Source organism: Pseudarthrobacter sp. B4EP4b (assembly GCF_006680095.1).
Taxonomy (GTDB): domain Bacteria; phylum Actinomycetota; class Actinomycetes; order Actinomycetales; family Micrococcaceae; genus Arthrobacter.
This window is the reverse complement of sequence record NZ_VHIJ01000055.1, coordinates 1-54941: the sequence shown is the minus strand read 5'-3', so window position 1 is coordinate 54941 and position 54941 is coordinate 1. Positions and strand designations below refer to the sequence as shown.

Annotated in this window: 56 protein-coding genes (1 of these 56 running past the window's edge); 34 read left to right on the top strand and 22 right to left on the bottom strand. The window is 66.1% G+C overall.

Features of this window, described 5'->3' with window-relative positions; all coding sequences use genetic code 11:
- On the bottom strand, positions 1–426 hold the 5' portion of the coding sequence (locus FNL14_RS19150; RefSeq protein ID WP_142063266.1) for an MBL fold metallo-hydrolase. The gene continues 195 nt to the left of window position 1, outside the view; 426 of the gene's 621 nt are visible here — the first part of the coding sequence; it begins with the start codon at positions 424–426; its stop codon lies off the left edge, out of view.
- Entirely contained in the window at positions 426–1532 is a 1107-nt protein-coding gene (locus FNL14_RS19145; protein WP_142063263.1) for an S-(hydroxymethyl)mycothiol dehydrogenase, read from the bottom strand. The genes FNL14_RS19150 and FNL14_RS19145 overlap by 1 nt, the downstream gene beginning before the upstream one ends.
- A gap of 478 nt (positions 1533–2010) precedes the next feature.
- Between FNL14_RS19145 and FNL14_RS19140 the strand changes: the two genes are divergently transcribed.
- The 8 genes from FNL14_RS19140 to FNL14_RS19105 all read left to right on the top strand — a co-directional run bounded on the left by FNL14_RS19140 (position 2011) and on the right by FNL14_RS19105 (position 9740).
- A complete protein-coding gene (locus FNL14_RS19140) occupies positions 2011–3366 on the top strand; it encodes an MFS transporter (RefSeq protein WP_142063260.1) in 1356 nt (451 codons plus the stop codon).
- Positions 3367–3424: 58 nt separating this feature from the next.
- Positions 3425–4678 carry an aminopeptidase P family protein gene (locus FNL14_RS19135; protein WP_142063322.1) on the top strand — a complete coding sequence of 418 codons (1254 nt, stop codon included), beginning with the start codon at positions 3425–3427 and terminating at the stop codon, positions 4676–4678.
- A gap of 84 nt (positions 4679–4762) precedes the next feature.
- Entirely contained in the window at positions 4763–5584 is an 822-nt protein-coding gene (locus FNL14_RS19130; RefSeq protein ID WP_142063257.1) for an IclR family transcriptional regulator, read from the top strand.
- A 93-nt stretch (positions 5585–5677) separates the two neighbouring features.
- Positions 5678–6418: a GTP cyclohydrolase II gene (ribA, locus tag FNL14_RS19125; protein WP_142063254.1), complete on the top strand. Its 741-nt coding sequence runs from the start codon at positions 5678–5680 to the stop codon at positions 6416–6418.
- Positions 6415–7686, top strand: a complete 1272-nt coding sequence (locus tag FNL14_RS19120) for an acyl-CoA dehydrogenase family protein (protein ID WP_142063251.1) — start codon at positions 6415–6417, stop codon at positions 7684–7686. Before ribA ends, FNL14_RS19120 begins: the two co-directional genes overlap by 4 nt.
- 27 nt (positions 7687–7713) lie before the next feature.
- Entirely contained in the window at positions 7714–8532 is an 819-nt protein-coding gene (locus tag FNL14_RS19115) for an HAD family hydrolase (protein WP_142063248.1), read from the top strand.
- A gap of 95 nt (positions 8533–8627) precedes the next feature.
- Positions 8628–8873, top strand: a complete 246-nt coding sequence (locus FNL14_RS19110) for a hypothetical protein (RefSeq protein ID WP_142063246.1) — start codon at positions 8628–8630, stop codon at positions 8871–8873.
- 54 nt (positions 8874–8927) lie between these two features.
- A complete protein-coding gene (locus FNL14_RS19105) occupies positions 8928–9740 on the top strand; it encodes a glycerophosphodiester phosphodiesterase (protein ID WP_255470925.1) in 813 nt (270 codons plus the stop codon).
- Between the two features lie 24 nt (positions 9741–9764).
- On the opposite strand, the gene FNL14_RS19100 is transcribed toward FNL14_RS19105, so the two are convergent.
- On the bottom strand, positions 9765–10226 hold the full coding sequence (locus FNL14_RS19100) for a hypothetical protein (RefSeq protein WP_142063243.1): 462 nt from the start codon (positions 10224–10226) through the stop codon (positions 9765–9767).
- Positions 10227–10365: 139 nt separating this feature from the next.
- On the opposite strand from FNL14_RS19100, the gene FNL14_RS19095 reads away from it, so the two are divergent.
- On the top strand, positions 10366–10602 hold the full coding sequence (locus FNL14_RS19095) for a DUF6480 family protein (protein ID WP_142063240.1): 237 nt from the start codon (positions 10366–10368) through the stop codon (positions 10600–10602).
- A 63-nt stretch (positions 10603–10665) separates the two neighbouring features.
- Here FNL14_RS19095 and FNL14_RS19090 read toward each other — a convergent pair whose 3' ends face one another.
- From FNL14_RS19090 to FNL14_RS19080, 3 genes are all read right to left on the bottom strand, one after another.
- Positions 10666–11730: an EAL domain-containing protein gene (locus FNL14_RS19090; protein ID WP_091419278.1), complete on the bottom strand. Its 1065-nt coding sequence runs from the start codon at positions 11728–11730 to the stop codon at positions 10666–10668.
- 170 nt (positions 11731–11900) lie between these two features.
- On the bottom strand, positions 11901–13430 hold the full coding sequence (locus FNL14_RS19085) for a bifunctional diguanylate cyclase/phosphodiesterase (RefSeq protein ID WP_091419280.1): 1530 nt from the start codon (positions 13428–13430) through the stop codon (positions 11901–11903).
- A gap of 18 nt (positions 13431–13448) precedes the next feature.
- A complete protein-coding gene (locus tag FNL14_RS19080; RefSeq protein WP_255470924.1) occupies positions 13449–15068 on the bottom strand; it encodes an ATP-binding protein in 1620 nt (539 codons plus the stop codon).
- Between the two features lie 252 nt (positions 15069–15320).
- Here FNL14_RS19080 and FNL14_RS19075 point away from each other — a divergent pair, with 252 nt between their 5' ends.
- The 5 genes from FNL14_RS19075 (at position 15321) to FNL14_RS19055 (ending at position 19309) form a co-directional block, all read left to right on the top strand.
- Positions 15321–16109, top strand: a complete 789-nt coding sequence (locus FNL14_RS19075; protein WP_142063316.1) for a class I SAM-dependent methyltransferase — start codon at positions 15321–15323, stop codon at positions 16107–16109.
- 103 nt (positions 16110–16212) lie between these two features.
- Positions 16213–16662, top strand: a complete 450-nt coding sequence (locus FNL14_RS19070; RefSeq protein WP_211482567.1) for a hypothetical protein — start codon at positions 16213–16215, stop codon at positions 16660–16662.
- Positions 16663–16757: 95 nt separating this feature from the next.
- A complete protein-coding gene (locus FNL14_RS19065; RefSeq protein ID WP_091419284.1) occupies positions 16758–17177 on the top strand; it encodes a hypothetical protein in 420 nt (139 codons plus the stop codon).
- A gap of 52 nt (positions 17178–17229) precedes the next feature.
- Complete coding sequence (locus tag FNL14_RS19060) at positions 17230–18039, top strand: SDR family oxidoreductase (protein WP_142063234.1); 810 nt, start codon at positions 17230–17232, stop codon at positions 18037–18039.
- Between the two features lie 145 nt (positions 18040–18184).
- A complete protein-coding gene (locus FNL14_RS19055; RefSeq protein WP_091419288.1) occupies positions 18185–19309 on the top strand; it encodes a glycerate kinase in 1125 nt (374 codons plus the stop codon).
- Between the two features lie 30 nt (positions 19310–19339).
- Here FNL14_RS19055 and FNL14_RS19050 read toward each other — a convergent pair whose 3' ends face one another.
- Positions 19340–19669, bottom strand: a complete 330-nt coding sequence (locus FNL14_RS19050) for a LuxR family transcriptional regulator (RefSeq protein ID WP_142063231.1) — start codon at positions 19667–19669, stop codon at positions 19340–19342.
- A gap of 74 nt (positions 19670–19743) precedes the next feature.
- Positions 19744–20241 carry a DUF6328 family protein gene (locus FNL14_RS19045; RefSeq protein WP_091420270.1) on the bottom strand — a complete coding sequence of 166 codons (498 nt, stop codon included), beginning with the start codon at positions 20239–20241 and terminating at the stop codon, positions 19744–19746.
- 255 nt (positions 20242–20496) lie between these two features.
- Between FNL14_RS19045 and FNL14_RS19040 the strand changes: the two genes are divergently transcribed.
- The 5 genes from FNL14_RS19040 (at position 20497) to FNL14_RS19020 (ending at position 24735) form a co-directional block, all read left to right on the top strand.
- Entirely contained in the window at positions 20497–21396 is a 900-nt protein-coding gene (locus FNL14_RS19040) for an SDR family oxidoreductase (protein ID WP_142063228.1), read from the top strand.
- A 62-nt stretch (positions 21397–21458) separates the two neighbouring features.
- The gene (locus tag FNL14_RS19035; protein WP_142063225.1) at positions 21459–21830 is read left to right on the top strand and encodes a hypothetical protein; all 372 of its coding nucleotides are present in this window, start codon (positions 21459–21461) and stop codon (positions 21828–21830) included.
- A gap of 179 nt (positions 21831–22009) precedes the next feature.
- Positions 22010–22909, top strand: coding sequence for a glycosyltransferase family A protein (locus FNL14_RS19030; RefSeq protein ID WP_220126205.1), 900 nt, complete (start codon positions 22010–22012; stop codon positions 22907–22909).
- A 120-nt stretch (positions 22910–23029) separates the two neighbouring features.
- Positions 23030–23890 carry a GAF domain-containing protein gene (locus tag FNL14_RS19025; protein WP_142063222.1) on the top strand — a complete coding sequence of 287 codons (861 nt, stop codon included), beginning with the start codon at positions 23030–23032 and terminating at the stop codon, positions 23888–23890.
- Positions 23887–24735 carry an SGNH/GDSL hydrolase family protein gene (locus tag FNL14_RS19020; protein ID WP_142063219.1) on the top strand — a complete coding sequence of 283 codons (849 nt, stop codon included), beginning with the start codon at positions 23887–23889 and terminating at the stop codon, positions 24733–24735. Before FNL14_RS19025 ends, FNL14_RS19020 begins: the two co-directional genes overlap by 4 nt.
- Positions 24736–24741: 6 nt before the next feature.
- On the opposite strand, the gene FNL14_RS19015 is transcribed toward FNL14_RS19020, so the two are convergent.
- Positions 24742–26097 carry a uracil-xanthine permease family protein gene (locus tag FNL14_RS19015; RefSeq protein ID WP_142063216.1) on the bottom strand — a complete coding sequence of 452 codons (1356 nt, stop codon included), beginning with the start codon at positions 26095–26097 and terminating at the stop codon, positions 24742–24744.
- A 217-nt stretch (positions 26098–26314) separates the two neighbouring features.
- On the opposite strand from FNL14_RS19015, the gene FNL14_RS19010 reads away from it, so the two are divergent.
- Positions 26315–26920: a malonic semialdehyde reductase gene (locus tag FNL14_RS19010; RefSeq protein ID WP_091420281.1), complete on the top strand. Its 606-nt coding sequence runs from the start codon at positions 26315–26317 to the stop codon at positions 26918–26920.
- A 142-nt stretch (positions 26921–27062) separates the two neighbouring features.
- Positions 27063–27587, top strand: coding sequence for a 2'-5' RNA ligase family protein (locus tag FNL14_RS19005; RefSeq protein WP_142063213.1), 525 nt, complete (start codon positions 27063–27065; stop codon positions 27585–27587).
- Here FNL14_RS19005 and pgm read toward each other — a convergent pair.
- Positions 27577–29235 (bottom strand): phosphoglucomutase (alpha-D-glucose-1,6-bisphosphate-dependent), encoded by a 1659-nt coding sequence (gene pgm, locus FNL14_RS19000; RefSeq protein WP_142063210.1) that lies wholly within the window; start codon positions 29233–29235, stop codon positions 27577–27579. The genes FNL14_RS19005 and pgm overlap by 11 nt on opposite strands.
- Before the next feature lie 249 nt (positions 29236–29484).
- On the opposite strand from pgm, the gene FNL14_RS18995 reads away from it, so the two are divergent.
- The gene (locus FNL14_RS18995; protein WP_142063207.1) at positions 29485–30372 is read left to right on the top strand and encodes a nuclease-related domain-containing protein; all 888 of its coding nucleotides are present in this window, start codon (positions 29485–29487) and stop codon (positions 30370–30372) included.
- 47 nt (positions 30373–30419) lie between these two features.
- Positions 30420–31043, top strand: coding sequence for a DUF4190 domain-containing protein (locus FNL14_RS18990; RefSeq protein ID WP_142063204.1), 624 nt, complete (start codon positions 30420–30422; stop codon positions 31041–31043).
- Between the two features lie 77 nt (positions 31044–31120).
- Here the strand turns inward: FNL14_RS18990 and FNL14_RS18985 are convergent, their stop codons facing one another.
- Together FNL14_RS18985 and FNL14_RS18980 are read right to left on the bottom strand one after the other, a co-directional pair.
- Complete coding sequence (locus tag FNL14_RS18985; protein ID WP_142063201.1) at positions 31121–32587, bottom strand: cytosine permease; 1467 nt, start codon at positions 32585–32587, stop codon at positions 31121–31123.
- A 133-nt stretch (positions 32588–32720) separates the two neighbouring features.
- The gene (locus FNL14_RS18980; RefSeq protein ID WP_142063198.1) at positions 32721–33419 is read right to left on the bottom strand and encodes a FadR/GntR family transcriptional regulator; all 699 of its coding nucleotides are present in this window, start codon (positions 33417–33419) and stop codon (positions 32721–32723) included.
- 136 nt (positions 33420–33555) lie between these two features.
- Between FNL14_RS18980 and FNL14_RS18975 the strand changes: the two genes are divergently transcribed.
- The 3 genes from FNL14_RS18975 to FNL14_RS18965 are packed head-to-tail and all read left to right on the top strand — an operon-like array spanning position 33556 to position 37697.
- Entirely contained in the window at positions 33556–34923 is a 1368-nt protein-coding gene (locus tag FNL14_RS18975) for an SLC13 family permease (RefSeq protein ID WP_142063194.1), read from the top strand.
- Between the two features lie 52 nt (positions 34924–34975).
- Positions 34976–36187 (top strand): CaiB/BaiF CoA-transferase family protein, encoded by a 1212-nt coding sequence (locus tag FNL14_RS18970; RefSeq protein ID WP_142063191.1) that lies wholly within the window; start codon positions 34976–34978, stop codon positions 36185–36187.
- 1 nt (position 36188) lies between these two features.
- Entirely contained in the window at positions 36189–37697 is a 1509-nt protein-coding gene (locus FNL14_RS18965) for a carboxyl transferase domain-containing protein (RefSeq protein ID WP_181762708.1), read from the top strand.
- A gap of 138 nt (positions 37698–37835) precedes the next feature.
- On the opposite strand, the gene FNL14_RS23690 is transcribed toward FNL14_RS18965, so the two are convergent.
- From FNL14_RS23690 to FNL14_RS18940, 5 genes are all read right to left on the bottom strand, one after another.
- Positions 37836–38294, bottom strand: coding sequence for a lipopolysaccharide assembly protein LapA domain-containing protein (locus tag FNL14_RS23690; RefSeq protein ID WP_255470923.1), 459 nt, complete (start codon positions 38292–38294; stop codon positions 37836–37838).
- Positions 38295–38544: 250 nt separating this feature from the next.
- Positions 38545–38904: a hypothetical protein gene (locus tag FNL14_RS18955; RefSeq protein WP_220126204.1), complete on the bottom strand. Its 360-nt coding sequence runs from the start codon at positions 38902–38904 to the stop codon at positions 38545–38547.
- Positions 38905–39123: 219 nt separating this feature from the next.
- Complete coding sequence (locus FNL14_RS18950) at positions 39124–39327, bottom strand: hypothetical protein (RefSeq protein WP_091420292.1); 204 nt, start codon at positions 39325–39327, stop codon at positions 39124–39126.
- Between the two features lie 142 nt (positions 39328–39469).
- Entirely contained in the window at positions 39470–39697 is a 228-nt protein-coding gene (locus tag FNL14_RS18945; RefSeq protein ID WP_142063188.1) for a hypothetical protein, read from the bottom strand.
- A 143-nt stretch (positions 39698–39840) separates the two neighbouring features.
- A complete protein-coding gene (locus FNL14_RS18940; RefSeq protein ID WP_142063185.1) occupies positions 39841–41259 on the bottom strand; it encodes an amidase in 1419 nt (472 codons plus the stop codon).
- Positions 41260–41565: 306 nt separating this feature from the next.
- Between FNL14_RS18940 and FNL14_RS18935 the strand changes: the two genes are divergently transcribed.
- From FNL14_RS18935 to FNL14_RS18925, 3 genes are all read left to right on the top strand, one after another.
- Positions 41566–41892, top strand: a complete 327-nt coding sequence (locus FNL14_RS18935; protein ID WP_142063182.1) for a rhodanese-like domain-containing protein — start codon at positions 41566–41568, stop codon at positions 41890–41892.
- Positions 41893–41959: 67 nt separating this feature from the next.
- Positions 41960–42937 carry a prephenate dehydratase gene (gene pheA / locus FNL14_RS18930; RefSeq protein ID WP_142063179.1) on the top strand — a complete coding sequence of 326 codons (978 nt, stop codon included), beginning with the start codon at positions 41960–41962 and terminating at the stop codon, positions 42935–42937.
- Between the two features lie 94 nt (positions 42938–43031).
- On the top strand, positions 43032–43238 hold the full coding sequence (locus FNL14_RS18925) for a hypothetical protein (RefSeq protein WP_091420301.1): 207 nt from the start codon (positions 43032–43034) through the stop codon (positions 43236–43238).
- A 45-nt stretch (positions 43239–43283) separates the two neighbouring features.
- On the opposite strand, the gene FNL14_RS18920 is transcribed toward FNL14_RS18925, so the two are convergent.
- Entirely contained in the window at positions 43284–44348 is a 1065-nt protein-coding gene (locus tag FNL14_RS18920; RefSeq protein WP_142063176.1) for a diacylglycerol kinase family protein, read from the bottom strand.
- Positions 44349–44438: 90 nt separating this feature from the next.
- Here FNL14_RS18920 and serS point away from each other — a divergent pair, with 90 nt between their 5' ends.
- The gene (gene serS, locus FNL14_RS18915; RefSeq protein ID WP_142063173.1) at positions 44439–45719 is read left to right on the top strand and encodes a serine--tRNA ligase; all 1281 of its coding nucleotides are present in this window, start codon (positions 44439–44441) and stop codon (positions 45717–45719) included.
- 78 nt (positions 45720–45797) lie between these two features.
- On the opposite strand, the gene FNL14_RS18910 is transcribed toward serS, so the two are convergent.
- Positions 45798–46793 (bottom strand): endonuclease domain-containing protein, encoded by a 996-nt coding sequence (locus FNL14_RS18910; protein ID WP_255470922.1) that lies wholly within the window; start codon positions 46791–46793, stop codon positions 45798–45800.
- Between the two features lie 256 nt (positions 46794–47049).
- Here FNL14_RS18910 and FNL14_RS18905 point away from each other — a divergent pair, with 256 nt between their 5' ends.
- Together FNL14_RS18905 and FNL14_RS18900 are read left to right on the top strand one after the other, a co-directional pair.
- Positions 47050–47910, top strand: a complete 861-nt coding sequence (locus FNL14_RS18905; RefSeq protein WP_091420306.1) for an HAD family hydrolase — start codon at positions 47050–47052, stop codon at positions 47908–47910.
- 72 nt (positions 47911–47982) lie between these two features.
- Complete coding sequence (locus FNL14_RS18900; protein ID WP_142063167.1) at positions 47983–48567, top strand: histidine phosphatase family protein; 585 nt, start codon at positions 47983–47985, stop codon at positions 48565–48567.
- 6 nt (positions 48568–48573) lie between these two features.
- On the opposite strand, the gene FNL14_RS18895 is transcribed toward FNL14_RS18900, so the two are convergent.
- Positions 48574–49173 carry a hypothetical protein gene (locus FNL14_RS18895; RefSeq protein WP_142063164.1) on the bottom strand — a complete coding sequence of 200 codons (600 nt, stop codon included), beginning with the start codon at positions 49171–49173 and terminating at the stop codon, positions 48574–48576.
- A 122-nt stretch (positions 49174–49295) separates the two neighbouring features.
- On the opposite strand from FNL14_RS18895, the gene FNL14_RS18890 reads away from it, so the two are divergent.
- Entirely contained in the window at positions 49296–51683 is a 2388-nt protein-coding gene (locus tag FNL14_RS18890) for a phosphoketolase (protein WP_142063161.1), read from the top strand.
- A gap of 13 nt (positions 51684–51696) precedes the next feature.
- Here the strand turns inward: FNL14_RS18890 and FNL14_RS18885 are convergent, their stop codons facing one another.
- Positions 51697–52458 carry a DUF429 domain-containing protein gene (locus FNL14_RS18885; protein WP_142063158.1) on the bottom strand — a complete coding sequence of 254 codons (762 nt, stop codon included), beginning with the start codon at positions 52456–52458 and terminating at the stop codon, positions 51697–51699.
- A 156-nt stretch (positions 52459–52614) separates the two neighbouring features.
- On the opposite strand from FNL14_RS18885, the gene FNL14_RS18880 reads away from it, so the two are divergent.
- A complete protein-coding gene (locus FNL14_RS18880) occupies positions 52615–53442 on the top strand; it encodes an alpha/beta fold hydrolase (protein WP_142063155.1) in 828 nt (275 codons plus the stop codon).
- Positions 53443–53456: 14 nt separating this feature from the next.
- On the opposite strand, the gene FNL14_RS18875 is transcribed toward FNL14_RS18880, so the two are convergent.
- Positions 53457–54782, bottom strand: coding sequence for a carboxylesterase family protein (locus FNL14_RS18875; protein WP_255470921.1), 1326 nt, complete (start codon positions 54780–54782; stop codon positions 53457–53459).
- Between the last annotated feature and the right edge of the window lie 159 nt (positions 54783–54941).

The window sequence follows — 54941 nt, the reverse complement described above, 5'->3', positions numbered from 1 at the left end:
GGTTCCTTCGCTTTCCAGGCGGAAGCACGTGGAACCGGGGGAGTGGCCCGGGGTGTGGATGGCCTTGAGGGTCGCCCCAGCCACCTCAAAGACGTCGCCGTCGTGCAATTCCTGGTCCGGCCCGGTGTCCGGGTAGACCTGTTCCCAGAGGACCAGGTCCTCCGGGTTGAGGTAGATGGGTGCGCCGACGGCGTCAGCCACCTCGCGTGCGGCGCCGATGTGGTCATTGTGCGCGTGGGTCAGCAGGATGGCTTTGACCTTCCGGCCACCAACCTGGTTGAGGATGGCTGAGGCGTCGTGCGGGGAATCGATAATGACGCATTCCTCGTCGTTGCCCACGATCCAGACGTTGTTGTCCACGTCCCAGGTGCCGCCGTCGAGCGAAAAAGTGCCGGAGGTGACCAGGTTCTCGATCCGGACGGTCATCAGGAAGCCACTCCCGCGGCAGGCAGTTCAACAACGGAGCGCAGGACCTTGCCCTCGTGCATCTTCTCGAAGGCTTCCTCCACCTGGTCGATGCTGATGCGCTCGGAGACAAAAGCGTCCAGGTCCAGGTTGCCCTGCTTGTAGTGGCTCACCAGCATGGGGAAGTCGCGGGAGGGCAGGCAGTCGCCGTACCAGGAGGATTTCAGCGAGCCACCCCGGCCGAAGACGTCCAGCAGGGGCAGTTCCAGCTGCATGTCCGGAGTGGGGACGCCCACCAGGACCACGCGGCCGGCGAGGTCGCGGGCGTAGAAGGCCTGCTTGTACGTTTCAGGGCGGCCGACGGCGTCAATCACCACATCAGCTCCATTGCCTCCCGTAAGGGCACGGATGGCCTCGATGGGGTCTTCCTTGCTGGAATCGATGCCGTGCGTGGCGCCCAGCGACTTGGCCATTTCGACCTTGTTGGCGTCGATGTCCACAGCGATGATGGTGGTGGCGCCGGCCAGCTTAGCGCCGGCGATCGCGGCGATGCCCACACCGCCGCAGCCGATCACGGCCACGGACTCGCCGCGCTTGACCTCGCCGGTATTGATTGCGGCGCCAATGCCGGCCATTACACCGCAGCCCAGCAGGCCCACGGCGGCGGCATCAACGTCGGGGTCCACCTTGGTGCACTGCCCGGCGGCAACCAGGGTTTTCTCGGCGAAGGCGCCAATACCAAGGGCGGGCGAGAGTTCCGTGCCGTCCTCAAGGGTCATCTTCTGGGCGGCGTTGGCGGTGTTAAAGCAGTACTGCGGCTGGCCCTTCGCGCACGCCCGGCATTCGCCGCACACCGCACGCCAGTTCAGGATGACGCGGTCGCCCGGGGCGATGGAGGTAACCCCGTCACCCACCGCGCTGACAACACCGGTTGCTTCATGGCCCAGCAGGAAGGGGAATTCATCGTTGATCCCGCCCTGCTTGTAATGCAGGTCCGTGTGGCAGACGCCGCAGGTGAGGATGTCCACCAGTGCCTCGCCTGGTCCGGGATCCGGCACCAGGATGGTCTCAACTGACACGGGGGCGTTCTTTTCCTTGGCAATGACTGCCTTGACCTTGTGAACCATGGTTCCTGTGTTCCTTTCGTTGGCCGAACGACGATCCCGACCCGACAAACAATTCTAGGAGCCGCGGCTCCTCCCGGCGGCTACCCGAAGGGGTAGGTAAGCGGCCCCAAAGGGATGGTCGATCCCGTTCGCTCCACCTGCGTTGTGAATCCTGAATTGCGTAATGAACAACACGATTCACATTATGCGTACTCGAAATATGTCAGGCGGCCTGCGGGGTGTCAATAGAACGGCCCGTCACTGCGGCTCGTCGAGCGCGCCCATTGGCGTCGCGCGTCCTCTTTGATGCAACAGAGCTGCTACTGAAGCAACTTCCGTTCATCGTCTCACGCTTCAACCATTATGGTCGACGCCTCCTTCGCCTAGGCAGCTCCGCCTCGACGCCCAGCTCCCCCGCCTATTGACTGTGGCGGCGGTCACGCCTAATCTGATGCAACAGCGTTGCGCTGAATGCAACCATAACAACTTTGGTGGATACATGAGTAACGAAACTTCCTCCGTGGCCCGGAACCAGGGTCTGCACGCGGAGCCCGGTGGCTCGAATTCCGCTGACAGTGCCGTCAGCAAGGAAACCCGCCGCCGGGTGATCGCGGCCAGCTTCATTGGAAACTTTGTTGAATGGTTCGACTACGCGGTCTACGGCTACCTGGCCGTCACCATCGCGGCAGTCTTTTTCCCGCAAACGGATCCCCAGGCCGGGCTCCTCCTGACCTTTGCCCTGTTTGCGATCTCATTCCTGGTACGCCCCCTCGGCGGTTTTGTCTGGGGGCATATCGGAGACCGGGTGGGCAGGCGAACCGCCCTCTCGCTGTCCATCCTGATCATGTCCGGGGCCACGTTCTGCATTGCCCTGATCCCCGGATACAACATGATCGGGCTGTGGGCTCCGGCCCTGCTCCTGGTCATCAGGGTGGTCCAGGGCTTCTCCGCCTCGGGAGAATATGCCGGAGCATCAGCGTTCCTGGTGGAATACGCCCCCGCCAACCGGCGCGGGCTCTACGCCGCCGTCGTGCCCGCCAGCACGGCCGCCGGGCTGCTCCTGGGGTCATTGCTCGCCGGCCTGCTGACAACACTGCTCAGCTCCGAAGCGATGCACAGCTGGGGCTGGCGCCTGCCCTTCCTCCTGGCTGCCCCAATGGGGCTCATCGGCCGGTACATCCGTACCAAGCTCGAAGACACACCAGTCTTCCGCGAACTGGCCAAGGAGGACGAGGCCGTCAAGGCACCCGTTTCCAGCCTCTTCCGGAACCACTGGCGGCAGCTGCTCCAGGCCGTCGGGGCAGTGCTGCTCAACGCCGTCGGCTTCTACGTCATCCTCAGCTACATGCCCACGTACCTGTCCTCCGAGCTTGGCCTGGGCGCCACCGAATCATTCCTGGCCACTACGGTGGCGCTTGTCACCTACATCGGCTTCATCTTCCTCACGGGAATGCTCTCGGACCGGTATGGCCGCAAGAAGGTGCTGATTGCCGCATCGGTCAGCTTCATCCTGCTGACAGTCCCGGCGTTCGCCCTGCTGGGAACGGGAAACTTCCTGGTGGTGGTCCTGGTCCAGATCCTGCTGGGCGCCATGCTCACCCTCAATGACGGCACGCTCCCCAGCTTCCTGGCCGAGATGTTCCCCACCCGCGTCCGCTACAGCGGCTTCGCCGTCAGCTTCAACCTCTCCAACGCCCTGTTCGGCGGCACCGCCCCGTTCATGGCAACCCTCCTGATCGCCGCCACGGCCAACGACCTCGCGCCGGCCTGGTACCTGGTCGCCGCCGCCCTGGTGTCCCTCGTGGCCGTGGCCCTGTCCAGGGAAACCTGCAGGGAGCCCCTGCGCCACGAATAGCTTCCCTTCCAGACCAACCTCACCTCAAGAAATGCATCAACAGAAAGGCATCATGACGATGACCATCACCACCGAGAACGCAACGTCCGTCGCCGAACTGGAGCGCCTGAAGGTCCTCAAGAACGGCGAAAAGGTCAGCCTCACCTTCTCCGACGCCGAGTTCGAGCGCCGCCTCGCCGGCCTCCGCAGCATCATGGCCGAGAAGGACCTCGACGCCGTCGTCCTCACCAGCTACCACTCCATCAAGTACTACTCCGACTTCCTCTTCACCACCTTCGGCCGTTCCTACGCCATGGTGGTCACCAAGGATGACAACGTCACCGTGACGGCAAACATTGACGCCGGGATGCCCTGGCGCCGCAGCTACGGCGACAACATCATCTACACGGACTGGCGCCGGGACAACTACATCTTCGCCATCCAGGAAGTGCTGCGCACCCGCGGCATCAACCCGCGCCGCCTTGGCGTCGAAGACGACTCGCTGCCGCTGGACAACCGCAACAAGATCCAGGCCGCATTCGCGTCGGCAACCCTCGTGGACGTGGCCCAGGCCGCCATGCGCCAGCGCATGATCAAGTCGGCCGAGGAAATCGAAGTTATCAAGCACGGTGCCCGCATCGGGGACCTTGGCGGCGAGGCGATCCGCAACGCCATCACGGCCGGCATCACCGAATACGAGGTGGCCCTGATCGGCACCGAAGCCATGGTCCACGAGATCGCCCGGACCTTCCCCAACTCGGAGATCCGCGACACCTGGGTGTGGTTCCAGTCCGGCATCAACACCGACGGCGCCCACAACTGGGCCACCACCCGCAAGATCCAGGAACACGACATCCTGTCCCTGAACTGCTTCCCCATGACCTCGGGCTACTACACCGCCCTTGAGCGCACCCTGTTCTACGGCGAGCCGGACGCCCGCTCACTGGAGCTGTGGAACATCAACGTGGAGGTGCACAAGCGCGGCCTGGAGCTCATCAAGCCCGGCGCCGTCTGCAAGGACATCGCCGCCGAGCTGAATGAGATCTACGTCGGCCATGGCCTGCTGGCCAACCGCACCTTCGGCTACGGGCACTCCTTCGGCGTCCTCAGCCACTACTACGGCCGGGAAGCCGGGCTCGAGCTCCGCGAGGACATCGACACTGTGCTGGAACCGGGCATGGTGGTTTCCATGGAACCGATGATCACGGTCCTGGACGGCCAGCCCGGCGCCGGCGGCTACCGCGAGCACGACATCCTGGTGGTGGGCGAAGACGGTGCGGAAAACATCACCAAGTTCCCCTTCGGCCCCGAATACAACATCATCGGAGCCTAAGCTCGGCAGCACCCATATCCGAGGCGGCGCCGGGACCATACCGGCGCCGCTTTCGGCCTTCATTAGGGAATGATGGTCTACATCATGAGCGCAACAGAACCCGAAACCACTGGCAACGGCGACACCAAGGGCGCTTCCGTCATCGTCAACGCCATTGCCGTCCTCCGGACATTTACCGCGGATGAGCCGCTCCTCGGAGTCACCGAGATCGCCAACCGCGTAGGCCTGCACAAGAGCACAGTCTCCAGGATCCTGGCCACCTTTGAGCAGGAGCACCTGGTGGAGAGGGACGCCGAGACGCGCCGGTTCCGGCTGGGACTGGGGCTGATTGCCGTGGCAGGGCCCCTGCTGGCGGAACTTGAGGAGCGCCGGGTGGCCTACCCCGTGCTCCGCGAGCTGTCCGAACAAACCGGGGAAACCAGCGCCCTGATGGTGTGGAGCGGCGATGAATCCATCTGCGTGGAACAGATCGCCAGCCGCCACCAGATCAAGCACACCACCCCGCTTGGCGCCCGTTACAGTGATGCCTTCAGCGCCTCAGTACAGGTCTTCCTGGCCCAGGAACCCGAACCCCGCGTCCGTTCCCTCCTCAGCAGCGGCGCCATCACCTACCCCGGCCTGGACGAAGCCAGCCTGGACGCGTACCTCGTCCGGTTGAAGGACGATGCGCGGCGCGGCTGGGCCATCAACTACGGCGAAACCTCCATCGACGAAGTGGGACTTGCTGCCCCCGTCTTCGACCACCGCGGCGAGATGGTGGCCGCGGTCCTGATCCCGGCTCCGCGGTTCCGGGTGTCGCAGGACCGCCTCCAGGCGCTCGGGGAATCCTGTGCCGCCGCGGCGGCGAAGGTCACGGCCCGGCTGGGTGGTACCGGCCGGAAGCAAGGAGTTCCTGCGGAAGTCTGAGGTCCTGCGGTTTGTTCCACCAAAAGGCTTGAAGCTTCAAGTAATAAGGCGTAAGGTTAGTTGAAGATTCAACCACCTCCGCTAGGAACTGACATGACCGCAACCTTTGAACAGCACGTCCCCGGCTTCGCCGATGCCGCCACTGTGTGGACCCAGGACGCAGCGGGAAGGAAGGTAACTGTCCGGAGCCAGGTCTCCGTACCGCTTCGGTTCGACGACGGATTCACAGTCCCGGCCGACGTTATGACCTTCCACGGGCTGGCCGATGGCAAAGAGCACCTGCTCCTCGCGCTGGGCGAATGGGAACAGGCATTGCTGCAGCAGGGACCCGGGCGGCCGGCGCCCCTGGTCCGGCTCCACAGCGAATGCCTCACCGGCGACGTCTTCGGCAGTGAACGCTGTGACTGCGGACCCCAGCTTCGCGAAGGTGTCGAAGCAGTTGCGGCCACCGGCGGCTTCCTTCTCTACCTCCGGCAGGAAGGCCGCGGAATCGGTCTTTACGCAAAGCTGGATGCCTACGCACTCCAGGACACGGGCCTGGACACCTACGAAGCCAACGTTGCCCTGGGGCACGGCGAGGACGAACGGGACTACACCGCTGCCGCCCAGATGCTCACCACCCTGGGCGTGGACTCCATCCGGCTGTTGAGCAACAACCCGGACAAGGCGGCGCAACTCAGCAGCCACGGCATCAGCGTCGCCGAGCAGGTTCCCACCGGCGTGCACCTCTCCGAAGCCAACCACCGCTACCTGGCAGCCAAGCGGGACCACACCGGGCACACGCTGAACCTGCCCGCCTTAACCCGGCCACTTTCCGAACAGGACCGCACATGACAATTTTTCTTGACGACACCGCGATCGCACCCCTGGACCTCGACGCCGGCTTCCATGCTTTGAGCAAGGCGCACGGGTATATCCCCACCCATGATGAACTGCTCGCCCGCGTTGATGCCCTCATTCCCCGGCTGCGGGAGCGCGCCGAGGAAACGGAACGCCTCCGGCGCATCCCCGAGAGCACCATGGCTGAGCTGCAGGAGGCGGGCGTCTTCAAGATCCTCGCTCCCAAAGGGGTGGGCGGATACGGCATGGGCGTGGACACCTACGTCGAGGTGGTGCGAAGGCTGGCGGAAGGCTGCCCTTCCACTGCCTGGAACGTTGGACACCTGATCGAGCACGTCTGGATGCTCGCACGCTGGCCCAAGGCCGCCCAGGATGAAGTCTTCGCCGAGGGGCCCGCCCCTCTGGCCGCCGCCACCGGCGCACCCCTTGGTATTGCCGAGAAGGTGCCTGGCGGGTTCCTCATCACCGGCCGCTGGAGCTTCGCCTCGGGAGTGCTGCACTCACAGTGGGCACTTCTGGCGGTTGAACACGATGGGCCCGGGCACAACAAAGTCAGGCTGCAGTGCCTCGTTCCCATTGATGATGTGGAGGTGGTGGACACCTGGCACACCGCCGGCCTTCGGGGAACCGGGAGCAATGACATCCACGCCGAGGGGCTGTTTGTCCCCGCCCACAGAACCATGGAATGGTCACTGCTGGCCGCTGCGGACAACCCCGGCAGCCGGATCCATCCGGATCCAATGATCCATACGCCCATGGCCACCCTCCTGAACATCGTGGCGCCGTCCGCTGCCCTGGGCGCCGCGGAATATGCCCTGGAACTGTTCCGCGGACAGATGCTCAAGCGCAAGGTCAAGAACACGGCGGAGAACCGCCAGGGTGATTCGCCGCTCGCGCAGGCCCGGTTTGCCCAGGCGTACGGACTGGTCACTACCGCGCGGCTGCACTGGGCAGAGGCGGCGCGTTTGGCAGCAGCGTCCCATTGGCGGCAGTCGGGGCAGGTATCGGGCGCGGGCATGACCGAGGAGGAAAGGGCGCAATACCGGCTGTCCTTTGCCCTCAGCGGCGAGGCGTCCGCGCAGGCTGTCACCATGATCATGGCGGGCTCCGGCGGCAGCGCCCACCGGCTTGCACACCCCCTTCAACGGATCCAGCGCGACGTCAGCGTCCTGCTCAACCATCCGACCCTGGCCACCGATCCGATCCTTGAGCAGGCAGGCCGCGGCCTCCTGGGCCTGGGCCTCACCGTCGCAAGCTTCTAGCAGGGGACGGCCACGTAGACTTGCCGGATGCGGTTGGTAGCGAGCGATATTGACGGAACGATCCTTGGACACGACGGAAAAATCAGTGACCGCACCGTCCGCGCCTTCCACGCCTGCCGCGACGCCGGCGTCGAACTCGTCTTTGTCACTGGCCGGCCGCCGCGCTGGCTGCACCCCCTGCAGGACCAGCTGGGCCACACCGGCACCGTCATTTGCTCCAACGGCGCCGTCGTCTGGGACCTCGAAACGGAAAAGCTGGTGTCCGCCCGCACGCTGCCCATCGGGACCGTGCTGGAGGTCCGCCGGATCATCAAGGAGCTCCGCCCTGCCGCCCTGTTCGCCGCCGAAACCCTGACCGGCTTCCACCTCGAACCCGGCTTCATCGAGAACGAATCCAGCGAACTGCTCAGCGAGTTCACCCCCGCGCCGCTCGCCGAAACCCTCGCCGCGGATGACTCGGTGGTCAAGTTCCTGGCGATCGTCCGGGAGGGCACCCCGGACGACTTCCTCGCCGAGGTGCGGCCCGCCGTCGGACATCTGGCGGCCGTCACGCACTCCTCGCCGGGGGTTGCGATGCTGGAGCTGTGCCTTCCCGGTATCAACAAAGCGGTGACGCTGGCGGAATACGCGGCCTCGCTGGGCATTGGCGCCGCTGACGTTGTGGCCTTTGGGGACATGCCCAACGATATCGAAATGCTCCGCTGGGCCGGCCACGGCTACGCGATGGCCAGTGGACACCCGGAGGCCATCCTTGCCGCGGGGCAGCAGGCGCCGCATTTTGACGACGACGGCGTGGCCCAGGTCCTCGAGGCCCGGCTGGCTTCGCTGGGTGTCCAGCTTCCCTAAGCCCTTTTCACAGCCTGCGCTCACCTGGCGTTCACCTTTGCTCCCTAAGGTGGAAGCAGGGGGCAACACCTCCCCTTACGGCTCAAGGGGTAACGATGGCACGAACTGTAAAACACGGCGCTGCTGATGCGCCGCTGCGCAAGGCAACGCCCGCTCCGCACTGGAAACAGCTCCGGCAGGGCGACCGCGTCCGCGTGGTCCTCACGCCCGGTTTTGAAACGGGCGGGCTGGTGGACGCGATCACCGGCGACCATACCGCGGTATGGGTGAACCTCGACGGCGGCCGCGGGCGTACCTTGCTGCACTGCAGCGACGGTGTGGAGATACACCCGGAAGACTAGGGGCTGCTTGGCGGCAGCGCCCTGCGGGTGCTCCCGCTCCGGTACGCTCACAACGTGAGTCTGCCATTCTTCACCCACACCGGCACGGGGGCCCAACCGCCAGTCGCCATGGCCCACCGCGGTTTTTCACGCGAGGGGCTGGAGAACTCCATGTCCGCGTTCCGCGCCGCCGTCGAACTCGGCTACCAGTACCTGGAAACGGATGTCCACACCACGGCGGACGGGGTGGTGCTCGTTTTCCATGACGAGACCCTGGACCGGGTGACCGACGGGGCAGGCCGCATCGCCAGCCTGACAGCTGCCGACGTGGCCTTGGCGAAAATCGCAGGCCGTGAGCCCGTCCCCACCTTTGATGACCTGGTCACCGGGCTTCCCGGCGCGCGCCTCAACGTGGACGTCAAGGACTGGAACTCCGTCCGGAGCCTTGCCGCCGCCATCGAACGCCACCAGGCGCACCACCGGGTGCTGGTGACCAGCTTTTCGGACCGGCGGCGGCGGGCCGTGCTCAAGCTGCTGAGCCGGCCTGTGGCGTCGTCAGCCGGCGCTGTTCCGGTGGCCCTGTTTGTTGTGTTGGGGCGGCTGCTGCCGGGACCTGTTTTCCGCTGGGCCATGCGCCGGATCCTGCATGATGTCCACGCCCTCCAGGTGCCTGCGCGCAGGGGCGGGATCGAGGTGGTCACCCCCGGGTTTGTCCGGCGTGCGCACTCCCTGGGGCTGGTGGTCCATGTCTGGACCATCAACGATCCCGTTGAGATGCGCCGCCTGCTGGAGCTGGGCGTGGACGGGCTCGTCACCGACCGCGCGGACCTGCTCCGGGACGTGCTGCGCGAACGCGGTGAGTGGCCCGACGGACGGCAGGAGTCCTGACCGGGCGGGCTATTCCCTGTTGGCCTATTCCTTATAGTCCCGGCCTGTGCTCGTGGACGGGTCCTGGTCACCTTCGGTCGGATCGGCCCTCAACTCGTCGGGGTTGCTGTCCGGCAATCCTCCGGAAACCCCCGGAACGCCCTGAGTTGAGCCTCCGCCACCTGACTCCATCCCGCCGGCGGGAGCGGATGCACTGCCGGCCAGCCCGCCGTCGTCGTTCGCCCGATCATTGTTGGTGTCGTCAACGTCGCCGCCCAAGGGCGATTCCGAGACCGGCCCTGGCGCTGGTCCGGCCTTCAGCCCGGGTGCCTTCTGCTTCTCGGCTTCCATGGCGTTGGACCCTTCGCTGAGGGAGGAGTGGACCTCCACGTCGCTGTTGGGATCCGCGGGGTCAGGAACATCCCGTTTCTCGGCGGGATCGCTCGTTCCGGCGAGATCCTCCATGGCGTTTTCTGCTGCCTTGCCGATGCTGTCGCCGATACCCATGTGACTGCTCCTTCCGACATCGCGCTCCGGCGCCCCCAGTGGACTTTCCGGAGCATTACCCTTCCAGAATTATCAGCATGCTTACAATTAGTCCAGAGCTGAGGCAATGGGCCGCGGCCGGGCAGGAAGGATCCATACTGTGAGCAGTTACCATCCGGAAAACGACCCCGCCAATCCAGACCAGCCGGGCAAACATCACCCGGACGCCGGTCTGCAGGGCGCCGGTCCACAGGGAGGCAAGGACTCTGCAGGCTCACCGAATCCGGACCCGGCGGAGGGCAACGTCACGGGGCTGGAGCCCGGCGGGGGAGTGCCTCCGGGCGAGACGCCGCCGGCCGAGGACCAAATGAGCGGCGACCAGGGCCACGACGAGTAAGCAGGCCGGCCCATGCCGGGCTGGCCTGAGTCAGTGCAGCTCGTTATCAGTGCACGTCGTTTGTCAGTGCATCTCTTTGGGCGGCGAAACGTGCCCGGACTGTTCCGGGCCCACAAGCTGGCTCTTCAGGCCGTCCATGTCCAGGCGGGTGTTCCAGCTCGCCCAGTCCTGCGGCCGCACCGACGGCCGGCCCAGGAGGTAGCCCTGGCCGGCGCTGATGCCCAGCTCCGTCAGGACCTTGAGCTCGCCGACTGTCTCGATGCCCTCCGCTATCAGAGTGGTGCCGATCTGCTCAGCGAAGTCCACCAGGCAGCCGGCAAGGGCGCGCTGGATGCCGTCGTTGTCCACATCGCCAATGACGTTCCGGCCGACTTTCAGGAAGTCCGGCCGCAGGTGCACCATCCGGCTCAGCGCACCGGCCCCCGGGTGGGTGTCATCAACCGCGATGCGCAGGCCCTGGTCGCGCAGAGGGTTGATGGCGGCGATGAACTGCGGGTACTCCTCGTCACTGACGGATTCGGTCAGTTCGAGCACCACCCGGCTGATGGGCAGGTCGATGTGCTCGAACAATTCCGGCAGCCGCGGATCCAGGCAGGACGTGGGTGAAATGTTCAGCGAGACGTAAAGGTTTTGCGGGAGATCCCGGGCTGCGGCAGCGGCTGACCCGAGCGCGGAAAACTCCAGGTTTGCGCCCAAGCCTACGGCTGCTGCCTCGGCGAACCACAGTTCCGCGGCCGCGCCGTCGTCGCTGACAAAGCGCGACAACGCCTCGACACCCACTACTGTTTCGTCGGCCAGCCCATAAATGGGCTGGAACGCCGTCATCAGCATTTGGCTTTCAAGCAATGCGCTGATGCGGGACATGCTGCGGATTGCATCAATCCGTTCCGCAAGCTGTGGCGGAATAGCGCTGGGTTCCAGGCGCATTTTCCGGACACTGTCCAGCGTTTCAACGGTGTTGGCGTCGCTGCGGCGGGTTTCCAGGAGATACTCCAGCAAGGCCCTTTCGGGCACGCCAGGATTCTCATCGAGGCTCTTGCTGAGGCGTTGCCGGACAGCGGCCCCGGACGGATCCGGATCCCCCAAAACAGCGGCGATGATTCCCCACGCCTGTACTCGAACCGACATTAGCTACGCCCCCAGTTGACGAAGTAATGACCCAATGGCCCTTTGATGTTCAATTGATAACCGCTTCTAAAGTCCAATGATGCTGGCAAGCCGCAAAATCACGGTGACGAAAATTAGACCCAGCACGATGATCGTATATCGGGGCGGACAAAAGCGCAGTACATTTCGCCTTACTGGTTAGCGCTTTCCGGCTGTGCCGCCAACAGATCGGGAACCTGGTCCGGCGGAACCGGCCTGCTGAAGTAATAGCCCTGGGCGCTGAGGCAGCCCAGGCCGCGGAGGATCTCCGCCTGTTCCGCGGTTTCGACCCCTTCCCAGACCGCCTCCAGGCCGCAGGCCCGGATGAGTTGCAGGACAGCCGCCACAAGTGCCGGCTGGCCTGGATCGGTGCCAAGGCCGTCGATCAGCGAGCGGTCCACCTTGACCCGGTCCACGGGCAAGCGGCGCAGATAGCTGATGGACGAATAGCCCGTTCCGAAGTCATCGATTTCGATCCCGACGCCGAGGCCGCGCAGCCCGCCCAGCGAGTAACGGTCCAGTTCATTGCCCTTGACGATGGCCACCTCGGTCAGTTCCAGGACCACCTGTTCGGGCCGGACGCCGGTTTCCTTCAGGACGTTCCGCACATCCTCAATGAACTGGAGGCTTTGCAGGTCCGTGGCGGAGATGTTGATCCGCACGGAGAAGCGCTGGTCCACGAACTGTCCGGCGATCCATTCCCGCAGCTGGCGCACCGAGGCCCGCAGCACCCACAGCCCCAGTTCGGAGATCAGCCCGGCCTCCTCGGCCAACGGAATGAATTCGTCGGGCATTATGAGCCCGCGGGTGGGGTGGTTCCAGCGGACCAGCGCCTCCACGCCTTCGATCCGGCCGGAGCCCAGCTCCACTACCGGCTGGTAGTGCAGGGTCAATCCGTCGGTCCTGATAGCGGTGCGGAGGTCCTCCACCAGTTGGCTGCGGAGCCTGCGTACCAGCAGCAGGCCGGGTTCGAACCGGTGGAGCCTGTTCTGCCCCTCAGCCTTGGAGGCGTACATGGCGACGTCGGCCTCCATCAGCATGTCCTCGGGCGTCTGGCCGGCGCCGCCAACGCTCAGTCCGATGCTGGCCCCGCAGCGCACGCTCCTCCCCGGCAGCTCGATCGGGTCATTCAGCGACGCCAGGATGCGGTGCCCCACGATGGCGGCCTGGTCGGCGGAGACCGCCGGCATCACGATTGCGAACTCGTCTCCGCCCAGCCGGGCGACGACGTCCGTGTCCCGCACCGCCGCGCGGACCCGTTCGCCCACCGTGACCAGTACCTGGTCGCCGGCGGTGTGGCCGAGGCTGTCGTTGATGGACTTAAAGGCGTCCAGGTCCATCAGCAGGATCACGGGCCCCTCATCCGCGCTGTCCTCGATGGCGGCCCTCAAGGCGTCGATGAGCGCAGAGCGGTTGGCCAGGCCGGTCAAGGGGTCCTGCATGGCCATTTTCTGCATTTCCAGGTGGGCTTCGTGCAGGAGTTGGGTGCGTACCTGCACCCGCTGTTCGAGTTCTTCGTAGATGATCTGAAGATCCTCGGCCAGGAGGTTGGTGCCCATAATGATGGCATCAAGTTCGTCGCGGGCTTCAGAAACGTTGATCCGTGAATTAAGGTCTCCCGATGCCAGCCGCACAATGCCTTCGAGCAGTTGCGAAAGCCGGGGGTCGTTGTCGGCAAACATCGGTTCCTCCTTCCGCGCTCAGTTGGCCCGGTTGCGGTCAATATCCAGTGGAAGGCTCACTGTGACGGTGGTGCCGGAGCCCAGGGTGGAGGCCACGTCGATCCGGCCGCCATGGCGGGCCACAATGTCCTTGGTAATGGCCAGTCCCAGCCCGGTTCCGGGAATGGCTCCGGACATGGCATTGGACGCCCGGTAGAACCTGGTGAAAACGTGGTCGATTTCCTCGCTGGAGATGCCGATGCCGGTGTCAGCCACGCTGACGGTTGCCCAGCGGGTGCCGTCTGCCGCCGCATGGGACTCGCTTCCCACCTCAATCCGGCCGCCGCTTGGCGTGAATTTGATGGCGTTGGACACCAGATTGGTGAATACCTGCTGCAGCTGCACCTCGTCGGCCAGGATTTCGGGGTCCTCCGGTGCAGGATCCACCGCAATAGTGACGTTCTGCAGCTGGGCCAGGGGCCGCAGCGCCCCCGCCACCAGGTCCAGCGTCTGGCCCAGGCGCACCGGGGTGAGATGCATCAGATTGTCTTCGAGGCCGTTGCGGGACACGCTGAGCATGTCCTCGATCAGCATCCGGAGCCGCTCGGTATTGCGGACCACGATGTCCAGCATCTGGTGGACTTCGGGGGATACGGGCTGCTCGGTGCTTTCCTGGATCATGTCCAGGTAGGCCATGATGGACGTCAGCGGGGTCCGCAGCTCGTGGTTCACTGTGGCGAGGAAGTCGGTTTTCGCCTTGTCCAGCTGCCGCAGCTGCTTGACCACCTGCTGCTGGCTGCTGATCAGGTGGCTCTGGATCAGCCCGTGTGCTGCATTGCCGGCCACGTGCTGGATCAGGCCCAGCTCTGCGCGGGACCATTGCCGCGGCTCGTCCAGCATGGCGATCCAGATGATGCCCAGCGAGGAGCTGCCTTCACCCATCGGCACCGCCAGCAGCGAGGCTGCAGGGCCAAGGCGCAGGCCTCCGGGCTCGCCTGTTTGCCCGTCCTCCTCGGACCCCTCGGAGGAGCTCAACGTTTCGGCCCCGGCCCACAGCATGTCGGCCGTCTGCCGGGCGGAGTCCTCGTCCGGCAGCGCGGTGTCAGCCAGCGGTTCAAGGCCCGGCCTGGTCCATGCGGCGGTGATGGGGGGAACCCGCTCGTCCTCGAACGTGGTCAGCCGGACGTGGTCTGCCTTGAACGTCCGCCCGAAGCCAGCGACCACATGGCCGGCGATCTCCTGCGGATCGTTGGTTCCGCGCACAGCGGCGGAAACCTGCCGGAGTTGTTCACGCAGCGCCTCAGCCTCCTGCCGGGCGATCCTGCGCCGGGCCACCTGGCTGATCAGGGACGTGGCCCGGTGGACCAGTTCCTTGGGCGGCGGGGGTTTGGCGATGCAGTCGTGGACGCCGGGAGGCTGCATGGCTGCCAGTTCGGCCGCGCTGTCCAGATCCACCATCACCAGGACTGGCGCCTCTGCTTCGACCGCGGACAAGGAGGTGTCCACCACGATGACGGAAGGTTCGCCTGCAGCCAGCAAGCGGGCGAGGCCGCTTGCATCGCACGCGGTGCGGACTTCGTAACCGGCTTCGCGCAGTGCACGCGCATTCAGAGCCAGCCGCCCGTCGTCGGGGTCCGCTACATAAGCGGTGCGTGGCACAGACGGGTCCCACGGCAAATCAGCCGCCACAATGCCCCCTTCGCTCCCAGTTGACTACATTGTAGGGCGGCGCACCCCGGATGCTCCCTCGGAAGCCGCACATCGCACCAGCATGACGGAACGAGGCCCTTTTCCGGACCCCGGCGCACCGCCGTAACGCCTGAAAACTGCTGGGTTGACAGATGTGCGACATATATTTGGGCTGTGTCCTCCCCAGCAAAATCGGTGCGCTCCTCCTGGCAGAAGTACCTGATGATCCCCAAGCTTGCCCGGCTGTCCCGTTCTGCGCCCAAAGACCGGCGCCTGGCGTGGGACAAATACTGGGCAGGCATCAGGGCCACCGGACCGGGCGGCGAGGTTTTGTGGGATTCCGGCCGGGACCATGAGTTCCTCGGCTACCGGGACGTACTGCTGCGCCATCTGGATCCGGAACTTCCCCTGGTTGACGTGGGTTGCGGACACGGCAGTTTCACCCGCGCGCTGGCCGGAACCTTCCCCGAGGTGGTCGGTGTGGACGTGTCCGCCCATGCTGTGGCCCGGGCACGCGCGGAGTCGGAAGCGCAGGCAGGCCTGGCCGGGCGCATCCGGTTCGAAGCCCGGGACATGACAGCGCCCGGCGCCGCCCGCGGGCTCGCCGGCGAACGCGGCGCCAACGTGTTTATCCGCGGTGTGCTCCACGTCCTGGGTCCTGCCGACCAGGCAGCGCTGGTGAAGAACCTTCGGGTCCTGGCAGGCAGCGGCGGCACGGTCTTCCTTGCCGAAACCAACTTCCAGGGCAACCCCCTGGACTACGTCTCGCATCTGGGCGCAACAGCCAAAGACATCCCGGCACCCCTCGAACGGGCCATCCGCGAACTGCCGATGCCGGGCCATTTTGGCCCTGAAGAGCGATCCAGCATCCTGCCAGGGGAGGCCTGGGAGCTCCTGGAGGACGGCGATGTTGCCATCGAAACGAATCCAGTGACCGGCGTGCCCGCCCAGAGCCGGATTCCCGGCTACTACGCCGTGCTGCGCCCGCGCCGCCAGCCGTTCCCGGCCTGAGGGTGCCCAGCGGCCACCAGCCCTGCCCTTGACATGGAGGCTGGTCCGGAGGCTCCATAGTAAGTAGACTTACTAGCTACCTCCAGGGGAAAGGATGGCCATCATGGCACAGGACAAAGGCAACAACACGCGCGAAGCTGACGCGGACCGGGACGAAGAAGATCTGGGAGCAGGACCGGATGGCGGAAAGGTCCGCACTGGCCCGGAGTCATCAAAATCCCTGAAGTACTCGCAGGAGGTCACCTCACCGGAGGACGAGCCGGAGCGCGAGGGCCGCAGCCTGGTCACCACGCATCACGAAGTCATCAGGCAGTGGGCGGAGGAACGCGACGGCGTTCCCGCCACTGTGGAAGGCACTGAACATGGTGACCATCTCGGTGTGCTGCGGATCGATTTCGGCGGTGAAAACGACAAGCTTCGCCACATCAGCTGGGAGGAATGGTTTGAAACCTTCGACTCCCGGGGACTGAATTTCATTTACCAGGAACAGCGCAGCGACGGCCAACAATCAAATTTCTTCCGGCTGGAAAATCCCGGCCGGGAAGACGCCTAAGCCGCATCCGTCCTGCCGTACCCCCACAAGACCTGCGCCGGAGAACCTCCGGCGCTGTCCCGTCGTCGGCAGGCGCATAACCTACAGGAACAACAATGCGCGAACTTATCCCAACCGGTTCCCTCCGCGGGATGCTGCTGCCACCCACCTACGGCCGGCATGTCACGGATTCCACCGCCTTCACCGTGCTGTCAGTGGAAATCTGGTCCACGGGCCTGGTGGTCAACATCCAGCTGGCCTCCGACAACGAACCGGAACCGGTCATCATCCTCCAGGACCACTTCGGCACCGAATACTCGCTGCTCAGGTCCGCGAACATCGGCTCGCGGAACCTGCAGGTCTTCACCCCCTCGGTGCCGCCCGGAACCCGGAGCCTGACCGTCAGATCCGCCGATGAGGCCCACCCCCGGCCGGTGGTGACCTTTGCTGTCCCGCTCATGGCGGTCCCGGACAGGCTGCCGGAAACGGACGACGGCGAGTATCCGCCACCGCCGGAACTGCGCCGCCCAGCCTAATCGCCAAAGCCGCCCCGCCTGATTGCCAACCTGATTGCCAAGAGGATCCACCATGCAGGACACCACAGGTTTCAGCCCCGCCACCGCCATTGTCACCGCATCAGATTCCGGAATCGGCAAGGCCACTGCCGTGGCGTTGGCCCAAGCGGGGATGGATATCGGTGTCACCTGGCATTCTGACAAGGCCGGGGCTGAGGCAACGGCGGAAGAAGTCCGCAGCCTGGGCCGCAAGGCGGTGGTGCGGCAGCTGGACACCACTGATCTCCAGGGCGCCGGCGCCGTCATCGATGAACTGGCGGAAGAGCTCGGCGGCGTGGACGTCTTTGTGAACAACGCGGGGACCGGTGACGGGACAAAATTCCTGGACCTGGATGTCGAAACGTGGATGCAGACACTGGACACGAACCTCAATGGCGCGTTCGTCTGCCTGCAGGCCGCAGCCCGGCGCATGGTCCACGCCGGAAAGGGCGGGCGCCTGGTGGCAGTCACCAGCGTCCATGAATTCCAGCCGCGGGTGGGATCCTCCGCCTACGACGCCTCCAAGCACGGACTGGGCGGGCTCATGAAAACGCTGGCCCTGGAACTTGCCGAGCACGGCATCACCGCCAACAGCGTGGCCCCCGGCGAAATAGCCACCCCTATGACGGGGCAGGAGAACGAAGATCCCACCGCCAAGGACAGGCCCGGCGTTCCGCTGGGACGGCCCGGCGACGCAAGGGAAATCGCCGCGGTGATCGCGTTCCTGGCTTCCCCCGCCTCGAGCTACGTCACCGGCGCCTCCTGGGCCGTGGACGGCGGCATGCTGCAGATGGGTCCGCAGGGCGGGTCCCACATCACCAGCCATGAATGGCGGCAGGGGTAGCCGCCGTCGGCTGAACGCCGTTGAACAGTCAGCAGGTTAGAGCTTCGCTCGCCTGGGCTTTACGGCCGGGACTCCATAAGTAGCGCACGCCCGTATTACTTGCAGGGCAAGCGCTTTCCCAGTGGCTGCTGGCATGATGGTGCCTATGCGCATTCTTATTGCTCCGGACAAGTTCAAGGGTTCCCTTACGGCTGCTGAAGCGGCCGCCGCCATCGCCGAGGGCGCCCTGCGCGTCTACCCGGACGCCGTCGCCACGCAGTTCCCCATAGCCGACGGCGGCGAGGGCACCCTGGAAGCCGCGGTGGCAGCCGGCTACGAAGAGCGGATCAACGCCGTGGTGGGCCCCATCCTTGCCCCGGTTGGCGCAGCCTGGGCCATCAGGAAAGCCGACGGCGGCAAGGTCACCGCTGTGATTGAAACCGCCCAGGCCTCCGGCCTTGCCGAGATGGAGCCAACCCCGGCCAATGCCCTGCGCGCCCACAGCTACGGCTGCGGCCAGCTGATAGCGGCCGCCCTGGACGCGGGAGCCACGGAAATCGTCCTCGGGCTCGGCGGATCCGCCATGACCGACGGCGGCAGCGGGGCCCTGCGCGCCCTGGGCCTGAAGCCGCTCGACGCCGCCGGGAATGTGGTGCCGCTCGGTGGCGGTTCGCTCGCAGACGTTGTGGCACTGGACACCACTGCGCTTGACCCCCGGCTGGCCGCTGCCAGCTTCCGCATCGCCGTCGACGTGCGCAACCCGCTGTACGGAACGCTGGGAGCTGCCCACGTCTTCTCCCCGCAGAAGGGCGCCGACGAGGAAGCCGTGGAACTGCTCGACGCCGGGCTGCGCAACTGGGCATCCCTTCTGCGGGAGGCGACGGGCCGGGACGTCAACGTCGAGGGAGCGGGCGCCGCCGGCGGCTTCCCGGCGTCGTTCCTTGCCTTCACTGACGCCGCACTCGAAGGCGGCTTCGCGCTGGTGGCTGGACTGACCGGCCTGGCGGACCAGCTCGCCGAGGCTGACCTGGTGATCACCGGGGAAGGGTCCATGGACGGCCAGTCGCTGACCGGAAAGGCTCCGATTGCGCTCGCGGATGCTGCGCGGGAACGTGGCATTCCGGTGATCGTGGTGGCCGGCCGCATCCTGGTAACCCCGGAAGACCTTGCCGGGCATGGTGTGGTCGCCGCAGCGCAGTTGCTGGACGTGGCTTCCAGTCCCGACGACGCTGTGGCCAACGCCGCGAAGTACCTGGCCTGGGCAACGAGCCAGGTACTCGAGGGTGCCTAGCCCGGCAGCGGCTGGCTAAAGGCTGCCCGGCTAAACGATGGTGGTGTTGCGGCGGCGGCGCCAGATCAGGATCAGGATCACGACCACCAGGACCACCGCGCCGATCACCCACGGCGTGTAATCGAGCCGGGTGGACTCGTTTTGCGCCGATTCGCCGGTGCCCGGATTGGCAGGGCCGGTTGAGGCGGTATCTCCGGGGGATGGTGTGGGAGATGCGGCCGACTGCGCCCACGCCCCTCCGGGGGATGCCGTGATGTGCTGCCCGAACGGGCTTGGCGCCGCCTGGGCGGCTCCGGCCGAAAGCGCCGGTGCGGCAACGAGCAGCAGTGCCATCAGGGCTGTCCGAAAAAACGTTCGCATGAAGTTCTCCTGTCGGGTTCAGGGGTAACGGTCAAAGGGTCAAAACAAGGGGTTTGAAGCCGGCTTCAGGCAGGCTAGCGTCCTGCCGTGGCGCGCCTGTTCAGGTGCAGCGGGACATAGACCAGGAGGACCACCAGGACGGCAAGGAGTACGCCTCCGGCGGTGAGGCCGGCTGACCGGCCGGCCGTCACGTCGAACACCAGTGCGGCGGTTCCGGCGCTCAGGAGCCCTATGCCGGCAAGCGCAATCTTCGTGATGAAATCGGCGCTCGACACCAGGGTCTCCTTCAGCCGCTTCCGGAACAGCCTCCGGTGCACGCTGACCGGCAGGAGGATAAACGCTGTGGTCAGGGCTGCGATGACCACGTTGACCAGGTACAGGGCCACCTGGAAGTCGTCAAGCTCTTCAAAGCGCGACTGGAACGGCAGGGTCAGCAGGAATCCCGCAAGGATCTGCACGCCGGTCTGCAGCACCCGCAGCTCCTGCAGCAGTTCCGCCCAGTTGCGGTCCATCTGCTCCTCGCGGGTTTCGTTGCGGCCGGTCCGGCCTGTGTAGTCCTCCACGTCGGACATTGCCTCTCCCTCCAGCCCCCACCAGTGCCTGGGTATCCTTCTACTCCCTGCCTACCCACAAGCGGGGGCAATGTTGCACCGCGCCTGCCATTTGATAAGTTTACTGATTATTCGCCCGGAACGGTGGACTTTACTCCTCCGGCCGGGATAGCTTCGAAGGGCCGGTGCACACGCCCTTCGAAACCGACACAGTTGAAACCGACCGACACAGTGGAAAACGACACGGTGGAAACGGACACAGTGAGGAGGCGGACTATGAGCGGGACGGACAAGCAGGCGGACCAGCCGAAGGATCCCCGGGGCGGCTACCACGCAGGGCCTTTTCCGGAGCAGGAACAGAAGCAGCCCGGCCTGACGGCACCCATGGATCCCAAACCGGACCACGGGGAACTCAGTTACGAGGGGCACGGGAAGCTTCAGGGCAAGGCCGCCCTCATCACCGGTGGAGATTCGGGCATCGGCAAGGCGGCGGCCATCGCGTTCGCCCGCGAAGGGGCCGACGTGGCCATCTCCTACCTCCCTGAAGAGGAGGAGGACGCCCAGGACACCGCGGACTGGATCCGGAAGGCGGGCCGGAGGGTCCTGCTTTTTGCCGGCGACGGCCGCGAGGAAGAATTCAGTACCCGGATTGCTGACGAAACGGCGGCAGAATTCGGCCGCCTGGACGTAGTGGTGCTGAACGCCGCGTACCAGAAGAACCGCGAAAGCCTTGAATCGCTGCCCACGGAGGAATTCGACCGGGTCTTTAAGACCAATCTCTACTCGCTGCTGTGGACGGCCAGGGCCGCCGTGCCCCACCTCAAGCCGGGCGCTTCGATCATCACCACGGCCTCGATCCAGGCCTTCAACCCGTCGCCGGGCCTCATCGACTACGCCATGACCAAGGCCGCGCAGGTGGCTTTCACCAAGGCGCTGGCGCAGGAACTGGGGTCCAAGGGGATCCGGGTGAACGCCGTGGCTCCGGGACCCATCTGGACCCCGTTGATCCCGGCCACCGAGTGGCCGGACAAGCTTCCGAAGTTCGGACAGGACACGCCGCTGGAACGGGCCGGCCAGCCCGCCGAGCTCGCCGCAGCCTATGTCCTGCTGGCCTCGGAGGACGGGTCCTATATTTCCGGGGCCGTGCTGCCGGTGACCGGCGGAAAGGGGCTCTGAGCAGCCCGGGTCCCATTCAAGGTCCAAGCCACCATCCATCCAACGCACAAGCAGGAGGAATAATGACGCAGGAAAACCAGCAGGCCCAGCCGGAGACCGATCCGGGCGGATACGGCACTCCCACCGCAGAGCAGGAACTGGGAGGAACCCAGGGCACGGCCAACGGCTCGGCCACCACCGGCGACGGCGGGGCAGGAAGCGTGGACACCAACGAGCCGCAGTCCGGCACCGGCAGCGACCCCCTGCCCCGCGACGTGGACCTTCCTTCGAGTGCGGCTGAAATCGACGAGAACAACGACGATTCAAAGGGATCCGCTCCCGTGTCCTCTGAGTCCGGGCAGGAAGCAGCGGGCATTCCGGACGGAACCGGCAATGATTTGCCCCGGGAGAAATCCCCGAACGACGACGGCGGGGAAAGCTTCGACGCCGGCTGACCGGGCCGCCGCGGCTGCTTGAGCCCAGCCGCACGAACCGTTGAAGGCCTCCGCCTGCTGTCCACTGTGGCAGCGGCCGGAGGCCTTTGCCGTGGCCGCATACATCCCGGGGATGTGGGTACAGGACACGACGAAACCCATTCGCTATCTATGCCGATGCAGGCGCCCGGAGGTGGGCTGTGAGCAGGAGATCATCAGGACAATGGGCAGGCCGTGGTGGGGTGCCGGAACGGGTGGACGTGGACGTGCTGGTACCCACGTGCAACCGCCCCGCCGAGCTGGCAGTAACTCTGTCGGGCCTGGCCGGGCAGGCTGATCCTTCCTTCCGGGTAGTGGTCAGCGACCAGTCCAGCGATGCGCCCGCCTGGGAGCATCCTGCGGCTGCTGCCATGGTTCGGGTCCTCGAAGCCCAGGGCCGGCCGGTCACGCTGCTGCGGCACTTGCCGCGGCGGGGGCTCGCTGAGCACCGCCAGTTCCTGCTCGACCAGTCAAATGCGGCCAAGTGCCTCTTCCTTGACGACGATGTGTGGCTGGAACCAGGTGCCTTGGAGCGGATGAACCGGGCACTTGACGAGCTGGACTGCGGCTTTGTGGGCATGGCGCCGCAGGGCCTGTCCTACCTTGACGACAGGCGGCCGGAGCAGACGGAGGGCTTTGAAGTCTGGGACGGACCCGTAACGCCGGAACGCATTCGTCCCGGCACCCCCGGCTTTGAGCGCTGGCCGCTGCACAGTGCCGCAAACCTCACCCACCTCAGTGCCGATCTTTCCCTGCCGCCGGGGGAGTGGCTGCCGTACCGGGTGGCGTGGCTCGGCGGGTGCGTGCTCTACCGGCGCGAAGCACTTCGCGATGCCGGCGGCTTCAGCTTCTGGCCGAGCCTGCCTGCGGATCATGCAGGGGAGGACGTGGTTGCCCAGTGGCAGGTCATGGAGAGGTACGGTGCCGCCGGCATCCTGCCCTCGGGGGCCGTCCACCTTGAGTCCCCCACTACGGTGACGGACCGCCGGGTGGAAGCCTACGACGTCGTCCTGGCCGAACCTGTGGCAGCGTACGCAGGCAACAGCGGCGCCGTCGACTAAGCCACCGCCGTCGACTAGCCAGGAACTGGCCTGCCCCCTCCCGCCAACGGTGCGATGCGTCGTATTCTGTAAGCACGAGGTTTTGCAGTGGGCCGCAGCGCTACAAGCAAGGCGTGCAACATGGCCGCTGAACCCGCGGGGCGGATTGGCTGGGGATCGCTCCCACTTCCCCCAGAGCCGGTTTTCGACAGCAAGGACGTGGAAACCTACCTCCAGGAAGTCACCCAGGAGTTTATGAGGGACATCAAGGGTGAGCGTCGCGGCATCGGCTGGGCCGCCACCCTTTTCCGCCTGGGGAAGGCACGCACCCTCGCTGCGAGCAGCGAGCAGGCACGCGAGGCAGACCGGGAACAGTGTTCCTTCGCCGACGGACCCGTCATCGAGGCCCTGCGGAGCGGCGAGTTCGTGCTGTTGTCCGATCTGGGCCGGGACCGGCGGTGGCCCGGGTACGCAAATGCCGCGGCCGGGCACGGCGTGCAGTCTCTTTTGTCAATGCCCATCGTCTCCGAGGGCCTGACCAGCGCCGCCATTAACCTTTACGCCTCCTCGCCCCATACCTTCGCCAGCGACGATCTCCTCCGCACCCAAAGCTACGCACGGCAGCTTGCGCGTGCCCTGCGCGTGGTGGTCCGGGTGGCAGAGCGCGCGGAGGCAGCGGCGGGAATTGCCGTGGCACAGAGCTCACTGGTGCTGGTTGACCTGGCGGTGCGAAGCCTGATGGACGAGTACGGGCTCAGCCGTGAGGGTGCCCTGCGCTTCCTGCAGCGCGAGGCTTCGCACCACGAATTGGACCTTCATGGTGCGGCCTTGAATGTTGTGGTGCCAGGGCCCGTAAGGGACGTTTCGGGGCCGCGGCGGGAGATGGCCGACGACGTTGAGGACTTCCGACTGCTGGCTCCGGCTGAGTTGGGCCAACCGCCCGATGCAGGAGCTGCCCGGAACAAGGCCCCTTCCAGAACGGCGAAAGGACGGCCGGCATGACCATCGACCAGCAGGAAACCTGGAGCGGAAATACCCCCGGCCAGCGGCACCCCTGGCACCGCTTCGTCGCCCTCGGTGACTCCTACACGGAAGGAATCGGTGACCCCGAACCGCGCAGCATCGGCGGGTACCGGGGCTGGGCTGACAGGGCGGCCGAGGAACTCGCCATCGGGCAGCATGGCTTCGCCTACGCCAACCTCGCGGTGCGGGGGATGGTGCTCCAGGAAATCGTCGACACGCAGCTCGAGGCTGCCATGGCGCTGAAGCCGGACCTCGTGGCGATGTCCGGCGGAGGCAACGACATCGTGTTCCGGCGCGGGGACCCGGACAAACTGGCCGGGAAGATGGATCAGGCCGTTGGTGAACTGACGGAAACCGGGGCCACAGTCATGTTGTTCGCGGCGCCGGACTGGGGCGGCACCCCTGTTCTGGGGCAGGTCCGGGGCCGGCTGGCTATCTACAACGAGCACCTGCACACGATCGGCATCCACCATCAGGCCTTGATGGTGGACCTCTGGTGCCTTCCCGCGCTTAGGGACGCCCGGATGTGGGACAGGGACCGGCTCCACCTATCGCCGTTGGGCCATCACATTGTTGCCGTTGCCGCCCTCGACGCGCTCGCTGTGCCGCATTCCCTCAAGCCCCTGCAGCCGCGGCCGGTCCCGGCCCATGGCTGGACCCAAGCCAGGGCGGAGGACCTGATCTGGGCGAGGCGGTACTTCTTTCCGTGGGTCCTGCAGAGGCTGCTGCCCCACGGCGGTGAGGCGCTGGCGCCGAAGCGTCCTCTGCCGGGGCCGGTCTTCGGTGTGGGCCACGGCGATGCCGGTTCACACGACGCCGCCTAGCCAGCGCTAGCGCTTCTTCGGTGCCCGCTTCTTGGCCGCAGCGTTGATAGCGGCCTTGGCGGCAGGAGGCAACCCGGCCTGCTCGGTTTCGGGTTCCGCCACTGTTCCACGGGCCTTCGCGATGGCCTTCATGCCGTGATAAATCACCAGCGCGGCGGCCGAACCCAAGGCGATCCCCGTGAACTTGAGCTCGCCGATGGTCCAGGTGTAGTCCGCGATGCCGATGATCAGGGCGACGGCGGCGGTGGTCAGGTTCACGGGGTTGGAGAAGTTCACTTTGTTCTGCACCCAGATCTTCACGCCCAGGATGCCGATCATGCCGTAGAGCATGGTGGCCGCACCGCCCAGCACACCCGGCGGGACGGTGGCGATCAGCTCACCGAATTTAGGGGAGAAGCTGAGCAGGATGGCGAAGATGCCCGCCACCCAGTAGGCCGCCGTCGAATAGACCTTGGTGGCGGCCATAACGCCGATGTTCTCCGCGTAGGTGGTGGTGCCGGATCCGCCGCCGAAGCCGGCCAGGACGGTGGCGGCACCGTCGGCCATCAGGGCGCGGCCGGAGACGCCGTCGAGGTTCTGGCCAGTCATGGCAGCCACCGACTTTACATGGCCAATGTTCTCGGCCACGAGCACCAGCACCACTGGAACGAACAGGCCCAGGATGCCGAGGTGGAATTCGGGGGCCTGGAACTGGGGCAGGCCCACCCAGGCGGCGGCGTCCATCTTGTCGTAGCTGACCTCCCCACGGAGCATGGCCACGAGGTAGCCCACCACCACGCCCACCAGGATGCTGAGGCGGCCCAGGATTCCGCGGAACAGGACGCTGACCAGGATGATGGTGGCCAGCGTGATCACGGCGGTGACCGGGGCGGCGTCGAAATTGTTTTTGGCCGCGGGGGCGAGGTTAAGGCCAATGAGCGCCACGATCGCGCCGGTAACGATGGGCGGCATGAGCCGGTTGATCCAGCCCGCACCGAACTTCTGCACGATGGCGCCCACCAGGGCCAGGACGGCGCCGGCCAGCACCACGCCGCCCAGCGCTCCGGGGACGCCGAACTGCTGCTGCGACGCCATGATGGGGGCGATGAACGCAAAGCTTGAGCCCAGGTAGCTGGGCACCCGGCCCTTGGTGATTACCAGGAACAGCAATGTGCCGATGCCGGAGAAGAACAGGGTGGTGGCGGGCGGCATACCCGTGATGATGGGCACCAGGAAGGTGGCGCCGAACATGGCCACCACGTGCTGCATGCCCACGCCAATGGTCAGCGGCCAGGCAAGCCGCTCATCGGGGGCCACCACGTGGCCAGGCTTGATGGACCTGCCGGTGCCGTGCAGCTTCCATTTGATTCCGAGCATGCTCATGGGCGGAGGCCTTTCAAGGGGGTGCCGCAGGGGCGAGATCAACTGGCTCCAGAATACCGCCAAGCTTTGCAGAGCTGGCGGCCAGGCTGCTGCCGGGTGCTGCTGTGGCTAACGTCACGCGCCGTCACGGGAAGAGGACACGGGTAGTTGAAGTTGCAACTATAGAAAGCGAACAGGCCACCCCGGCACGCGGGGCGGCGCAGCGAAAGGTACGCAAATGACCATTGCCCACGAAGAAGCGGTTATCGATTCGGCCGCCGTTGATGCCATTTTCGCCCAGGCCCGCACCGCCAACTCCTTCACCGGAGAGGTGACCGACGAGCAGGCGCAGGCCATCTACGAACTCACCAAGTACGGCCCCACTGCCTTCAACTCGCAGCCGCTGCGCGTGACGTACGTCCGCTCCGCCGAAGCCCGCGCCACCCTCGTTGATGCCCTCGCCAACGGGAACAAGGCCAAGACGGCATCCGCCCCGCTCGTGGCGATCCTCAGCTACGACACCGACTGGGCAGGCCAGTGGGACAACTTCCTCCCCGGCTACAACGCCCCGAAGGCCATGTACGACGCCAACCCGGAACTGGCTGCCGCCACGGGCAACAACAACGCCCACCTGCAGGCCGGCTACTTCATCCTGGCCGTCCGGTCGCTCGGTTTCGCTGCCGGCCCCATGACCGGTGCCGATTTCGCCGCCATCGACGCCGCCTTCTTCCCGGCCGGCGACCAGAAGAGCTTCCTGGTGGTCAACATCGGCCAGCCCGCCGAGGACGCTTGGGGCGAAGCCAAGCCCAAGTTCTCCTACGACGAGGTCGTCCGCACCGTCTAACCTCCCCCGGCGGGTGGTCGAGCCTGCCGGAACGCTCTCTCACTTAATGCGCCTTTTCCGCCAACGCTCTCTCATTCGTGAAAGAGCGTTGGCGTTTAACCGGCATTAAGTGAGAGAGCGTCCGGGGTGGGAGACTGGGGCTATGCCCGTGCGGAACCTCATCCTGGTTGCCTTTGTCGAACCTGTGGCGGAGGGGCTGGTGTTCCTGCGCTCCGACTGGCCGCTGCACATCACGCTGGTGAGGTTCGACGTCGGCGCTACAGATGGTGCCGACCCTGCCGAACGCCTCGCAGCACTCGCCCAGGCGCCGGCCGGGGCAGCCCTCGGGGCCCGGCTCACGGTGGGAAACGACGCGGGGTTCGGCCGGAACGGCTCCGTTCCCGTCAGCCTGATCCAGCCGCAACGGGACCTGCAAACCCTTCACGAACAGCTGGTCGCAGCAGTCGGCAGCCTGGGCGGCAAAGTCCTCACCCCCGCGCACACCCTGTCCGGCTACCGGCCCCACGTGTCACACCACGGTGACAAACGGCTATATCCGGGAGACGTCGTCGTTCTTGACTGGATCGCGCTGGTGGACATGGCGCCGGACGGTGACCGTACCGTCCGGCGTGTCCTCCGGCTCTGGGGCCGGGACGAAACAGCCGGGGCGATGAACCCTAGGCGATGACGCTGTCCACCAGGGCTTTGGCTTCGGCCTGGACCTGCTTGAGGTGGTCCTCGCCCTTGAAGGACTCGGCGTAGATCTTGTAGACATCCTCGGTGCCGGACGGGCGTGCGGCGAACCAGGCGTTCTCCGTAACCACCTTCAGGCCGCCGATGGAGGCACCGTTGCCGGGTGCTTCGGTGAGCTTGGCGGTAATGGCCTCGCCCGCCAGTTCCGTGGCCGTAACGTCCGTCGGCGAGAGTTTGCCCAGTGCCGACTTCTGCTCGCGTGTTGCGGCGGCGTCGATACGGGCGTACACGGGGGCGCCGAACTGGTCCGTCAGGCCCTGGTAGAGCTGTGACGGGGACTTGCCGGTCACAGCCGTGATTTCCGAGGCGAGCAGGGCCAGCAGGATGCCGTCCTTGTCCGTGGTCCAGACGCTGCCGTCCTTCTTGTTGAAGGAAGCGCCGGCGGATTCCTCGCCACCGAACGCGCCCTCGCCGGAGAGCAGGCCGGGCACGAACCATTTGAAGCCCACTGGGACCTCCACGAGCTTGCGGCCCAGGCTCTCGGCGACGCGGTCGATGATGGAGGAGGACACCAGGGTCTTGCCCACCACAGACCCGGGGTTCCAGCCGCTGCGGTTCCGGTACAGGTAGTCGATGGCGACGGCGAGGTAGTGGTTCGGATTCATCAGCCCGCCATCTGGGGTCACGATGCCGTGCCTGTCTGCATCCGCATCGTTGCCGGTGGCAACATCGAAAGCGGCGCCAGCACCGCCGTCGGACATGCGCTTGATCAGCGAGGCCATAGCCGCCGGGGAGGAGCAGTCCATCCGGATCTTCTCGTCCCAGTCCAGGGTCATAAAGGCCCACTGCGGGTCCACGGTGGGGTTGACCACGGTCAGGTTCAGCTGGTGGCGCTCGGCGATCTCGCCCCAGTAGTCCACGGACGCTCCGCCCATGGGGTCGGCCCCGATCCGGACCCCGGCTTCGCGGATGGCATCCAGGTCCAGGACCGAGGGGAGATCGTCCACGTAGCTGCTGAGGAAGTCGAATTTGCCGGTGGTGTCGGCGGCCAGGGCCTCGGCCACTGCTACGCGCTTGACGCCGCGGAGGCCGTTTTCGAGCAGTTCATTGGCGCGGTTGGCGATCCAGCCGGTGGCGTCCGAATCGGCGGGTCCGCCGTGCGGGGGGTTGTACTTGAAACCGCCGTCGCCCGGCGGGTTGTGGCTCGGGGTGACCACAATGCCGTCAGCCTGGGGTGCCCCGGCGCCGGCGTTCCGGTTGTAGGTGAGGATGGCGTGGCTCAGGGCCGGGGTGGGCGTGTAGCCGTGGCGGGCATCGATCAGGACCTGCACACCGTTGGCGGCGAGCACCTCAAGGGCCGAGTTCTGTGCCGGCTCGCTCAGGGCGTGGGTGTCCTTGGCCAGGAACAGCGGCCCCGTAACGCCCTGCGCCGCCCGGTATTCCACAATCGCCTGGGTGATGGCGAGAATGTGCTTCTCGTTGAACGACGCCTTGAGGCTCGAACCGCGGTGCCCGGATGTGCCAAACACCACGCGCTGGCCGGGATCACCCAGATCCGGCGAGATGTCGTAATACGCGTCAAGAAGCGCAGTGATGTCAACAAGGTCCTGGGGTTGGGCAACTGTACCCGCGCGGCTAGCCATGGGACCAGCATGCCAGAAGGGAGCCACAGTCAAAACGACCAGGCCCAAATCCGGCCCATGTGTCCGGCCCTGTGACGGCGCAGCGTCATCAAAACAAGTAGCCAACCTGAGTACAGGCCCCGCAAAGTACTTATATACCGCCGCCTTCGCGCCCTGTTACTTTCGAAAAAATCGGGCGGAATGTCCGGGAGCTAAAGGACGACGGCGGCCTTCCGCCGTCATATGTGCGGCAGGGAAGCAGGGACGGCCATGGGGGCAGGGGACGGGGCAGCGGAGCAGTCCAGGCTGGCGGCCGAACGGGTTGCCAGGTTGAAACGGCAGCTCGACCAAGCCGAACGCACCACCAAAGCCTGGGACGCAGGCGCCGTCGGTGAGCGCGTTGTGGCGGAGAAGCTCAGCGAATTGGTCCCTCGCGGCTGGTACGTGCTGCATGACGTGCACTGGCCCGGCCGGCCGAAAGCGAACCTTGACCATGTCCTCGTAGGGCCCGGCGGCGTGGTGGTGGTGGACGCCAAGAACTGGACCGGCGAAGTCAGGGTCGCTTCCGGCGTGCTGTGGCAGGGCCGGTACGCACGCACGCAGGCGGTGGAAGGGGCACTGGCCCAATGCGCCGCCGTCGCCTCCGTTCTGGCGCCGCCGCACCGCCGGACCGTGCGCCCCCTGATTTGTATGGCGGCCCAGCCGGACCTCTTCGGCGTGACCAACTCGGATGTTGCCGTGGTGGGCGCCCAGCGGGTGGTGGGCGCCATCGAAGCCTTGCCCCCGGTCCTGGACCAGCAAACGGTGGTGGGGCTCTACGCACACCTCGGACAGCAACTCACGCACGAGCAGGAGCCTGGCATCACCGCCTTCCGGAGCGTGCGGCCCGGAACGGTGGTAAGGCCGGCGGACCCACGGCCCGCCCCGTCAGTTACAGGCGGTCCGGGGACGGCGGAACCGCGTCCCGTGCCCGCCCGAACAGTGTCACGCCGTGCCGGGTCAGGAAGTTCCGCAGTCCGGGGGTATCCTCCGAAGGCGGGAGCGGGCGCCCGTAAAGCCAAGGGCTGCAAGCGCGGCACAACTGGGGGCGGACGGCTGGCCCTCCTCGCTGCCTTCGTCATCTTCGCCGTGTACGTGCTGCCCTACCTGGGACGTTGACCTGTTCGCGGCGGTAGTCTGGAAGCAAAACTTCCAGGGGGACAACTTTGACTGACCAGCCCGCCCACCGGCCTGAATCCCAGCACCCTGACGGCAACCCGCCATCGGGCTTTGAACCGCGGTTCGCCCCGCCGTTTGGTCCGGAGGCCACGTCCCAGTCCCAGTACGGGCAGGATCAGTACGGACAGGATCGGTACAGGCAGGGCAACTATGGCGAGGGCGGCTACGGCCAGAACCCCTACGAAGGACAGGGTCAGTACGCCGCTTACAACCAGCCGCCCAGCCCGTACGGCCAGCCCAGCCCTTACAATCAGCAGGGCCCTTACGGCCAGCCGAGCCCTTACAACCAGCCACCGAGCCCTTACGGCCAGCAGCGCCCCTACGCCCAGCCCGGCTACTACGGCATGCCGGCCGAACCGAAGACGCTCAGCATCGCCAGCATGGTGTGCGGCATTGCCTCGGTGATCATGGGCTTCATCCTGCTGCCGCAGATCGCCGCAATCGTCACCGGCCACCTGGCGCTTAAGCGGGAGCCGTCCGCCAAGGGCATGTCCATCACGGGCCTGGTGCTCGGATACCTGTGTCTTTTGGGCTATGGCGCGTTCTGGCTGCTGGCCATCATCGGCCTGGCCATCGCCAGTTCCACCAGCAGTTCCTCCTACACCTTCTAAACCTGCAGATGCCCCATCACTTTTAGTCCCCAAGATGCGGTTTTAGGGACCAAAAGTGATGGGGCATTTTTAGTTCTTCAGGCTTTGCCGCCGGCTGCAAGCGGAACGGTGTCCTCCGCAGAGCTGTCCTGGTACGCGCTGTCCGGATAAATGGATTCGGCCGGCGCCCGGTTGGTGGCCTTTGCCCAGGGGTAGTAGACGGCGAGGGTCACGGCGATCCCCACCAGCCATGAGATGTCCGCTCCGCCCAGCCATTTGGTGACCGGTCCCGTGTAGAGTGCCTGCGCGAGGAACGGGATCTGGACCAGTACGCCCACCCCGTAGGACACCAGCGCGGCCGTGTTCCAGCGCCCGTACCGGCCGTCCGGATTGTAGAGGGCCGGGATGTCCAGCCGGTCGCGGGAGATCTTGTAGTAGTCCACCAGGTTGATCGCGGACCAGGGCGTGAACACCATCAAAAGCAGCAGGACGAAGTTCTTGAACAGGTTCAGGAAGTCCTTGCTCCCAAAGAGTGCAATCAGGACGCTGGCCCCGATAACGGCGATGATAAAGACGATCCGCAACGTCTTCGATACCGTGTCCTTGCGGTTGACCGCGGTGCTGATGGTGACCCCGCACATAAACGCGCCGTAGGCGTTCAGGCAGTTGACGGTGAGTTTGCCCGTGACGATCACCAGGTAGATGAAAACGGCGATCAGCCCGCCGCCGGCGAGGTCGCCCATGTACCCCACCTGGTTCTTCAGGAAGTCCCCGCCCAGTTTTGCGGCAGAGAGCCCGCCGGCGAGGGCGCCCAGGGTCATGGCCCACTGCGCACCGCCCACGGATCCCGCGAATGTGTACCAGAAGGTCTTGCGCTCGGAGGTGTCGGCGGGAAGGTAGCGGGAGTAGTCGGCCACGTACGGGCCGAAGGTCAGCTGCCAGCCGGCGCCGAGGGCGATCGCGGTCAGGAACGTGGGCCACTCGAACCCCTTGACCATCATCACCTGGGTGACGTCGAACTTGGTGAGGACGGCGACGGTCAGGTAGAGGAAGCCTGCCAGCCCCATCACCGTGGCGATGCGTCCGAGGGCATGGATGTACTTGTAGCCGAGGATCGCCAGCAGGGCCGTCGCGGCGCCGAAGATGAGGATGCCGACGGCGGGAACGTCCACGCCGAGCATCAGGTTGATGGCCTGGCCGGAGAGCACGGTTCCGGTGGAGGCGAACCCCACGTACATCAGGATCACCAGGGCAAGCGGGATCACGGCCCCGTACACGCCGAACTGTGCCCGGCTGGAGATCATCTGCGGCAGTCCCAGCTTTGGTCCCTGGGCCGAGTGCAGGGCCATAACAACCCCGCCCACCACGTTGCCCACCAGCAGGCCCACAATGGCCCAGAAGGCATCGGCGCCGAAAACCACCGCCAGCGCACCGTCAACGATTGCAGTGATTTGGGCGTTCGCGCCGAACCAGAGCGTGAACTGCCCCCGCGGATGGCCGTGGCGCTCGCCGGGCGGAATCATTTCAATTGATCGTGCCTCTACGGCACTGCTTGCTGCGGCCATGGCCAACTCCTTGTGATAAACGTTCGTTCAATCACACCGGGTCAGGCGGCCAATGAGAACCGGAATCAGCGCGGCTTTGTCCGGGATAGGAGACAGGGGAGGCAGGTTTCGGCGTGTCGCTGCCGGGACGCGGTCAGCGGAGCAGCTCCACATCCGAGACGAGCTCGATGTGCGCCAGCATGGCTTCGGCCGCCCCTTCCGGATCCTGCGCGCGGATGGCATCGGCGATCTTGCGGTGTGAAGCCAGGGACTGTTCGGGGCGGCCGGGCTGGCCGAGCGACTCCATCCTTGTCTCAAGGATCATCTCGGCGATGAACGCCATGAGCTGCGCCAGCACGCTGGAATGAGCGGCGCCAGTGACGGCCTGGTGGAACAGCTCGTCGCCGTGGGTGCCGCGGTCGCCGTCGTCGATCTCCTGGGACATCACGTCCAGGGCGTGGTCTATTGCCGCGAGGTCATCCTCCGTGCGCCGGGCGGCGGCGAGGGCCGCGAGTTTCACCTCCAGCGTGCTGCGGGCCTCCACGATCTCCGGGAGCCGGCTGCGGTGTTCACGCAACCCCTTGATCACGGACGCAACACTGGGCCGCCGCGCCAGCACGGCACCGGTTCCGTGCTGGACATCGATGACTCCGAGCACCTCAAGGGCCACCAGGGCCTGGGCCAGGGTGGCACGGGAAACGCCAAGCCGCTCGGCCAGGTCACGTTCCGCGGGCAGGAGATCACCTGGTCCCAGCTGGGCCGATTCGATATACGCGAGGATCTGCTCCACCAGCTGTTCGTACAGCCGGGGGCGGGTCACCCGCTCCAGTCCAAGCCGCGCTGTCTTCTCCACAAAGCCTCGTCTACGTCGTAGGTCCTCCCAGAATACATGCCTGTTCCTATTGACAGATAGACTCACTGTCTAAGAGGCTAGTCCAGTGAGCCAGTTACTCACGTCACATTCTTCTTTCCCCAACGGAGGACCAACGATGTCCGCTCCTGTCTTGTCGATCATCATCCTGGCGGCGATGTTCCTGCTTGCCACCGTCCTGCCCCTCAATATGGGCGCGCTCGCCTTCGTCGGCGCGTTCCTGCTCGGCGCCGTGGTGCTGGGCATGTCCACCAACGAGATCCTGGCCAACTTCCCCGGCGGCCTCTTCCTGACCATTGTTGGCGTCACTTACCTGTTCGCCATTGCCCAGAACAACGGCACCATCGACCTCCTCGTGCGTGGCGCCGTCCGGCTCGTGGGAAGCCGGGTGGCCCTCATCCCCTGGGTCATGTTCGCCATCACCGCAGTCATCACGGCCGTGGGCGCACTGTCTCCCGCCGCCGTCGCCATCATTGCCCCCATCGCGCTCAGCTTCGCCGGGAAGTACAAGATCAGCCCGCTCCTGATGGGCATGATGGTGATCCACGGCGCCCAGGCCGGCGGCTTCTCGCCCATCGCCGTCTACGGCGTCACGGTCAACGGCATTCTTGCAAAGACCGACCTGGCCTTCAGCCCCACCGCACTGTTCCTTTCCAGCTTCGTCTTCAACCTCCTCATCGCGCTGGTCCTCTTTGTTGTCCTGGGCGGCCGCGGACTGCTGTCCTCCAAGGTGGGGCACTTCGTGGAGCAGGCCGCCGAGGCGCGGATGGCCGTCAGCGTCGGAGCCAAGGCCGGCTCCGATGTGCCGTTCAAGGGCTTCGGCTCCGGCATGTATGGCCCCCGGGATCCCGCGGGTGACGGCGTCGCGGCCACCAAAGAGCGCTCCGAGCGGATTCCGCAGCTGGTCACCATCGCCGGCCTGGTCGCACTGGCCGTCATCGCCCTCGGGTTCAAGGTGGACGTCGGGTTCGTGTCCATCACCATCGCCATCGTGCTGGCGCTTGTCTCGCCGGCAGCCCAGAAAGGTGCCATCAACAAGATCAGCTGGTCTACCGTGCTGCTCATCTGCGGCATGCTCACCTTCGTTGGCGTACTGGAGGAAGCGGGAACCATCGAGTTCGTCTCCAACGGCGTGGCCGGCATGGGCATGCCGCTGCTGGCGGCCCTGCTCATCTGCTTCATCGGTGCCGTGGTTTCCGCCTTCGCTTCGTCCACCGCCATCCTGGCGGCCCTGATCCCGCTGGCCGTGCCGTTCCTTTCCACCGGTGAAATAGGGGCGGTCGGCGTCATCTGCGCTCTCGCCGTTTCCGCCACCATCGTGGACGTTTCGCCGTTTTCCACCAACGGCGCGCTGGTGCTCGCCAACGCCCCCGAGGGCGTGGACAAGGACCGGTTCTACAAAAAGATCCTGGGCTACAGCGGCATCGTGATCGTCGCCGGGCCCATCCTGGCGTGGCTGGCACTGGTGGTGCCCGGATGGCTGTAGCTGGCCGGCCGCGCGCAAACTTCCCCGCCTGTTCGAAAAAAGGAACCCGCACATGAGCAGAACCGATAACGCACGGGGCCCCCTGTCCGGCCACCTTGTAGTTGACCTGAGCCGCGCTTTGGCAGGTCCGCACGCCGGCATGATGCTGGCGGACCTCGGTGCCCGCGTCATCAAGGTGGAGAACCCGGGAACCGGGGACGATACCCGGGGCTGGGGCCCACCCTTTGTCGGGCCCGCCGATGATCTCCAGTCCACCTACTTCATGTCCTGCAACCGCAACAAGGAATCCATCAGCCTGGACCTGAAAAGCGCTGACGGCCAGGAAGTGCTGCGCGGGCTGCTGGAACGCGCCGACGTGGTGATCGAAAACTTCCGCCCCGGGGTGATGGACCGGCTGGGCTTCTCGCCTGCGGCCATGCACGAGCTGAACCCGCGGCTGGTGATCCTGTCCATCACAGGCTTCGGCCATGACGGGCCGGAATCGCAGCGCAGCGGCTATGACCAGATCCTCCAGGGCGAGGCGGGGCTGATGTCCCTCACCGGCTCGGGGCCCGACGATCCCCAGCGGGTGGGCGTCCCCATCGCGGACCTGCTCGCGGGCATGAACGGTGCGTTCGGTGTCCTGGCGGCCCTGGTCGAGCGGGAGCGGACGGGCCGCGGCCAGGTGGTGCGCACCTCGCTGCTGGCATCCCTGATCGGGGTCCACGCCTTCCAGGGCACCCGAACCACGGTGGCGGGGGAAGTCCCCGAAGCGCAGGGAAACCACCATCCCTCCATCGCCCCCTACGGCCTGTTCAACTGCAAGGACGGCAGCGTGCAGATCAGCGTCGGCAGCGAAAAGCTCTGGTCCTCCTTCGCCGCCGCCTTCGGCCTGGACCCGGCAGCGCCGGGCTTCGCCAGCAACGCCGAGAGGGTGCGGAACCGCGCCGCGGTGATTGCCGCCGTCGAACGCGCTTTCGCGGACTACGGAGCAGCAGAGTTGCTGCAGAAACTGAACGACGCCGGGATCCCGGCCGGGAAGGTGCGCTCGCTTGATGAGGTGTACGCATGGGAGCAGGTGGCGTCCCAGGGCCTCGTGGTGGATGTGGACCATCCGGTACTCGGCAAGGTCAGCCTGCCCGGGCCGCCGCTGAGGTTCTTCGCCCCCGGTGACGCTGCGGAAACCACCGTCACCGAGCACGACGCGCCGCCGCTGCTGGATGAAGACGGGCCGGCAATCCGGGAATGGCTCAGTTTGGAAACTGTTGCAGCGGGAGTGTCCTGACATGCCCACCGTTGAAAAGGTGCGGCACCTCAATGCCGCCGAACTGCTGGCCGCCGTAGTGGACGACGGCTCGTTTGTCTCCTGGGATTCACCTGCGCAGGAACCCGCACTGTCCGAGGAATACTTCCGCGACCTCGCCAAAGCACGTGAACGCAGCGGGACTGACGAATCCGTCATCACCGGTGCCGGACTCATCCGTGGACGACGGGTGGCGGTGATCGTCAGTGAGTTTTCCTTCCTGGCGGGATCGATCGGCCATGCTGCAGCTCAAAGGATCGTGGCCGCCATCGAACGGGCCACTGCAGAGGGACTGCCGCTGCTGGCCGGGCCAGCGTCCGGCGGCACCCGGATGCAGGAGGGAACGCTGGCCTTCCTGTCCATGGTGAAGATCACCGGTGCGGTGCGCGCCCACCGCCAGGCCGGCCTGCCCTACCTGGTCTACCTGCGCCACCCGACCACCGGCGGCGTCATGGCCTCCTGGGGATCCCTGGGCCACATCAACGTGGCCGAACCGGGTTCCCTCCTGGGCTTCCTGGGCCCGCGGGTGTACGAAGCCCTGCACGGCGAAGCGTTCCCGGAGAACGTCCAGGTGGCGGAAAACCTGTTCAACAAGGGCCTGATCGACGGCGTGGTGGAGCCTGCTGACCTTGCCTGCCTGGTGGCCAGGGCGCTGGATATCCTCTGCGCCCGCCGTGGTCCGCTGCCGGCGCCGCCGCCCTCGCTTGCCGTCCGGCCGGCTCCGGTGGACGCATGGACCTCCATTGGCATTTCCCGGCGGCCCCGCCGGCCGGACCTGCGGCAGCTCCTGAGACACGGCGCCTCCGATGCCCTGCCCCTGAACGGAACGGGGCAGGGGGAGAAGGACCCCGGGCTCCTCCTGGCCCTTGCGCGGTTTGGCGGACAGTCCTGCATCGTCCTGGGGCACGCCCGCCCGCTGCGCAGGGACGCGGCCGGGATGGGTCCCGGCTCGCTGCGTGAGGCCCGGCGCGGCATGAAGCTGGCCGAGGAACTGCGGCTGCCGCTGCTCACTGTCATCGACACCGCCGGCGCAGCCCTCTCGCAGGAAGCGGAAGAAGGCGGGCTGGCGGGCGAGATCGCGCGCTCGCTGCACGAGCTCATCGGGCTGGAAGCGCCGTCCGTTTCGGTGCTGCTGGGCCAGGGCGCCGGGGGAGGAGCCCTGGCACTGCTGCCGGCGGACCGGACCATCGCAGCGCAGCACAGCTGGCTCTCACCGTTGCCGCCCGAAGGGGCCAGTGCCATCGTCCACCGGACCACTGCACATGCTCCGGCCATGGCGCAGGCCCAGGGCGTGAATGTCGCGGCACTCTACGCCAACGGCCTGGTGGACCATATCGTGGATGAGCGCGACGACGCCTCGCTGGAACCCCAGGAGTTCTGCCGGCGGATGGCGCTCGCTATCGAATACGAGCTGGCATCCGTGGCAGGCAGTCCCGTGCCGGAGCTGGTGGCGGCCCGCTCTGCGAAGTACCGGAGCCTGGGCGACGGGTGACCCCGGCGGCGCGGTGCTTCATGCGCCGCGCCCGCTGGCGGCACTGAACCCCCAATATGGCTGCCTCGACTGCGCCACCGGTGCATGCCGCCACGCTTGTTACCGTTGCCTGTTGCCGCCGTTTGTTACTGGGGGAGGCTACCTGCGCTGCGTGGCGCGGGCGCGGTGGGCGTTCCTGCGGAGCTGCAGAATCCGGGCGCCGCCGGCCACGGCAACCACTACTGCCCCTGACACGCTGGCAATAAACAGGGCCATCCCCAGCGGGACCGAACCCTCAAACCCGAAGTACCGGACGAGCACCAGGTCCTGGTTCTGCAGGATGAAGATGATCAGCAAAATCAGGAGTACCAGCGCTGCCACGACGGCGGCCCACACTACGCCGGCGCGGGTCACCGGCGCATGGTTGGTGGCAGGGCGGGCGGGCGGTGGGGTGGTTGACGGCGTCGAATTCGGTGCCTGGACGCCAGCGGTGTCCGGGGCCGTGCCGTGACCGGTGTTGGCGTCGACGTGTGCGGGTGTTTCGCCAGGCGGGTTGGGTTCGACGTAACGTCCCGCGGATTCCGGCTGTCCGGCTGGCGGGTAGTTTCCGGTGCTCATGCTGGTTCCCTTCCCAGGACTCCTATGGACTGATACTAAGCATGCTTATGGTCCTACCCTAATGGGAGTCGGCGGAACAGTACAACGGGATGGAGATTCAGCGGTATCCGGCACTGCAGGTCCGGTCGCCGAAGTCCCTCCTGGGCCTGCCCGGTGAGTCCTACCGCTACCGCCAACGCAAGCATCCCACAATGCCTTGGCCGGCTTTTGGCAGCTCAGGTTCCGGCGGTTCCGGTTCCCGAAATCGCTGCTACGTTCCGGAAATCCGTTCAGCGTGCTCCAGTTCCTTGGCGCTCAGTTCTCCCGGGCCGCTTGTGAGGAGTGTCCACCGTGAAGTGGTGCCGTCAGGCGTGTCGAACGCGCCGGACGCCAGGGCGCTGCCGATGAGCCGCCGCACCTCGGGCTCAGATGCGGGCGCGGTGGCGAAGACGATCCGCAGCGAAACGCTGTCCCCCTCGCGGGACCAGCCGGTATGGTGCGCGGCCAGCGGGCACGGCGGCGGGTGTTCCCAGTTCCCGCATAAGGCGGTAGTGATGGCCGCACCGGGAGCAGCAGGATCGGCGGCGCCTTCCATCAACAGGGTGGCCGCATGCACATACAGTCCGTTCACCGTGCTGATCCTTTCCGCCAAAATATGATTCGTGCTGCCGCAGCCCGCCGTGCTCCACAAAATACACTCTCCGCAGGCAACCGTCGCAACTACGCCCCTGCAAAAGCAAAGGGTGCAAACATAACCCTCGCAAACATAGCCTTCGCAAACACAACCCTCGCAAACAAAGCGGAAGGGGCTCCGGCGGAGTCCCTTCCGTGTTAACGCACCGTCAAGGCGTCAGACCCTCTCTTTGCTCTTTTCAGCCGAGGGAGTGCGCGGAGCTGGCGTCCTGCGCCAGTTGGGGAATGCCCAGAACGTGAAGTCCTGCGCCTTGACCGGCTTCTCCGGAGTTTCCGCCGGGGTTTCCTGCTTCGCCTCGGGCTGGCGTTCAGTTTCTTTCCTGATGCCCCACCCGAAGTCCTTGCTGGATGAATAGCACATCACAGGCCTCCTCATAGTGACTGCCCTTTAATCGTCCTCCTGTCAGCCCCCGGAGTCGAGGTGTGGACAGTGCGGCCTTGTCCATGAGCTGTGAACCGCCAGGGTGGAAACAGGCAGCGGACGGGAAGGCCTGGACGCCTGGTCAATGGCCACCGGACAGTACGTCCTCGGCCTCCTGCGGCTGATGGAACTGGCAAGGCCCCGGGTGGCGGAGCGGCAGCAGGCAGGTCCAGCCGGTGGGCAGGTGCACCAGGGCGCACCGTCCCGTGGTGGCCAGGTCCTCCCTCACATTGGCGTTGCTGAGGTCCGACCTGTCACCTGCCGGCTGCGATGTGCCGCTGCTTGTTGTGGTGGAGGATTCTGCATTCATTGCGGCAACTCCCCTTCGAGTGATGGCACATCCCGGAACGGGAAACTGTCTGGTCCTGCCCAGTCTGCTTCCCCGGGGTTACAGGCGGATGAAGCCGGCGTTAGATCCAGGTCAACAACCCCAAGGTTTGGAACGGGGAAGTGTTAGAAGCTCAGTTGCCGGGCCACCTGCAGCAGGAGCGTCTCAGAGCCCAAGGGGCCCACCAGTTGAACCCCCATCGGCAGCCCTTCGCCGGGTGGGCCACCGGTCCAGTGGACGGGAATACTGATCGCTGGCAGGCCGCACACGTTAACCATCGAGGACCACGGGGCGAATTCGCACTGTTTCCGGTAGTCGCCGTCGGCATCACCGGCCCACTGTGCCGACGGCCAAGGCGAGTTGCCGTGCGACGCTCCCGTGAACCAGCCCACGGGGCGTGGCGTTTGGGCGAGTGCCGGCATCAGCAGCAGGTCCCACTGTGCGTACTGCGTCACCGTGTCCCGCTCAAACTGCCGCAGGAAGGCCAGGGCCTCGTTCAGCTTGGCAGAACTTCGCTGCTGGGCCCTGCGGCGGAAAGTCCGGGTGAGCGGCGCCAGCAACGCTTCACGGTGGGGACTGATCCGCGCCGCACCCACTGCCGCCGTCCAGGCCGTAGTGAACGCATCCGGATACCGGTTGTCGTATCGGACCGCTGCCTCGCTGAGCGAATGGCCGGCGCCTTCCAGGAGTTTCTCCCCCGCACGGAGTGCGTCCATGGCCTCCTGGTCCGGGGTGAACGGGAAGGTCCCCTGCCAGGGGCTGTCCAGCGTGACGCCGATCCGCAGCCGAGGCGGCTCGTGTTCCACCGACGCAAGGTAGCTGCCTTCCGCGGACCCGGCCGGGACCAGCGCATCCATCATCAATGCCGCATCAGCGGCGCTCCGCGCCAGGGGACCGGCCACCACCAACCTGCCGGGGTCGCCCAGGCTTTCCCCAGCGGGCACCAGCCCGCGGCCGGGTTTAAGCCCCACGAGGCCGCACGCCGCGGCAGGGATCCGGATGGAACCGCCGCCGTCCGTGCCGGGAGCGAAGGGAAGCAGTCCGGCGGCCACAGCCGCCGCGCTGCCGCCGGAGGATCCACCCGAGCTCCTGCTCAGGGCGTAGGGATTGCGCGACGGCGGCGCCACCCGGTTTTCGCTGTAAGCCGTCAGTCCGAATTCCGGCACCTGGGTTTTGCCCAGCGAGACCACGCCCGTTTCCTTGAGCAGCGCCACCAGGGGGCTGTCGGTGACAGCGGGTTTGTGGTCCAGGGCCGCGCTGCCGTGGGTGGTCACTATGCCGGCTACGTCGGTGAGGTCCTTGAAAGCCAGGGGCATACCGTGCAGGAGCGGGAGCTCTTCCGGGAGGTTTCGGGCAAAGAGCGAGTCGGCGGCGCGGGCACTCTTCATCGCCTGCTCGGCCGTCACCGTGACAAACGCGCCCAGCAGGGGATTCTGCTCTTCAATCCGCGCCAGGAAGTGGGCTGTGGCCTCCGCGGAGGAAATCTCACCTGTGCGCAGGCTGTTCCGGAGGGCGACGGCGGAAAGTTCGTGGAGCTCAGCCAAAGTGCCCCGGGTCCCAAGACTCTCCGCACAGCTCCAGGGACTCCGGGGCCGCGCCGCTGGAGGCGGCGGGGTGGTCTACCGGCAAGGATCCTCCCAGGCTTCTTGCTGCAAGATGGTCCTAAAAAGCCTAACCCGCGGCCCTTCCGCAAAGGCAAGGGTGCGGGCCGCCGCAAGTGGGACTGATGCGGGGGACAGCGCTGGGTTCGGCGACGGTGCTGGTCCCGGGGACGGTGACGTGCCGGCCGATGGCTTAGGGCAGGGTACTAGGCTTAAAGCTGACCCACGATCTGCCAGACAGGACTCCCCATGAGCGATTTCGATACCGTCCCCGTCAATGACATCCCCGACGACGCCGCGATCCTTGATGTCCGTGAGGACTACGAATGGGTGGCCGGCCATGCCGACGGCGCCCTCCACATTCCCTTGGACCAGTTGCCTGCCCGGCTCGATGAACTCGATCCGGACCAGGATCTCTACGTCATTTGCCGGACCGGCGGCCGGTCCTTCCGCGCCGCACAGTGGCTGACCGGCCAGGGCTACACCGCCATCAATGTCTCCGGAGGCATGGACCAGTGGTTGGAAGCCGGAAAGCCCCTGGTCTCGGATAACGGGTTGAAGCCCATGGTGCTCTAGCCTCCGCGCGCGTCCCCGCCCTTCCGCCGCCTGTCCAGGGCGCTCATATGCTTCAAAAGGAATACCTATGCCTGCGTCCCGCGTCACCTATGCCTTTCTTGGGCCCGAAGGCACGTTCACGGAGGCCGCGCTGCTGCAGGTGCCGGGCGCTGCGCAGGCGAGGCGCGTGCCGGCGTCGAACGTGAACGCAGCACTGGACAAAGTCCGCGAGGGTTCCGCCGACGCCGCCATGGTGCCGATCGAAAACTCCGTGGAGGGCGGTGTCACCGCCACCCTTGACGCCATTGCCAGCGGGCAGGAACTGCGGATCGTCCGCGAGGTCCTGGTGCCTGTCAGCTTTGTCCTGGTGACCCGGCCGGGTGTGCGGCTGCAGGATATCCGGCGGGTGTCCACACATGGCCATGCCTGGGCGCAGTGCCGGCTGTGGATGGACGCCCACCTTCCGGACGCGGAATACGTTCCAGGATCCTCCACCGCTGCGGCTGCCGTGGGGCTACTCGCCGACGACTGCTCCTATGACGCCGCGATCTGCGCCCCGCTCGTTGCCGACGAACAGCCAGGACTCTCCGCGCTCGCACGGGACATTGGTGACAATCCGGATGCGGTAACACGGTTCATCCTGGTCAGCCGTCCGGGCATCCTCCCCCAGCGCACCGGCGCGGACAAGACCACAGTTGTGGTGCCGCTGCCCGAAGACCGGCCGGGCGCCCTGATGGAGATCCTGGACCAGTTCGCGAGTCGTGGCGTGAACCTCAGCCGGATCGAGTCCAGGCCCACCGGCCAGTACCTGGGCCACTACTTCTTCAGCATCGACGCCGATGGCCACCTTGCTGACGCGCGGCTGGCCGATGCCCTGGCGGGGCTCCACCGCATCAGCCCGGCCACCCGTTTCCTCGGCTCGTACCCGCGGGCGGACCAGCAGGAGACAGTGGTGGAACCGCACACCTCGGACGCGGCGTTCCGGGCGGCCCGGGCATGGGTGGCAGGGCTGCAGCCGGGACCTGCGCGCACGGAAAACGGTTCCGCCGCTTCGCCCACAGCGTAGGCAATTGCCTTCCCTACCACTTCCGCGGGCTGTGGACAATGCGTATGCTTGCTTGATCCACAATGGGGATGGCCCCTAACGAAGGGAGCGGGTCATGACTAGCAACAGCACTGACAATGATGGCCAGGGAATGATCGTCAATCCCCGTCCCACTGCCGACAACCAGGACTGGGACGGCGACGACGCTGACCGTGCTGACCGCCTGCGCTTCGAAGAGGAACAGGCCATGATCCGTGAGCAGTCCGAGGCCCGCGCCGCCGCTAAAGCCGCGGCAGAGGCGAACAAGGAAGCCCACGCCTGACCCGCTGGTCCAGCCGCCGGTTCCGGGGCTGCTTCAGCCGCTGGTTCAGCCCAGTGACGCCTGACCCTTAACCCTGATCAACAACGAGCGCGGTTCCACCTGGACCGTGACCTTGGTGGCCTCGCCTGCCGTGTCCCCGTCGAGCTGGGTGGGCATCGGTTCCGGGCACTTGATGATGATCCTGCCGGACCGGTAGACGGTCATGATGGGCAGCTTCCCGCTGTGCTTGAACATGATCTTGACGTACATCAGCAGCCAGCCAATGGCACTGCGGGGACTCATCACCACCACGTCCAGCATGCCGTCGTCGATCATGGCCTGCGGGATGAAATCGATGCCGCCCGGAACCAGGCCGCAGTTGGCAAAGAGGATGCTGCGGACATTGCGGATCTGGTCCGGACTGCCGTCCAGGGAAATGGAGATTTTCTTCCGACGGCCGGGCAGGTGGCGCATTCCGGCTTCCGTATAGGCCAGCCACCCGAAGGTCTTCTTCAGGCCTGCATTGGTATCGGCCAGCACCTCAGCATCCATGCCGAGTCCGGCGATCACCAGGAATACGTGTTCGGAGGAATGCCCGGTCCGGGAGTTCTCAATGCCCATCCGGGCGGTGTCGATGTAGCGCTGGCGGCCGAAGAGGGCAGTCTGGACGTTGCCGTGGAGGTCATAGACGTCCAGGTCCACATTCCGCGCCAGCAGGTTTCCGGTACCCAGCGGGATCAAGCCCATGGCAACTCTCGTGCCTGCGAGGGACTCAGCCACCACCCGCACGGTGCCGTCGCCGCCGCCCACCAGGACGACGTCGGGCTTGTCCGCCAACGCTGCCCGCACCTGCGAGAAGCCCGGATCCTCCGCCGTCGTCTCGTAAAAGACGGGCTCGTCCCACCCGGCCGTGAGGCAGGCGCGGTGGATGGCGGCTTTCGCTTCGGGGGAGCGTGCCTTGATGGGATTCAGTATGACGGCCACGCGCTGCTGGCTGAGGCCGGCCTCGTGTGCTTCGCCGGCAACCGCGCTGCGCACGTGCAGGGCCTTGAGCCTGCGGACTCCCCACCAGCTGGAGATGGCGAAGGCAAGCGCCACCGTTATCAACAGGTAGAGAATCAGGTCGCTCATGGTTCCTCAACAGTATCCCGGCGGGAGGCGGGCTTTCGGGCATAGTGGCCGGCCGCCGTCGTACTCCGCCGGATTGGATACCCTTATGTGGTGATCGACGTAAAAGACCTCAGCGAAAACCCGGAGAAGTTCCGAGCCAGCCAGCGCGCCCGCGGCGCGGACGAATCGGTGGTGGACGCGATCATTTCCGCCGACTCCGCACGCCGCGCCGCGCTGATCCGCTTCGAGAACCTCCGGGCGGAGCAGAACGCCTTCGGCAAGAAGGTGGCCCAGGCCAAGGGTGACGAGAAGAAGGCCCTGCTGGCCGAGGTCAAGGAGCTCGCCAACTCGGTGAAGGCAGCCTCCGCTGAAGCCGACGCCGCGCAGACCAAGCAGGAGGAACTCCTGCGCACCATCCCCAACCTCATCGAGGACGGTGTGCCCGAAGGCGGCGAGGACGACTACGTGGTGGTCAAGACCGTGGGCACGCCCCGCGAATTCCCCGACTTTGAGCCCCGCGACCACCTGGAGATCGGCGAGCTGATCGGTGCCATCGACATGGAGCGCGGCGCCAAGGTGTCCGGTGCACGTTTCTACTTCCTCCGCGGCGTGGGTGCCCGGCTGGAGATGGCGCTGCTGCAGATGGCCATGGACCAGGCGATCCAGGCCGGTTTCATCCCCATGATCACCCCGACGCTGGTGCGTCCGGAGACCATGCAGGGTACGGGCTTTGACGTCAAGCACGACGCCGAGATCTACCGTCTCGCCGAAGACGACCTTTACCTGGTGGGTACCTCCGAGGTGGCGCTGGCCGGGTACCACGCGGATGAGATCCTGGACTTCTCTGCCGGGCCCATCCGGTATGCAGGCCAGAGCTCGTGCTACCGGCGTGAGGCCGGGTCGCACGGCAAGGACACCCGCGGCATCATCCGTGTCCACCAGTTCAACAAGGTGGAAATGTTTATCTACACCACGGTTGAGGAGGCTGCGGCCGAGCACCAGCGGCTCCTGGCGTGGGAAGAGGAGATGCTGGCCAAATGCGAGCTGCCGTATCGGGTGATTGATACGGCTGCCGGCGACCTCGGCACGTCCGCGGCCCGCAAGTATGACTGCGAAGCCTGGGTTCCCACCCAGGGTGCGTACCGCGAGCTGACCTCGACGTCCAACTGCACCACCTTCCAGGCGCGCCGCCTGAACATCCGCGAACGGGCCGTGAACTCCGAAGGTGTCACCAAGGGCACCCGGGCTGTGGCCACGCTGAACGGAACGCTTGCCACCACCCGCTGGATCGTGGCGCTCCTGGAGCACCACCAGAACGCCGACGGCTCGGTCAACGTGCCCAAGGCGCTGCAGAAGTACCTGGGCGGGCTCGAGGTCCTCCCGGTCCTCTAGGTTTCGGCCCTGGCCCTGGCTTGGGTTTCGCACCCTCTAACGGACTCTGCACCTGCGCGTTCACGGGTGCAAAGTCCGTTAGAGGGTGTTCTTGTTCCTGTTCCCGCTGCCAGGCAGCCCCGCATTTCGTAGCAGTGCACCGAGCCGGGCCGAATCCGAAGCGGTCGCCCAGTCCCAGCGCACCACTTTGAACCCGGCTGCGCGGAGTTTGTCCTCGCGCTTCTTCTCGGCCAACACGGCCTGGCGTGCGGTCTGGCCGCCGAGGTACTCGTCGCGCAGGTACTTCGCGTCGCCGTCGAACTCCCCGATGAGTTTGAACTTGGGCCAGAAGAAGTCGGTTCGGGCGATGAAGTGCCCTCCTATGTGGAAATTTGCCTGGAGCAGGGGCGCGGGGAAACCCAGAACGTGCATCTGTGCTCTGCTCAGCGATTCGCCGGCTGACCCTGAATTAGCAACGGCGAAGTCGAGCACCCGGGTTACCCATCGTCGGCGCGCCCCTGAATCGAGACGTGCGGCCAGCTCCAGCAACTCTTCCCGGCTGACACGGGGCCCGGAGGTGCGCCGGGTGCCGATCGCATGGTCGGCCAGTACTACCCCGGCTGCAAAGCTGTCCCTTGCGATAACTGCCGCCACAGTCTCCGGCAGGGGCGTCAGCAACAGCTCCTGGTGGCGGACGGTTGGTTCCTGTGGACCGTGGCGTGCGATGCCGTAGGCGGTGATCCCTTCGATTCCGGTTAGTCCCGAAGGCAGTACGGCTGCAGACGTCGTGGGATGCGTCTCACCCCTGTGCCCCCTTGAGGCTCCGGAAAGGTGGACATGGCTCGGAACCTCGAGCAATTCCAGATCCCATAACGACGCTGCGGTGTTGAGGCAAAACTTGGACTGAGGAAGTTCAAGCTTCACCGCCAGGACTGTTTGCCGGTACCTTTCCCAAGGCGTCAGGGAGATCCACTCATCCTTGGCGGCGTAGACGCCTTTCCGGACGCGGACCAACTCCCCGCGGGCATAGCGCCTGCTGAGTGACCGGAAGTCTCCGGTACTGCGGTGGAACGCTGCGGCATCAATCAATTGCATGTCCATTACTGTTGCTGCAACGGTGGTTGGCACTGAAGCGACTGCCGGCGTATGTGGACAACAATCGGAAACGGCTCAGCACACCCGCGAACGGACTTTACACCGGCGCATGCGGGGGTGCGCTGTCCGTTGGCGGGTGCCATTCGGTCTTAGGAGCGCAGGACCCGCGGGACGCCAACTCCCATTAACCAACTGTTCAATAACTCTGTGGCGCGCGTCCTAGCGGTTTTTTGGGGGTTTCTGCTCTACTTGATGGATGACAACGCTGACTGAAACCTCAGTCGCCGGCAACGATGACCGGCGAGACAACGAAAACAACAACGTAGACCAGAAGCTGATGGTCGCCCTGGACGTGGATGGCACCCTGGTGGACCACGACGGGCACATGTCCCCGGCTGTTCGTGAAGCGGCGCAGGCAGTAGTAGCCGCCGGCCACGAGGTCATGATCGCCACCGGCCGCTCGCTCAACGCCATGCTGCCCATCATTGAAAACATCGGCATTGACCGCGGTTACGCCGTGTGCTGCAACGGCGGCGTGACCTTGCGGCTGCACCCCGATCTGGACAACGGCTACGAGGTCATCCACAAGGCCACGTTCGATCCGGCTCCCGCTCTCCGCGCCCTCCGCGAACGGCTTCCATCGGCCAAGTACGCGCTGGAGGACGAGGACGGCAACTTCCTGTCCACCGAACGCTTCCAGGACCCGAGTTTTGGTGTGGAGGCTGTGGGGGTCGATTTCCACACCATGCTCGAAGCAACCGCCGTGCGCGTGGTGGTCTTCAGCACCGAAAACACACCCGAAGAGTTCAACGAGGCCATTGAGCACGTTGGCCTCGCCGGTGTCACCTACTCGGTGGGTTGGACGGCGTGGCTGGACATCGCTGCGGCGGGGGTTACCAAGGCCAGCGCCCTGGAAAACCTGCGCGGCAGGCTCGGCATCGAACCCCACCTCACGGTGGCAGTCGGCGACGGGCGGAACGATATCGAGATGCTGACCTGGGCCGGGAGGGGAGTTGCCATGGGCCAGGCTCCGGCGGAAGTGATCGAGGCAGCCGACGAGGTCACCCATTCGGTGTATGACGACGGCGCCGCCTACGTGCTGCGCAGCCTCCTTTAGCGGGGAGGACTGGGCGCTCCCGGCGCGCCCGCAATTCCTGGCCAGGTCCCGCCGTCGGGCAGAATGGAGGGCATGACCCTTACGACGTTCGCCCTCATCCGCCACGGCCAGACTGACTGGAATGCGGAGCGCCGCCTGCAGGGCTCCACGGATATCCCGCTGAACGACGTCGGCCGGGCACAGGCGCGTGACGCCGTCGCCGTTTTGTCCGCGTACGACTGGGACGCCATTGTGTCCTCGCCACTGAGCCGCGCGGCCGAGACGGCTGATGTGCTCGCCGCCGGGCTGGGGCTCAGCGAGGTCCGCCGCATGCCCGAGCTCACGGAGCGGAGCTTTGGGCCGGCCGAGGGGATGCAGGCTGGCCCCGAACTGGACGCGCTCCGCATCCCTGGCGGCTTCCGCGGCGCCGAAAGCGAAGACGAAGCAGCTGACCGGGGCCTGGCCGCCCTGGAGGCACTGGCCGCGGAATATCGCGGACGGCGCCTTCTCGTCGTCGCGCACGGGACGCTCCTGCGCGTGAGCCTCAGCCGCGCTGTGGGCAGCACGCTGAAAAGCATCGACAACGCGGTGCTCAACCTGGCGCATCACCACGCGATCGACGGCTGGCAGCTCGAATACTTCAACGGCGAGCCGGTGATGGCGGCCAGCCAGGGCTGACCCTGCTCAGCGCGCCTCGAGGATCAGGGCCAGCAACCGTGCTGCGGCCGGCCGGGCCGCGTGCTCCTCGTTCCACTGTGCCCGGGCCACCGCCTTGCTGACAGCCTGAGTGGTGATCCCGAGTTCCTGGGCCACGGCTTTCTGCTGCCCTCGGACTCCCGGAGTCAGCAGGTCCAGGACCCGCCACTCGGCATCGGAGCGGTCACGGACAATATGCCCGAGCAGCCGCAGCACGGCCTCGGCGTCATGGGCAACCTCGGCCAGCGGACCCTCCACTGCCAACGGAACCCTGTAATTGCTGTTCCGGAGCCGGTCCACCGCCCGCCGGGCGTACACCAGCCCATGGCCGGATGCGTCCTTGATCTGGTTGGGCAGGGGTTCATTCACCGGCCCGACGCCGATGCCGACGTACCAGGCACCGGCCCGCAGCGCGATCAGCGCAGCCTCCACGGCCTGGTGCGGGCACTCCACGATGCCCTGGACTTCGTCTTCCACGGACCGGTCGAAGTCCAGGCGCGCGGGAATGTGCCGCAGGTCCTTGAGCAGCTGCGGCACCCGGTCACCATCGCGCCGGCTATCGGTCTGGTTGATTGTCAGCGTGAACATCTGAAAGCACAGCCTACCCGCAGGTAGCCTCCGCGGGGCAAGCGGGGTTGCCTCGTCCGGGCCCATCTGGTGCGATGGAGCAACGGCCGCCTTTGGGCGGTGACCGCGACGTGAGGATGGGTATGACCAGCAGCATGGGGCAGGACGAACTCGAACTGGTGGACCGCTGGTGGCGGGCTGCCAACTACCTTTCGGTAGGCCAGATCTACCTCCGCTCCAACCCGCTGCTGCGCGAACCGCTGAAGGCCGGGCACACCAAGTCCCGGCTGCTGGGGCACTGGGGCACCACGCCCGGGCTGAACTTCATCTACGCCCACCTGAACCGCGTCATCCGCCGCGACTCAGCCGAGATGCTCTTTGTTGCAGGTCCCGGCCATGGCGGTCCCGCCGTCGTCGCGAACGCCTGGCTGGAAGGCACCTACTCCGAAATTTATGGCCACGTGGGCAACGACGAGGATGGCCTGGCGGAACTCTTCCGGCAGTTTTCCTATCCGGGCGGCATCCCCAGCCATGCTGCCCCGGAGACTCCCGGCTCCATCAATGAGGGCGGTGAACTCGGCTACTCCCTCGCCCATGCCTACGGTGCGGTCCTCGACAATCCCCAGCTGGTGGCCGCCGTCGTGATTGGCGACGGCGAGGCGGAGACCGGGCCGCTGGCCGCGAGCTGGCACGCCCATAACTTCCTCGACCCGGCAGCGGACGGCGCGGTCCTGCCCATCCTGCACCTGAACGGCTACAAAATTGCCAACCCCACGGTCCTGGCACGCATGCCTGAAGCGCAGCTCGAGCAGCTCCTGCGCGGTTACGGCCACGAGCCCTACTTTGTCACCGTCAAGGATCCGGATAACACGGAGCAGGCGCACCGGGACTTCGCGGCGGCGCTCGAATCCTGCATGGCGGACATCCGTACCATCCAGGGCGCCCGGCGGACCCCGGAGAACGGCGGGCAGGCAGGCGGGGAAGTTGCTGAGGCGCCGCATTGGCCCATGATTGTGCTGCGCTCGCCGAAGGGCTGGACCGGGCCGCGCGAGGTGGACGGGCTGCAGGTTGAGGGAACGTGGCGGAGCCACCAGGTACCGCTGTCCGAGGTCCGCACCAACGGCGACCACCTGCGGCTGCTGGAGGAGTGGCTGCAGTCCTACCGCCCGGAGGAACTGTTCGACGGCGACGGGCGGCTCCGGCCCGACGTCGCCGAGGGTGCGCCCACCGGCGACTTCCGGATGAGCGCCACACCGCACGCCAACGGCGGCCTGCTCCGCCGCGCGCTGAAGCTGCCCGCCTACCGTGATCACGCCGTCGAGGTTGCCAAGGCCGGGACCGAGCGAGTCAGTCCCATGATCACTTTGGGTTCCTGGATGCGGGACGTGGTGGCCCTGAACATGGAAACATTCCGGCTGTTCGGCCCGGACGAGACGGCGTCCAACCGGCTCCAGAACGTCTACGAGGTCACGGACAAGGTGTGGCAGTACCGGATTGACGACGTCGATGAGCACCTGGCGCGCTCCGGCAGGGTGATGGAGGTGCTGAGCGAGCACCTGTGCCAGGGCTGGCTGGAGGGTTACCTGCTGACCGGCCGGCACGGGGTCTTCAATTGCTATGAGGCGTTCATCCACATCGTTGATTCGATGTTCAACCAGCATGCCAAGTGGCTGAAGGTGCACCGGAAACTGCCGTGGCGCCGGCCCGTCGCGTCGTTGAACTACCTGCTGTCCTCACACGTCTGGCAGCAGGACCACAACGGGTTTTCGCACCAGGACCCCGGGTTCATCGACCACGCGGTGAACAAAAAGGCCGAAGTCATCAGGGTGTACCTGCCGCCGGATGCGAACACGCTGCTGTCGGTGATGGAACACTGCCTGGCGTCCACCGATTACGTGAACATCGTGGTCAGCGGCAAACAACCCTCGCCCACCTGGCTGGGGCCGGACGACGCCGCCACCCACTGCCAGCGCGGGCTGGGGATTTGGGAGTTTGCGGGCTCGGAGGTGCCGGGGGAGGAACCCGACGTCGTCCTGGCCTGCGCCGGCGACGTGCCTACGGTGGAGACGGTGGCGGCGGCGGAGCTGCTCCGGCTGGGCGCCCCAGGGCTGAAGGTCCGCGTGGTCAATGTTGTTGACCTGATGCGCCTGCAGGACGAGAGCGAACACCCGCACGGGCTGCCGGCGCGGGACTTTGACGGGATCTTCACCGCGGACAAGCCCGTCATCTTCGCGTACCACGGCTATCCGTCGCTGATCCACCGGCTGGCCTACCGCCGCTCCAACCAGGAGGGCCTGCACGTGCGCGGCTATAAGGAAGAAGGGACCACCACCACACCCTTCGACATGGCCATGCTGAACGGCATCGACCGGTTCCAGCTGGCCATCGACGCCATCGACCGCGTGCCTGGCCTGGCGGAGAAGCACTCGATGCTGCGACAGGAGCTCCAGGATCGCCGGATCAGAGCCCGCGAGCACACCCGCACCCACGGTGAGGACCCGGAAGAGATCCGGAACTGGAAACTCGGCTGACCCCCGCCGCCTCTTAGCCGCCCAGGCCCACCAGTCCGTTGAGGCCGCTTGTGGGCAGGTGGATCCACCCTTCCTTGCGGGCGGCTGCGGCGTGCACGTCATCAGGCTGCGCGGTGAGTCCGACGGCGGCCGCCCGGGCGGTAAGGGAAGCGACGACGGCGTCAAACAGGTCGTCCGAGCCGGCCAGCCGTTCCTCGTGCCCGGCTAAGTCCAGCCAGGGTGCGTGCCCGCGCAGGCTTTCGAGCAGCACTGAGAGGCGTTCGGCCTCCGTGGTGCCGCGTCCTTTGTAGCCGCGGGCTGCCAGGCCCCAGAGCTTGAGCGAGGCAGCAGGATAGACCTCGGCCAGCTTGCCGGAGCCGTCCCTTGGCTGTGGGCCGTGCAGGGCTGCAATCTTTGCCTGGATGACTGCGCATCGCATGGCCGGGTGGGCAAGCCTGTCCGCCGAGACACTGAGCGGGATCAGGCCGGTCCTGGCGGTGACGAAGCGGTCCGTGTCCCGGTAAGCGAGGAGGCGCCGGCCCTCAATGCCGTCGTATGCCAGGACGGGGCCGCCGTCGAACTCCAGATGCCCGGTAAGGAACGGGATCAGCGCCTGCGGCCAGCCGACGGGGCAATCAATGCCCGTCATGTCTGTGGCTCCGAACAGCTCCACGATCTCCTGGTCAGCCACATCGAGCGCGAGCTGCACCAGCCGCGCGGAGCCCTGGCCCCATTCGATGACCGCCACCGCCGTCTTTTTGGTGGCCGCGGCAAGGTCCACTCCGAGCGTTCTCACGGAACCAGACTCTACCTCCGGCTGCATTTTTGACGGCCTGGCCCGGTTCTGGACGGCTTGGCCCATTCTGGACACCTGGTGACTCCGGACCCTTTGATCTGGAACTCTGGTGCATGGTGGGCCGCCCGCCAACAATCCCCGAAAGGAGCAACCCCTATGCCCTGGCTCGACGTGCTCGGCAACGACATCCACTACACGGACTCCGGCCGGGGCCAGCCAATTGTGCTGCTGCACGGCCATGCCTCCGCGGCAGCCTGCTGGGAGCCGATCACGGCCGAACTCGAGCAGGATTTCCGGGTGTTGACCTACGACACCTACGATCACGGCTGGTCTTCGAACTCGCCCCGTCAGGGACCACTGGTGGACCGGGCCGCAGAGCTGGACCAGTTCATCGCTTCACCCGGCCTTGAGAAACCTGTAATTGTGGGCCAATCCATGGGCGGCATGACGGCCCTCCGCTGGGCGGTCCGGAACCCCGGCGGCGCTTCAGCACTGGTGGTCTGCGGGATGGGGTGGCCGCTGGTGGTGCCGCCGCCCGGGCAGCCCGGCCAGGCAGAGAAATTCGAGGTGTTCAGCTCGCTTGATGCGGACGAGCGGATCTGGCTGGGGGTGGGGAATTCCTTCACGGAGCGGTGGATCGCCGAGAACCCCAAGGACTATGCCCGCTATATCCGCGTCCGCTCCACAGCTGCCGCCATCGAAGCCGCCCGCTACCCGCGCAGCCTCGAACAAAGCCAGGGCGAGTTCCTCAGCGCCGATCCGGCGGATGTGGACTGGTTCCAGCAAGGACTGGAATCCATCACCAGCCCGCTGCTGGTGCTGATCGGGGACCAGGAAAGGCCGCGCATCCGCCGCGGTGCGGAGCACGTGGCCGCCACCGTTCCGGGTGCCAGCCTCCTGGTGGTCGAGGACGCCGGACACAACGCCTACTTCCAGCGCCAGGACATCCTGGTGGAAGCCATCCGCAACTTGGTTGCCGCCTGACACGAAGTCCTTAGTCAGGCCGCCTGGTACGTCAGCGCGCCCGGGACCCCGCCCTTTTCGCCGAGAGAGTCTCCCCGTGCGAAAGCCGCCCAGAGGCTCCGCACTTGCCGCCCGACGTCGTGCACGTCCTCCCAGGCCGCGCCGGCAATCAAGCCCACGCCGTCCCAGGTGTTCCGGTTGCCGAAGAGAAGGGGAAGGTCGATGGTGTGGGCCGCACCGAAAATGTTGCCGGGCGCATGCCAGTGCAGCACGTAGCGGTGGGCTTTTCCGCCTGCCTTGGCATGGCGTCGGGCGAATTTCCGGGCGGCCCTGCCGTAGACGGTCTCGGTGACCGCCCAGTCAATGGCACGGACGGCGGCGGTTCCGGCAACGGGAACGCGGGCCAGCCGGCTCAGGTACGGGCTGCGCGGCAGGAACAGCCTCGCTTCCTCGGACGTGTGCCCGATCAGCACCTCTATCCCGGGTGCGGAACGGTTCCACGCGGCCTCGATATCCGGTTCCTCCGGCAGGGGTGCGTGCCCGTACTGCGTCCCGAAAGGCATGGCCGCCAGCATTCCGAACTTCCGGGCCACCTGCGCCACGTGGTCCTCCCGCTCCACCACGTCCATGGCCGGGGTGGCGCCATCAACTGCTTCGGCGGCGATGCCCATCGCATGGTTCATCTTTGCCCTGCCCCGGGAGATGCCCAGCGGGGCGCTTTGGATGATGGCGCGCTGGAACAGCTGCGGCGCCTCCGGGGTGGCCATGAGGTGCGCGATGGCGTCGCCACCGGCGGACTGCCCGAACGCCGTCACCCGGCCCGGATCGCCGCCGAATGCGGCAATGTTCCGCTGCACCCAGCGGAAGGCCTCCAGCTGGTCCAGCAGTCCGAGGTTGCCCGGACGGCCCGACCGCGTGGCCAGGAACCCGAACAGCCCCAGCCGGTAGGTCACCGAAACCACCACCACGCGGTTTTCGGCCACCAGAACTGCGGGGTCAAAGATGGCCAGGTCCCCCGAACCGGTGGTGTAGGAACCGCCGTGGATCCACACCATCACAGGCAGCCGCTCGCCCGGGGCCAGATCCGCAGGCATGGTGATGGAGAGGTTCTGGCAGTCCTCGCTGCCCGGAAGTTCCCCGTAGCGGGTGCCCAGGACGTCGTCGAGGAACGGAACCGGCCCCTGCGGGCAGGCTGGAGCGGGGGAGGTGGCCGCATACGGCTCGGTCCAGTCCGGCACAGGAACGGGCGGCTGGAAACGCGCGGCCCGGGCGTAGGGGATGCCGGTGGCCCTGAGGACGTCCCCGTCGTGCCAGCCGGTAACGGGACCGCAGGGCGGGGTAAAGATGGGTGCGGAGCTCACCGACCTACCCTAAAGCACAACTCTTAAACCACAACGCGGGGTCACTTCCGGCCCAATTTCGGTGGTGAATTGGGCGAGATGTGACCCTCCCCGCCCGCCCCCTAGCCTCGCAAGCTCGGCCAAGGAACCCTGCGGGCGTGGGCCCACGTTGCTTTATGC

What these genes read in the sequence shown, in the direction of transcription:
- FNL14_RS19145 (WP_142063263.1), bottom strand. Translation starts at nt 1,532, where the DNA reads ATGGTTCACAAGGTCAAGGCAGTCATTGCCAAGGAAAAGAACGCCCCC.
- FNL14_RS19140 (WP_142063260.1), top strand. Translation starts at nt 2,011, where the DNA reads ATGAGTAACGAAACTTCCTCCGTGGCCCGGAACCAGGGTCTGCACGCG.
- FNL14_RS19135 (WP_142063322.1), top strand. Translation starts at nt 3,425, where the DNA reads ATGACCATCACCACCGAGAACGCAACGTCCGTCGCCGAACTGGAGCGC.
- FNL14_RS19130 (WP_142063257.1), top strand. Translation starts at nt 4,763, where the DNA reads ATGAGCGCAACAGAACCCGAAACCACTGGCAACGGCGACACCAAGGGC.
- ribA (WP_142063254.1), top strand. Translation starts at nt 5,678, where the DNA reads ATGACCGCAACCTTTGAACAGCACGTCCCCGGCTTCGCCGATGCCGCC.
- FNL14_RS19120 (WP_142063251.1), top strand. Translation starts at nt 6,415, where the DNA reads ATGACAATTTTTCTTGACGACACCGCGATCGCACCCCTGGACCTCGAC.
- FNL14_RS19115 (WP_142063248.1), top strand. Translation starts at nt 7,714, where the DNA reads ATGCGGTTGGTAGCGAGCGATATTGACGGAACGATCCTTGGACACGAC.
- FNL14_RS19110 (WP_142063246.1), top strand. Translation starts at nt 8,628, where the DNA reads ATGGCACGAACTGTAAAACACGGCGCTGCTGATGCGCCGCTGCGCAAG.
- FNL14_RS19100 (WP_142063243.1), bottom strand. Translation starts at nt 10,226, where the DNA reads ATGGGTATCGGCGACAGCATCGGCAAGGCAGCAGAAAACGCCATGGAG.
- FNL14_RS19090 (WP_091419278.1), bottom strand. Translation starts at nt 11,730, where the DNA reads ATGTCGGTTCGAGTACAGGCGTGGGGAATCATCGCCGCTGTTTTGGGG.
- FNL14_RS19085 (WP_091419280.1), bottom strand. Translation starts at nt 13,430, where the DNA reads ATGTTTGCCGACAACGACCCCCGGCTTTCGCAACTGCTCGAAGGCATT.
- FNL14_RS19075 (WP_142063316.1), top strand. Translation starts at nt 15,321, where the DNA reads ATGATCCCCAAGCTTGCCCGGCTGTCCCGTTCTGCGCCCAAAGACCGG.
- FNL14_RS19070 (WP_211482567.1), top strand. Translation starts at nt 16,213, where the DNA reads ATGGCACAGGACAAAGGCAACAACACGCGCGAAGCTGACGCGGACCGG.
- FNL14_RS19065 (WP_091419284.1), top strand. Translation starts at nt 16,758, where the DNA reads ATGCGCGAACTTATCCCAACCGGTTCCCTCCGCGGGATGCTGCTGCCA.
- FNL14_RS19060 (WP_142063234.1), top strand. Translation starts at nt 17,230, where the DNA reads ATGCAGGACACCACAGGTTTCAGCCCCGCCACCGCCATTGTCACCGCA.
- FNL14_RS19055 (WP_091419288.1), top strand. Translation starts at nt 18,185, where the DNA reads ATGCGCATTCTTATTGCTCCGGACAAGTTCAAGGGTTCCCTTACGGCT.
- FNL14_RS19050 (WP_142063231.1), bottom strand. Translation starts at nt 19,669, where the DNA reads ATGCGAACGTTTTTTCGGACAGCCCTGATGGCACTGCTGCTCGTTGCC.
- FNL14_RS19045 (WP_091420270.1), bottom strand. Translation starts at nt 20,241, where the DNA reads ATGTCCGACGTGGAGGACTACACAGGCCGGACCGGCCGCAACGAAACC.
- FNL14_RS19040 (WP_142063228.1), top strand. Translation starts at nt 20,497, where the DNA reads ATGAGCGGGACGGACAAGCAGGCGGACCAGCCGAAGGATCCCCGGGGC.
- FNL14_RS19035 (WP_142063225.1), top strand. Translation starts at nt 21,459, where the DNA reads ATGACGCAGGAAAACCAGCAGGCCCAGCCGGAGACCGATCCGGGCGGA.
- FNL14_RS19025 (WP_142063222.1), top strand. Translation starts at nt 23,030, where the DNA reads ATGGCCGCTGAACCCGCGGGGCGGATTGGCTGGGGATCGCTCCCACTT.
- FNL14_RS19020 (WP_142063219.1), top strand. Translation starts at nt 23,887, where the DNA reads ATGACCATCGACCAGCAGGAAACCTGGAGCGGAAATACCCCCGGCCAG.
- FNL14_RS19015 (WP_142063216.1), bottom strand. Translation starts at nt 26,097, where the DNA reads ATGAGCATGCTCGGAATCAAATGGAAGCTGCACGGCACCGGCAGGTCC.
- FNL14_RS19010 (WP_091420281.1), top strand. Translation starts at nt 26,315, where the DNA reads ATGACCATTGCCCACGAAGAAGCGGTTATCGATTCGGCCGCCGTTGAT.
- FNL14_RS19005 (WP_142063213.1), top strand. Translation starts at nt 27,063, where the DNA reads ATGCCCGTGCGGAACCTCATCCTGGTTGCCTTTGTCGAACCTGTGGCG.
- pgm (WP_142063210.1), bottom strand. Translation starts at nt 29,235, where the DNA reads ATGGCTAGCCGCGCGGGTACAGTTGCCCAACCCCAGGACCTTGTTGAC.
- FNL14_RS18995 (WP_142063207.1), top strand. Translation starts at nt 29,485, where the DNA reads ATGGGGGCAGGGGACGGGGCAGCGGAGCAGTCCAGGCTGGCGGCCGAA.
- FNL14_RS18985 (WP_142063201.1), bottom strand. Translation starts at nt 32,587, where the DNA reads ATGGCCGCAGCAAGCAGTGCCGTAGAGGCACGATCAATTGAAATGATT.
- FNL14_RS18975 (WP_142063194.1), top strand. Translation starts at nt 33,556, where the DNA reads ATGTCCGCTCCTGTCTTGTCGATCATCATCCTGGCGGCGATGTTCCTG.
- FNL14_RS18970 (WP_142063191.1), top strand. Translation starts at nt 34,976, where the DNA reads ATGAGCAGAACCGATAACGCACGGGGCCCCCTGTCCGGCCACCTTGTA.
- FNL14_RS18965 (WP_181762708.1), top strand. Translation starts at nt 36,189, where the DNA reads ATGCCCACCGTTGAAAAGGTGCGGCACCTCAATGCCGCCGAACTGCTG.
- FNL14_RS23690 (WP_255470923.1), bottom strand. Translation starts at nt 38,294, where the DNA reads ATGAGCACCGGAAACTACCCGCCAGCCGGACAGCCGGAATCCGCGGGA.
- FNL14_RS18950 (WP_091420292.1), bottom strand. Translation starts at nt 39,327, where the DNA reads ATGTGCTATTCATCCAGCAAGGACTTCGGGTGGGGCATCAGGAAAGAA.
- FNL14_RS18945 (WP_142063188.1), bottom strand. Translation starts at nt 39,697, where the DNA reads ATGAATGCAGAATCCTCCACCACAACAAGCAGCGGCACATCGCAGCCG.
- FNL14_RS18935 (WP_142063182.1), top strand. Translation starts at nt 41,566, where the DNA reads ATGAGCGATTTCGATACCGTCCCCGTCAATGACATCCCCGACGACGCC.
- pheA (WP_142063179.1), top strand. Translation starts at nt 41,960, where the DNA reads ATGCCTGCGTCCCGCGTCACCTATGCCTTTCTTGGGCCCGAAGGCACG.
- FNL14_RS18925 (WP_091420301.1), top strand. Translation starts at nt 43,032, where the DNA reads ATGACTAGCAACAGCACTGACAATGATGGCCAGGGAATGATCGTCAAT.
- FNL14_RS18920 (WP_142063176.1), bottom strand. Translation starts at nt 44,348, where the DNA reads ATGAGCGACCTGATTCTCTACCTGTTGATAACGGTGGCGCTTGCCTTC.
- FNL14_RS18910 (WP_255470922.1), bottom strand. Translation starts at nt 46,793, where the DNA reads ATGCAATTGATTGATGCCGCAGCGTTCCACCGCAGTACCGGAGACTTC.
- FNL14_RS18905 (WP_091420306.1), top strand. Translation starts at nt 47,050, where the DNA reads ATGACAACGCTGACTGAAACCTCAGTCGCCGGCAACGATGACCGGCGA.
- FNL14_RS18900 (WP_142063167.1), top strand. Translation starts at nt 47,983, where the DNA reads ATGACCCTTACGACGTTCGCCCTCATCCGCCACGGCCAGACTGACTGG.
- FNL14_RS18895 (WP_142063164.1), bottom strand. Translation starts at nt 49,173, where the DNA reads ATGTTCACGCTGACAATCAACCAGACCGATAGCCGGCGCGATGGTGAC.
- FNL14_RS18890 (WP_142063161.1), top strand. Translation starts at nt 49,296, where the DNA reads ATGACCAGCAGCATGGGGCAGGACGAACTCGAACTGGTGGACCGCTGG.
- FNL14_RS18880 (WP_142063155.1), top strand. Translation starts at nt 52,615, where the DNA reads ATGCCCTGGCTCGACGTGCTCGGCAACGACATCCACTACACGGACTCC.